Origin of the sequence: Tepidibacter mesophilus (assembly GCF_002724055.1) — a bacterium.
In the GTDB taxonomy this organism is placed as follows: Bacteria; Bacillota; Clostridia; order Peptostreptococcales; family Peptostreptococcaceae; genus Tepidibacter_A; species Tepidibacter_A mesophilus.
Genome location: NZ_BDQY01000021.1, coordinates 1 through 57,671 on the forward strand (window position 1 = coordinate 1; position 57,671 = coordinate 57,671).

The 57,671-nt window shown below is 29.1% G+C and carries 54 protein-coding genes, 5 tRNA genes, 1 rRNA gene, 2 riboswitches and 1 other annotated feature (1 of these 63 running past the window's edge); of the genes, 51 read left to right on the forward strand and 9 right to left on the reverse strand.

The window, feature by feature from the left end; translation table 11 throughout:
• Positions 1-46 precede the first annotated feature (46 nt).
• The 9 genes from Tmeso_RS12085 to Tmeso_RS12125 all read left to right on the forward strand — a co-directional run bounded on the left by Tmeso_RS12085 (position 47) and on the right by Tmeso_RS12125 (position 4,261).
• A tRNA-Asp gene (locus Tmeso_RS12085) sits at positions 47-123 on the forward strand.
• 87 nt (positions 124-210) lie between these two features.
• Positions 211-285: transfer RNA gene (locus tag Tmeso_RS12090), tRNA-Thr, on the forward strand.
• A gap of 6 nt (positions 286-291) precedes the next feature.
• A tRNA-Tyr gene (locus tag Tmeso_RS12095) sits at positions 292-377 on the forward strand.
• A gap of 8 nt (positions 378-385) precedes the next feature.
• A tRNA-Ile gene (locus tag Tmeso_RS12100) sits at positions 386-462 on the forward strand.
• A gap of 7 nt (positions 463-469) precedes the next feature.
• Positions 470-545: transfer RNA gene (locus tag Tmeso_RS12105), tRNA-Phe, on the forward strand.
• Positions 546-560: 15 nt separating this feature from the next.
• Positions 561-677 (forward strand): 5S ribosomal RNA (rrf, locus tag Tmeso_RS12110).
• Between the two features lie 360 nt (positions 678-1,037).
• Complete coding sequence (locus Tmeso_RS12115) at positions 1,038-1,913, forward strand: hypothetical protein (protein WP_099191550.1); 876 nt, start codon at positions 1,038-1,040, stop codon at positions 1,911-1,913.
• Positions 1,914-2,179: 266 nt separating this feature from the next.
• Positions 2,180-3,169, forward strand: a complete 990-nt coding sequence (locus Tmeso_RS12120; protein WP_099191552.1) for an ornithine cyclodeaminase family protein — start codon at positions 2,180-2,182, stop codon at positions 3,167-3,169.
• A 159-nt stretch (positions 3,170-3,328) separates the two neighbouring features.
• Positions 3,329-4,261 carry a DMT family transporter gene (locus tag Tmeso_RS12125; protein WP_242967920.1) on the forward strand — a complete coding sequence of 311 codons (933 nt, stop codon included), beginning with the start codon at positions 3,329-3,331 and terminating at the stop codon, positions 4,259-4,261.
• A 159-nt stretch (positions 4,262-4,420) separates the two neighbouring features.
• Here Tmeso_RS12125 and cdr read toward each other — a convergent pair whose 3' ends face one another.
• On the reverse strand, positions 4,421-6,886 hold the full coding sequence (cdr, locus tag Tmeso_RS12130; protein ID WP_099191554.1) for a CoA-disulfide reductase: 2,466 nt from the start codon (positions 6,884-6,886) through the stop codon (positions 4,421-4,423).
• Between the two features lie 63 nt (positions 6,887-6,949).
• Positions 6,950-7,234 (reverse strand): ArsR/SmtB family transcription factor, encoded by a 285-nt coding sequence (locus tag Tmeso_RS12135; RefSeq protein WP_099191556.1) that lies wholly within the window; start codon positions 7,232-7,234, stop codon positions 6,950-6,952.
• Positions 7,235-7,383: 149 nt separating this feature from the next.
• Here Tmeso_RS12135 and Tmeso_RS12140 point away from each other — a divergent pair, with 149 nt between their 5' ends.
• The 4 genes from Tmeso_RS12140 (at position 7,384) to Tmeso_RS12155 (ending at position 11,899) form a co-directional block, all read left to right on the forward strand.
• Positions 7,384-8,790 (forward strand): sensor histidine kinase, encoded by a 1,407-nt coding sequence (locus tag Tmeso_RS12140; RefSeq protein ID WP_099191557.1) that lies wholly within the window; start codon positions 7,384-7,386, stop codon positions 8,788-8,790.
• Positions 8,791-8,879: 89 nt separating this feature from the next.
• Positions 8,880-10,034, forward strand: a complete 1,155-nt coding sequence (locus tag Tmeso_RS12145) for a PepSY domain-containing protein (protein ID WP_099191559.1) — start codon at positions 8,880-8,882, stop codon at positions 10,032-10,034.
• A 68-nt stretch (positions 10,035-10,102) separates the two neighbouring features.
• Positions 10,103-10,753 carry a response regulator transcription factor gene (locus Tmeso_RS12150; RefSeq protein WP_187296340.1) on the forward strand — a complete coding sequence of 217 codons (651 nt, stop codon included), beginning with the start codon at positions 10,103-10,105 and terminating at the stop codon, positions 10,751-10,753.
• Positions 10,754-10,831: 78 nt separating this feature from the next.
• Complete coding sequence (locus Tmeso_RS12155) at positions 10,832-11,899, forward strand: copper amine oxidase N-terminal domain-containing protein (RefSeq protein ID WP_099191561.1); 1,068 nt, start codon at positions 10,832-10,834, stop codon at positions 11,897-11,899.
• Positions 11,900-12,041: 142 nt separating this feature from the next.
• Here Tmeso_RS12155 and Tmeso_RS12160 read toward each other — a convergent pair whose 3' ends face one another.
• Entirely contained in the window at positions 12,042-12,224 is a 183-nt protein-coding gene (locus Tmeso_RS12160; RefSeq protein ID WP_099191563.1) for a hypothetical protein, read from the reverse strand.
• Positions 12,225-12,434: 210 nt separating this feature from the next.
• Here Tmeso_RS12160 and Tmeso_RS12165 point away from each other — a divergent pair, with 210 nt between their 5' ends.
• Genes Tmeso_RS12165 through Tmeso_RS12175 form a run of 3 tightly spaced genes read left to right on the forward strand, consistent with a single transcriptional unit; the run spans position 12,435 to position 14,254 of the window.
• A complete protein-coding gene (locus Tmeso_RS12165) occupies positions 12,435-13,379 on the forward strand; it encodes a TIGR01212 family radical SAM protein (RefSeq protein ID WP_099191565.1) in 945 nt (314 codons plus the stop codon).
• A gap of 9 nt (positions 13,380-13,388) precedes the next feature.
• Positions 13,389-13,715 carry a hypothetical protein gene (locus tag Tmeso_RS12170; RefSeq protein WP_099191567.1) on the forward strand — a complete coding sequence of 109 codons (327 nt, stop codon included), beginning with the start codon at positions 13,389-13,391 and terminating at the stop codon, positions 13,713-13,715.
• 17 nt (positions 13,716-13,732) lie between these two features.
• Positions 13,733-14,254: a CPBP family intramembrane glutamic endopeptidase gene (locus Tmeso_RS12175; RefSeq protein ID WP_099191569.1), complete on the forward strand. Its 522-nt coding sequence runs from the start codon at positions 13,733-13,735 to the stop codon at positions 14,252-14,254.
• A 154-nt stretch (positions 14,255-14,408) separates the two neighbouring features.
• On the opposite strand, the gene Tmeso_RS12180 is transcribed toward Tmeso_RS12175, so the two are convergent.
• The gene (locus tag Tmeso_RS12180; RefSeq protein ID WP_099191571.1) at positions 14,409-15,266 is read right to left on the reverse strand and encodes a DMT family transporter; all 858 of its coding nucleotides are present in this window, start codon (positions 15,264-15,266) and stop codon (positions 14,409-14,411) included.
• Positions 15,267-15,481: 215 nt separating this feature from the next.
• Here Tmeso_RS12180 and Tmeso_RS12185 point away from each other — a divergent pair, with 215 nt between their 5' ends.
• On the forward strand, positions 15,482-15,979 hold the full coding sequence (locus tag Tmeso_RS12185) for a hypothetical protein (protein WP_099191573.1): 498 nt from the start codon (positions 15,482-15,484) through the stop codon (positions 15,977-15,979).
• Positions 15,980-16,413: 434 nt separating this feature from the next.
• Positions 16,414-18,006: a H(+)/Cl(-) exchange transporter ClcA gene (gene clcA, locus Tmeso_RS12190; protein WP_242967921.1), complete on the forward strand. Its 1,593-nt coding sequence runs from the start codon at positions 16,414-16,416 to the stop codon at positions 18,004-18,006.
• A 33-nt stretch (positions 18,007-18,039) separates the two neighbouring features.
• Here the strand turns inward: clcA and uvsE are convergent, their stop codons facing one another.
• Positions 18,040-18,948, reverse strand: a complete 909-nt coding sequence (gene uvsE, locus Tmeso_RS12195) for a UV DNA damage repair endonuclease UvsE (RefSeq protein ID WP_099191577.1) — start codon at positions 18,946-18,948, stop codon at positions 18,040-18,042.
• 141 nt (positions 18,949-19,089) lie between these two features.
• On the opposite strand from uvsE, the gene Tmeso_RS12200 reads away from it, so the two are divergent.
• From Tmeso_RS12200 to Tmeso_RS12215, 4 genes are read left to right on the forward strand one after another with little or no spacing between them, the layout of a single operon-like run.
• The gene (locus Tmeso_RS12200) at positions 19,090-19,731 is read left to right on the forward strand and encodes a hypothetical protein (RefSeq protein WP_099191579.1); all 642 of its coding nucleotides are present in this window, start codon (positions 19,090-19,092) and stop codon (positions 19,729-19,731) included.
• A gap of 59 nt (positions 19,732-19,790) precedes the next feature.
• Positions 19,791-20,261, forward strand: a complete 471-nt coding sequence (locus tag Tmeso_RS12205) for a GNAT family N-acetyltransferase (RefSeq protein ID WP_099191581.1) — start codon at positions 19,791-19,793, stop codon at positions 20,259-20,261.
• Between the two features lie 18 nt (positions 20,262-20,279).
• Positions 20,280-20,474 carry a transcription initiation factor TFIIIB gene (locus tag Tmeso_RS12210; protein ID WP_099191583.1) on the forward strand — a complete coding sequence of 65 codons (195 nt, stop codon included), beginning with the start codon at positions 20,280-20,282 and terminating at the stop codon, positions 20,472-20,474.
• A gap of 46 nt (positions 20,475-20,520) precedes the next feature.
• The gene (locus tag Tmeso_RS12215; RefSeq protein WP_099191585.1) at positions 20,521-21,054 is read left to right on the forward strand and encodes a GNAT family N-acetyltransferase; all 534 of its coding nucleotides are present in this window, start codon (positions 20,521-20,523) and stop codon (positions 21,052-21,054) included.
• 86 nt (positions 21,055-21,140) lie between these two features.
• Here the strand turns inward: Tmeso_RS12215 and Tmeso_RS16495 are convergent, their stop codons facing one another.
• From Tmeso_RS16495 to Tmeso_RS12225, 3 genes are read right to left on the reverse strand one after another with little or no spacing between them, the layout of a single operon-like run.
• On the reverse strand, positions 21,141-21,287 hold the full coding sequence (locus tag Tmeso_RS16495; RefSeq protein WP_187296341.1) for a hypothetical protein: 147 nt from the start codon (positions 21,285-21,287) through the stop codon (positions 21,141-21,143).
• A gap of 20 nt (positions 21,288-21,307) precedes the next feature.
• Positions 21,308-22,219: a diacylglycerol/lipid kinase family protein gene (locus tag Tmeso_RS12220; protein WP_099191587.1), complete on the reverse strand. Its 912-nt coding sequence runs from the start codon at positions 22,217-22,219 to the stop codon at positions 21,308-21,310.
• Complete coding sequence (locus tag Tmeso_RS12225; RefSeq protein WP_099191589.1) at positions 22,219-22,464, reverse strand: hypothetical protein; 246 nt, start codon at positions 22,462-22,464, stop codon at positions 22,219-22,221. The genes Tmeso_RS12220 and Tmeso_RS12225 overlap by 1 nt, the downstream gene beginning before the upstream one ends.
• Before the next feature lie 77 nt (positions 22,465-22,541).
• On the opposite strand from Tmeso_RS12225, the gene Tmeso_RS12230 reads away from it, so the two are divergent.
• The 20 genes from Tmeso_RS12230 to Tmeso_RS12325 all read left to right on the forward strand — a co-directional run bounded on the left by Tmeso_RS12230 (position 22,542) and on the right by Tmeso_RS12325 (position 44,988).
• Entirely contained in the window at positions 22,542-23,264 is a 723-nt protein-coding gene (locus Tmeso_RS12230) for a YkgJ family cysteine cluster protein (RefSeq protein ID WP_099191591.1), read from the forward strand.
• A 321-nt stretch (positions 23,265-23,585) separates the two neighbouring features.
• Positions 23,586-24,491 (forward strand): MBL fold metallo-hydrolase, encoded by a 906-nt coding sequence (locus Tmeso_RS12235; RefSeq protein WP_099191593.1) that lies wholly within the window; start codon positions 23,586-23,588, stop codon positions 24,489-24,491.
• A 112-nt stretch (positions 24,492-24,603) separates the two neighbouring features.
• Positions 24,604-25,398 carry a GTP pyrophosphokinase gene (locus Tmeso_RS12240; protein WP_099191595.1) on the forward strand — a complete coding sequence of 265 codons (795 nt, stop codon included), beginning with the start codon at positions 24,604-24,606 and terminating at the stop codon, positions 25,396-25,398.
• 197 nt (positions 25,399-25,595) lie between these two features.
• Entirely contained in the window at positions 25,596-26,288 is a 693-nt protein-coding gene (locus Tmeso_RS12245; protein ID WP_099191597.1) for a metallophosphoesterase, read from the forward strand.
• Positions 26,289-26,408: 120 nt separating this feature from the next.
• Positions 26,409-26,671, forward strand: a binding site (T-box leader).
• 305 nt (positions 26,672-26,976) lie between these two features.
• On the forward strand, positions 26,977-27,198 hold the full coding sequence (locus tag Tmeso_RS12250) for an ACT domain-containing protein (RefSeq protein ID WP_099191599.1): 222 nt from the start codon (positions 26,977-26,979) through the stop codon (positions 27,196-27,198).
• Positions 27,199-27,213: 15 nt separating this feature from the next.
• A complete protein-coding gene (gene ilvC, locus Tmeso_RS12255; protein ID WP_099191601.1) occupies positions 27,214-28,206 on the forward strand; it encodes a ketol-acid reductoisomerase in 993 nt (330 codons plus the stop codon).
• A 27-nt stretch (positions 28,207-28,233) separates the two neighbouring features.
• A complete protein-coding gene (ilvD, locus tag Tmeso_RS12260; RefSeq protein ID WP_099191603.1) occupies positions 28,234-29,883 on the forward strand; it encodes a dihydroxy-acid dehydratase in 1,650 nt (549 codons plus the stop codon).
• A 24-nt stretch (positions 29,884-29,907) separates the two neighbouring features.
• On the forward strand, positions 29,908-31,557 hold the full coding sequence (gene ilvB, locus Tmeso_RS12265) for a biosynthetic-type acetolactate synthase large subunit (RefSeq protein WP_099191605.1): 1,650 nt from the start codon (positions 29,908-29,910) through the stop codon (positions 31,555-31,557).
• Between the two features lie 30 nt (positions 31,558-31,587).
• Positions 31,588-31,697, forward strand: a riboswitch (TPP riboswitch).
• A 77-nt stretch (positions 31,698-31,774) separates the two neighbouring features.
• Positions 31,775-32,068 (forward strand): thiamine-binding protein, encoded by a 294-nt coding sequence (locus Tmeso_RS12270; protein ID WP_099191607.1) that lies wholly within the window; start codon positions 31,775-31,777, stop codon positions 32,066-32,068.
• Positions 32,040-32,813: an ABC transporter permease gene (locus tag Tmeso_RS12275; RefSeq protein WP_099191609.1), complete on the forward strand. Its 774-nt coding sequence runs from the start codon at positions 32,040-32,042 to the stop codon at positions 32,811-32,813. Before Tmeso_RS12270 ends, Tmeso_RS12275 begins: the two co-directional genes overlap by 29 nt.
• 1 nt (position 32,814) lies before the next feature.
• Positions 32,815-33,810: an ABC transporter substrate-binding protein gene (locus tag Tmeso_RS12280; RefSeq protein ID WP_099191611.1), complete on the forward strand. Its 996-nt coding sequence runs from the start codon at positions 32,815-32,817 to the stop codon at positions 33,808-33,810.
• Positions 33,791-34,519 (forward strand): ABC transporter ATP-binding protein, encoded by a 729-nt coding sequence (locus Tmeso_RS12285; protein WP_099191613.1) that lies wholly within the window; start codon positions 33,791-33,793, stop codon positions 34,517-34,519. Before Tmeso_RS12280 ends, Tmeso_RS12285 begins: the two co-directional genes overlap by 20 nt.
• A 373-nt stretch (positions 34,520-34,892) precedes the next feature.
• Positions 34,893-36,560, forward strand: coding sequence for a glycoside hydrolase family 13 protein (locus tag Tmeso_RS12290; RefSeq protein ID WP_099191615.1), 1,668 nt, complete (start codon positions 34,893-34,895; stop codon positions 36,558-36,560).
• A gap of 19 nt (positions 36,561-36,579) precedes the next feature.
• Positions 36,580-37,692, forward strand: coding sequence for an ABC transporter ATP-binding protein (locus tag Tmeso_RS12295; RefSeq protein ID WP_099191617.1), 1,113 nt, complete (start codon positions 36,580-36,582; stop codon positions 37,690-37,692).
• 130 nt (positions 37,693-37,822) lie between these two features.
• On the forward strand, positions 37,823-38,842 hold the full coding sequence (locus Tmeso_RS12300; protein ID WP_099191619.1) for a LacI family DNA-binding transcriptional regulator: 1,020 nt from the start codon (positions 37,823-37,825) through the stop codon (positions 38,840-38,842).
• Between the two features lie 165 nt (positions 38,843-39,007).
• Positions 39,008-40,306: an ABC transporter substrate-binding protein gene (locus tag Tmeso_RS12305; RefSeq protein ID WP_099191621.1), complete on the forward strand. Its 1,299-nt coding sequence runs from the start codon at positions 39,008-39,010 to the stop codon at positions 40,304-40,306.
• 234 nt (positions 40,307-40,540) lie between these two features.
• A complete protein-coding gene (locus Tmeso_RS12310; RefSeq protein WP_099191623.1) occupies positions 40,541-41,404 on the forward strand; it encodes a carbohydrate ABC transporter permease in 864 nt (287 codons plus the stop codon).
• The gene (locus Tmeso_RS12315; RefSeq protein WP_099191625.1) at positions 41,404-42,216 is read left to right on the forward strand and encodes a carbohydrate ABC transporter permease; all 813 of its coding nucleotides are present in this window, start codon (positions 41,404-41,406) and stop codon (positions 42,214-42,216) included. Before Tmeso_RS12310 ends, Tmeso_RS12315 begins: the two co-directional genes overlap by 1 nt.
• 11 nt (positions 42,217-42,227) lie before the next feature.
• Positions 42,228-43,886: a glycoside hydrolase family 13 protein gene (locus Tmeso_RS12320; RefSeq protein ID WP_099191627.1), complete on the forward strand. Its 1,659-nt coding sequence runs from the start codon at positions 42,228-42,230 to the stop codon at positions 43,884-43,886.
• 763 nt (positions 43,887-44,649) lie between these two features.
• A complete protein-coding gene (locus Tmeso_RS12325) occupies positions 44,650-44,988 on the forward strand; it encodes a cupin domain-containing protein (RefSeq protein ID WP_099191629.1) in 339 nt (112 codons plus the stop codon).
• Between the two features lie 48 nt (positions 44,989-45,036).
• On the opposite strand, the gene add is transcribed toward Tmeso_RS12325, so the two are convergent.
• Positions 45,037-46,032, reverse strand: a complete 996-nt coding sequence (add, locus tag Tmeso_RS12330; protein ID WP_099191631.1) for an adenosine deaminase — start codon at positions 46,030-46,032, stop codon at positions 45,037-45,039.
• 161 nt (positions 46,033-46,193) lie between these two features.
• On the opposite strand from add, the gene Tmeso_RS12335 reads away from it, so the two are divergent.
• From Tmeso_RS12335 to Tmeso_RS12375, 9 genes are all read left to right on the forward strand, one after another.
• The gene (locus Tmeso_RS12335) at positions 46,194-46,940 is read left to right on the forward strand and encodes a PLD nuclease N-terminal domain-containing protein (RefSeq protein WP_099191633.1); all 747 of its coding nucleotides are present in this window, start codon (positions 46,194-46,196) and stop codon (positions 46,938-46,940) included.
• Positions 46,941-47,128: 188 nt separating this feature from the next.
• Positions 47,129-47,608 (forward strand): sigma-70 family RNA polymerase sigma factor, encoded by a 480-nt coding sequence (locus Tmeso_RS12340; protein WP_099191635.1) that lies wholly within the window; start codon positions 47,129-47,131, stop codon positions 47,606-47,608.
• Entirely contained in the window at positions 47,598-48,701 is a 1,104-nt protein-coding gene (locus Tmeso_RS12345) for an anti-sigma factor (RefSeq protein ID WP_099191637.1), read from the forward strand. Before Tmeso_RS12340 ends, Tmeso_RS12345 begins: the two co-directional genes overlap by 11 nt.
• Before the next feature lie 2 nt (positions 48,702-48,703).
• Entirely contained in the window at positions 48,704-49,603 is a 900-nt protein-coding gene (locus Tmeso_RS12350) for an ABC transporter ATP-binding protein (protein WP_099191639.1), read from the forward strand.
• The gene (locus tag Tmeso_RS12355) at positions 49,600-50,451 is read left to right on the forward strand and encodes an ABC transporter permease (protein ID WP_099191641.1); all 852 of its coding nucleotides are present in this window, start codon (positions 49,600-49,602) and stop codon (positions 50,449-50,451) included. Before Tmeso_RS12350 ends, Tmeso_RS12355 begins: the two co-directional genes overlap by 4 nt.
• A gap of 257 nt (positions 50,452-50,708) precedes the next feature.
• Positions 50,709-52,436: an ABC transporter ATP-binding protein gene (locus tag Tmeso_RS12360; RefSeq protein WP_099191643.1), complete on the forward strand. Its 1,728-nt coding sequence runs from the start codon at positions 50,709-50,711 to the stop codon at positions 52,434-52,436.
• A gap of 208 nt (positions 52,437-52,644) precedes the next feature.
• Positions 52,645-54,141, forward strand: coding sequence for a glycoside hydrolase family 26 protein (locus Tmeso_RS12365; RefSeq protein ID WP_099191645.1), 1,497 nt, complete (start codon positions 52,645-52,647; stop codon positions 54,139-54,141).
• A gap of 244 nt (positions 54,142-54,385) precedes the next feature.
• Positions 54,386-54,467: riboswitch (cyclic di-GMP riboswitch) on the forward strand.
• A 198-nt stretch (positions 54,468-54,665) separates the two neighbouring features.
• Positions 54,666-56,642 (forward strand): S-layer homology domain-containing protein, encoded by a 1,977-nt coding sequence (locus Tmeso_RS12370; protein ID WP_099191647.1) that lies wholly within the window; start codon positions 54,666-54,668, stop codon positions 56,640-56,642.
• A gap of 14 nt (positions 56,643-56,656) precedes the next feature.
• The coding region annotated (locus Tmeso_RS12375) for a DUF6531 domain-containing protein (RefSeq protein WP_207653857.1) crosses the window boundary (this coding region is incomplete at its 3' end): on the forward strand, positions 56,657-57,671 show 1,015 of its 5,473 nt. Its footprint extends 4,458 nt past the window's final position.

The following is a 57,671-nucleotide window of genomic DNA, read 5'->3' on the forward strand; positions in this document are numbered from 1 at the left end:
AGCAGGGGGTCACAGGTTCGAGCCCTGTTGAGCCCACCAATTATTTGGCCTGGTAGTTCAGTTGGTTAGAATGCCAGCCTGTCACGCTGGAGGTCGAGGGTTCGAGTCCCTTCCAGGTCGCCAAATACTTTCTTTTGAAAATTAATTTATAAAAAAAACTCAGGAATGCTATGCATATCTGAGTACTAATTTTTTAGCAAAATCATACATGCTAGTGTGGCTCAACGGTAGAGCAGCTGACTTGTAATCAGCAGGTTGTAGGTTCGATTCCTATCACTAGCTCCAAAATATGGAGGGGTTCCCGAGTTGGCCAAAGGGGGCAGACTGTAAATCTGTTAGCATCGCTTTCACTGGTTCGAATCCAGTCCCCTCCACCAAAAAAAGTGGGCCTTTAGCTCAGTTGGTTAGAGCGCCCGGCTCATAACCGGTAGGTCTGGGGTTCGAGTCCCTGAAGGCCCACCACTTTTTTGCCCAGATAGCTCAGTCGGTAGAGCAGGGGACTGAAAATCCCCGTGTCGGTGGTTCGATTCCGCCTCTGGGCACCAAAATTTAAAAGATTATGTGGTTATTATAGCAAGGAGGATACACCTGTTCCCATTCCGAACACAGAAGTTAAGCTCCTTAGCGCCGATGGTACTTGGAGGGCAGCCTCCTGGGAGAGTAGGACGTAGCCACGTAATCTTTTTTTATGTTTTTTATAGTGTAGTTTAATCGAAAAATGGTGATTATTAAAATGACGTTTGTGTCTTATTTTAATAATCACCATTTTTTAGTGTTATCTATAATTGGAAATATGAATAAATAAGTAAAGCTAAGATCTAGAGATATAAAAAATATTATGAGTTGATTGATTTTAATAAAAGAATTATAACTATAAAACAAACTAATTATTATTTATTAAATATACTTGTTTAAATTTATTATATAGGTATAATAGTATTCAATGGTAATTATTTACATAAAAACTTGAAGCTGGTTATATTGATTAAGTAATTATTATGATTATTCGTAATAAATAAAAAATAGGAGGGGTGTAAATGAAAAACAAAAAAATTACTTTGATGATGGTACTACTATTGATATTATCGATGACTATTACATCTATAGCACAAGAGGGAATCAAAAAAGATGGTTTGACTGCATCAGAAATGATTACAAAAGCAATATATAATAAAGGGGAAACTTTTAAAGTCACGACTGAACTAAATAGTCACAAAAAGTTTATAGATTATTCAATAGAAAAAATACCTGATCCAAACAATGAAGGAAAATTGATAGAAGAAGAGCAAAAGATTGATGAAAAATCATATGTAGTAGGTGTAATTGAAAAATCAGAAAAATCACGAAAAGAATATTATAAAACAATTTCTTTAATGGATCCATTAAGCACTTCTGAGCAATTTTGGAATCGAAATGTTTTCTATGGGAGAATAAATGATAATAAATGGATAAAAAAAGTTGTTAATCCTGTCATTATAGAGATTCTAACAGAGACAGACAAAGAGTTAATAAATCTTTTTGCTACTTATGATAAAGATACAGTAGTTGATGGTAAAAATTACTATGTAATCAATTTAGATGTAAAGAATGATGTTAGAAAGGAAATTTCATTGAAAGTTATGGATAAAATATGCAATGAATCTTTACTTGAAACAAATACAGAAATGAATAAAGAAGAAATAAAAAAAGAATTACTAAAAAAGTTTTCTGATAAGAATATGAAGACTTCTTCTAAATACTATATAAATAAAGACACAAAAATTCTTGAGTTGGTAGATAAAACAGAAGTAGGTACTGTGACAGTAGATAAAATGACTATAGAAATAAACAATACTGCTAAATATAAGTATTATGATTTTAATCAACCTGTTAATTTCCCTGAAATTAATCCTGAAGACCTTCAAGAACAATAATTGTTTATAATGAATAGGAAATTATATTCTCTTAAATACACTTAATAAATAAAGAAGTTTAGTGTAAGCGGTTAATATCTCGTCACATTGACTAGGTATTAACTGTTTTTTTATTTCTCATTTTTAGCAATATTGTAAATTTACAATATATAAATCTAACCTGAGTACTTAAAGGTAGAATATTTTAATAAAAATAGGTTTACTTATTTTTATTATAGTGTTATTTTAAAAGAGATGATTATATTACATAATATGGAGGAGATAGAATGCTTTTATTAAACAAACAAGATATAGACAAGGTATTTAGTATGAGAGATGCAATAGAAGCGGACAAAAGAGCATTTGAGATTTTTTCAAATAATGAGAGTATAGTTCCATTAAGAACTAAATTAGAAAATAAAAAAAACAACGGTATAAACTTATTTATGCCAGGATATGTTGAGAGCTTAGATAATGCGGGAATAAAGATAGTATCTATATTTCCTGATAATGCAAGTAAAAACAAGCCAGTAGTACCTGCTAGTATGATACTTATGAATAATACAACAGGAGAGGTTAACTGTATATTAGATGGAACTTATTTAACACAGCTTAGAACAGGGGCAGCTTCTGGGGCCGCAACAGATATATTAGCTAGAAAAGATAGTAAAATAGGAGCTTTATTTGGAACAGGAGGACAAGCTTATAAGCAGCTTGAGGCTGTTCTTGAAGCTAGAGAATTAGAAATAGTTAAAGTATATGGAAGAAATAAAGAAAAGACTCAAAAATTTGTAGACGAAATAAAAGAAAAACTGTCTAAATATAAAACTCAAATTATAGTAGCTAAGGATGCTGATGAAGCGATTATTGATGCAGACATAATAACACTAGCTACATCCTCAAATAAGCCTGTATTCAATGGGAAGTTAGTAAAAAAGGGTGCACATATAAATGGAATAGGCTCATTCACACCACAAATGCAGGAAATGGATGAATATATAGTATCAAATGCTGATAAACTATACGTTGATTCAGTTGATGCTTGTCTTGAAGAAGCAGGAGATATAATAATACCTTTAAATAAAGGATTGATAGAAAAAAATAAGATAAATGGTGAATTAGGACAAATTATAAATAAAACTATTAAAGGAAGAGAAAATGATGAAGAAATAACTATATTTAAAAGCGTTGGAATAGCAGTTCAAGATATAGTTACAGCTAATAAAATATATCAAAAAGCTATTGAATTTGGTATTGGATCAAAGGTTGATATGTAAAAATTATATAATTCTTATAGAGTAAAAATAATGCTTATTAAAATAATTCTACTGAAATAATATTTTAATAAGCATTTTTCAATATGAAAAAATTTGCATTAACTCTTGCATAGTAAAATACTATAAATTATAATCTAATAATATTGAGGAGGGAGTAAAGTGAAAGAGGCTCTAGATAAGGAGAAGAGGCTAGATAATTACCTTATGATAATAGCAACTGTATTTTGGTCAGGTGCATTTATTGCGGGTAAATTTTCTGTAGTTGAGTTTCCGGTATTTTCATTGACGTTTTTTAGGTTTTTCTTTGCAGTTATTGCAACATTTGCAATTATAATTAAAAAAGGTGAGAATTATAAGATTGAAAAAACTGATATATTCTTATTTATTCAATTAGGTATAATAGGTATGGTTGGATATCATGTATTTTTCTTTTTAGCACTTAAGTATACTACTACTGTAAATTCTTCTTTAATAGCAGCTACTAATCCTATAATAACTACTATTTTGGCATTCGTAGTTTTTAAAGAAAATATAAAACCAAAGAACATAATATCTATACTGGTATCCTTTTTAGGAGTAACTCTTATAATAACAAATGGGAATTTAAAATTATTAGCTAACTTCAAGTTCAATATAGGAGATCTACTTATGATAGTTGCAGTTGTATGCTGGGCTACATATTCTGTAATATCTAAAAAAGCACTTAAAAAGTATAAACCTATAGTGGTTACAAGTTATAGCTTTTTAGTATGTGTAATATCTTTAATTCCATTCGTTATAATGGAAAAACCGTGGGTTTATATACCGAATACTAGCATAAAAGGTTGGATGTCTGTTCTTTACATGTCTATATTTGCATCAGTAATAGGATATTCGATACAACAAGTATCTATAAAGAAAATAGGAGCTAGCAAAACATCCTTATATATAAATTTAGTACCTGTGTTTTCTATGATATTAGCATATTTTATATTGGGAGAGAGTATAAGCATTATAAAATTAATATCAGCTACGTTAATAATATCAGGAGTACTATTGAATACAGGAGTTAAAATAAAAAAAGTTGGAAAAGAAAATGAACAAAAAAACTGATTACTTTAAAGTAATCAGTTTTTTATCTTTAAGAAAATTATACAATCTTGAATTTGTAGATAACATTAATTAAAGAACTATACTTGCAACTATTTTTGAGCAACGAAGCCCGTAGGAATCGTTGGCGACATGAGCCATGCGTTAGCATGAAGCGAATTTTTATATGAATAGGTTTAATCCAGAATCTTCAGCTGCACCAAGATAGCTTGCAACTCCTCCTATTTCAACCCCATCTATAAATTCTTCTTCTTTAAGACCCATAACATCCATAGACATAGAGCAAGCGACTATTTTAACACCTAAATCCATGGCATTTTTTATTAAAGTATCAAGTGAATCAACATTTTTCTTTTCCATAACATGAGTTATCATCTTAGCACCCATACCACCCATGTTCATCTTAGATAAAGGAAGTTTAGAAGTTCCTTTTGGCATCATCATACTAAACATTTTTTCAAGAGTATCCTTTTCAACATCAGGCGCATCATGTTTTCTTAGAATATTCAGTCCCCAGAATGTAAAGAACATAGTAACTTTTTTGCCCATAGAAGCTGCACCAGTAGCTATTATAAATGAAGCTATAGCTTTATCTAAGTCACCACTAAATACAACCATAGTAGCTCCATCTTTTGATTGAGTTAACATATTAGAATCATTTCTACTTAGATTATTACTTTGGCCTTTTTGTATTAAAGCTTTAAATGAGTTGTTTTCAAAATCAGACTTTAGAAGAGTATTTCCAGTTTTATCACACCAAGATGCAATATCCTTTACAAACCCAGGATCACTTGCACTTATTTCTAAAACTTCTCCTTCGTTCATTTTTTCTATATTTTGATATACTTTCATAATAGGTCCTGGACACTGAAGTCCACACGCGTTTAATGATATAGTAGGTGCTATTTCCATAAGGCAATCCTCCTCGACATTAGCTGTTCCAGAATCTGAAACACTACAGTCACAACTGTTAGAAGTACTTGGTTCAAATACAGATGAATAAGTTTTATAACCTCCATCTAAGTTCTTTACCTTGTAACCATTTTGAGATAATATTCTAGAAGCTAGATATCCTCTAAGTCCAACTTGGCAAGTTATATAAACTTCTTTATTCTTAGGTATTTCATCAAGCTTATTTCTTATCTCTCCTAAAGGTATATTTATAGAACCTTTTATATAACCCATATCTCTTTCTATTTCTTCACGAACATCTATTAAAAGACCTCCGTTTTCAACTATTTTATCTATTTCATCCCAATAAACTACATCAACTAAACCTTCAATTATATTAGAAGCAACATATCCAGCCATATTAACAGGATCTTTTGCTGAAGAATAAGGTGGAGCATATGAAAGCTCTAAATCGGGAAGATCTAAAACATTAAGACCACCCTTAATAGCAGTAGCTATAACATCTACACGTTTATCAACTCCATCATATCCTACAGCTTGAGCACCTAATATACTGCCAGTATTAGGATCAAATATTAATTTTAGAGATATAGGAAATGCACCAGGATAATATCCAGCATGAGAGTTTGGATGTACATGTATAGCTTTGTATTTAATACCTAATCTTTTTAAAGTTTTTTCATTATTACCTGTTGAAGCAACTGTCATATCAAACACTTTTGCTATAGATGTTCCTAAAGTTCCATTGTATTTAACATTTTTGCCCATTATGTGATCAGCTGCAAGTCTTCCTTGTCTATTAGCTGGCCAAGCTAGAGGAATCATAGTAGGCTTTTTATTTATATAATCTTTAACTTCTACAGCATCACCGATAGCATATATGTTTTTGTCAGAAGTTCTAAGTGTTTCGTCTACCTTTATTGTTCCACGTTCACCTATATCAAGACCAGCATCATTTGCAAGAGAACTTTCAGGTCTAACACCTATTGATAATATAATCATGTCTGTATCTATTACTTTTCCACTTGAAAGTATTATTTGCTTTCCATTGTTTTTAAACTCTTTAACTCCATCTTCAAGAATTAAATCTACACCTTTATCTTTTATATGAGAGTGAAGAATACTAGCCATCTCATAGTCAACAGGAGCCATTATTTGGTTACCCATCTCAACTAAAGTAACCTCAACACCTCTATCGTAAAGATTTTCTGCCATTTCAATACCTATAAATCCTCCACCTACAACAACTGCTTTTTTAGGCTTATTATTATCGACGAAATTTTTAATATTGTCAGTATCAGGTATATTTCTAAGAGTAAATAAATTTTTAGCATCAATTATACCTTCAATTGGAGGTTTAATTGGACTAGCACCTGGAGATAAAACTAATACATCGTAACTTTCTTCATAAGTTTCATTAGTTCTTAAATTTTTAACTGTAACAGTTTTATTTAATCTATTTATTTTAACGACTTCACTTAAATTCCTAATATCCATATTGAATTTTTTAGACATACCTTCAACCGTTTGAACAAGTAGAGCATCTCTTTCTGTTATAGTTTCTCCTATATAATAAGGAAGACCACAGTTTGCAAAAGATATATATTCTCCTCTTTCAAACATAATGATTTCAGCATTTTCATCTAATCTTCTAAGTCTTGCAGCAGTAGAAGCACCTCCGGCAACTCCACCTACTATAACTATTTTCTTACTCATATTAAAACCTCCTTAATATTTATATATTAAAATATTATGATGTAAATTATGAAAAAAGACATATTAAAATAATGCCTTTATTATATTTGCTACCTTGTCATTTGATACACTATAAATTATCTCAAGTCCATTTCTATCCCCTTTGATTATACCCGCTGATTTCAACTTTGAAACGTGCTGAGATATAGTAGACTGAGGCATATCAAGACAATTTTGCATATTAGATACATTACTCGAACCTGTATCTAATAGACCTTTAACTATACAAAGCCTTACGGGATGAGCCAAGGCCTTTAAAAGTTCTGAGTATTCATCGAATAATTCTGGATTAGTTTTATAATTTTCCATGACTTCCTCCTGTTGTACGTTATATTATAATATTACGATATTAATATATATTTGTCAATCTGTATTTGATATTATTTATATTATTACCAAAAAAATAATTTATGATAAAATAAAAGCAGTATAAAAAAAGGTATAAAATGGGGGGAAGCATGAAATTTTGGAAAAAGATATTTATATATTCTTTAGCTTTGTTTTTGATTATATTAAATATAGGAGGAATTTTTTTATTAGAGAATAGCCATAATTTAAACTTAAATAGAGAAATAGAAAGAGGTCTGAGTGAACATGCTAGTGTTTATTCAGGAGTTAAGATGATTATAAAAGATAGACAAGCGTATTCTCAGATTTTTGAAAAGAATGTTTTGGGAGTTATGATGAAACGTTACTTAGAGGATTCTAATGATGAAAATATTTATATAGAAATTTTAGATAAGTATAACAATGAAATTTTCAGTAATATAAACATGAATATTGAAGGAGAACGGATAGAACTAAAAAATCCATTAGTAGACCGAAGACGATACATTATAAGAGATGTAGGAGAACAAACTTTTCTATACATTACTAATTTACTAAAGCTAGAAGATGGGGATTTAAAATTTTCATATATTAGAGATATAACATATTTGTATGAAGATAGAAAAAAACAATATTATTTTTTTATTCAACTAGAGTTAATAAGTTTTGTTCTGTTGGCTGTAGGTATGTATTTTTTAAGTAAACATATTACAAAACCCATACATAAACTTATACATGCTACAAAAATAATTACTAATGGAAACTATTCACAAACAGTAAATATACATACAGAGGATGAAGTTGGGATTTTAGCTTCTAACTTTAATAAAATGGCAACAGCAGTAGAAGAAAAAATAAATGAATTAGAAAAAAATACTCGTGAAAAGCAGCGATTTATTGATAATTTCACGCATGAAATTAAAACCCCTCTTACATCTATTATTGGATATGCAGATTTTTTATTAGCCACAAGATACAATGAAGAAATATTTACAAAAGGCATGAATCATATACTTAATGAAGGAAAAGAATTAGAACAATTATCGACAAAAATGATGAATCTGGTTTTATTAACAAAAGAAGACTTTGATATGAAAAATGAAAATATAGAAAATATTTTGTTCGAAATAAAAGAGACTGTAACACCAAAACTAGAAGGAAAGAATATTAATTTAAATATATATGGGAATGGGGAAGCCTTGATTGAAAGAGACTTAATAAAAACATTAATAGGAAATTTAATAGATAATGCTATAAAAGCTTCTCATGAAAATAGCAAAATAGATTCAAAATTATACAAAAATGAGGATGACAAAACTATTCTTGAAATAAAAGATGAAGGAATAGGAATAGATAAAGAAGACTTAGAAAAAGTACTAGAGCCTTTTTATATGGTAGATAAGTCTAGAACAAGAAAAAACAATGGAGCAGGATTAGGACTTAGTATATGCGCAGAGATTTCCAAAATACATAATGCAAAACTTCAAATAGAAAGTAAAATTAACTATGGAACTATTGTTAGAATTACATTTCCTTAAATGTTACAACTATTTTACAATTAATACATGTTTTGTATAAAACCACGTAGTATACTTTTGATGTAAGAAAAAGGAAAGGGGAGAGAATTATGTATTTTAAAAAAATAATCCCTGTGGTTTTAATAGTTATGTTATTCACTACAGGATGTATGGGGCATGCTAATGTGCAAAAGAATGAATTAGTGACAGAAAAGGTAAATAAAGAGGAAGGTATAAAGAAAGTTAAAAACGAAGAAATTAATGCCAAAATTACAAAGGCTGAAGCAAGAAAAATCGTTCTTGATGGATTAGAAAAATATTTTAACCAAAAAGTAGATACAAAAAAATTTAAGGAAGAAATTTTTTTTATAGAAGATGGTTTCCTTTGGCCTAATAATTACTGGAGAGTATATTGGAGAAATGGAAATAGTAAAATTCCTACATATGGAGGACAAATAGATGTACAAACAGGTGAAATTGTTAATTTGATAGACAATCATGAGGCAGAGATAAAAAAAGACATAAAAAAATATGATAAGGTTGATATAAAAGAAATGAGAAAAATAGCAGAAGATTTTATTGAAAAGAATAAGTTGGTAAAAGACATTGAAAATATTCAGCTATTTGAGGTTACATTAGACGATAAAAAGAACGGAACATATATTGAATATAGATATAATGAAGATCATTTTATTTATATTAGCATAGATAATAGCACAAAAAAGGTTATAGGAATTGATAACAGCATTATACAATCATATGGTAAAAAAGGAGAAAATCTTAAGGTAAATAGAGATGAAGCAAAAAAAATAGCTCTAGAGAGTATTGAAAAGTATTTTGATAAAAAATTAGATTCAAAAGATTTAATTGATAATATACAGCTTATGGAACAAGATGAAACTTGGTGGAGGGTTCTCTTTAAGGATAAAAAAGGATTAGAAGAGTATGGTGAAAGTCATCTTCCATATGTTTATATTGATCCTAAAACAGGAGAAGTAACAGGGGCTGGAGATGATGAAAGTGTATATGAAGATGATAGCAATGAAAAAATAACTCTAGAAGAAGCTAAACAAATATCTGTTAATTATATAGAAGAAAAAAAATTAATTAAGAATATAAAATCATTAGAATTTTTAAGAAGAAATAAGTTGAGCTATAATAATGATTGTGAGCTAGAATTTAAATATGATAAAAATAAGACTTTAAGGATTACGATAGATGCTAAAGGAAAAAAAGTTAGATTTTGGGCAATAGATGTAAAGTAAAAAGCAAAAAGTATAAGATTTGTATCTTATACTTTTTGCAATGTATAGTAAGAAGGGAAGATATAAAAGTGGAAAAGATTTTAATTGTAGAGGATGATACGGCAATATCCGATTTAATTGAACTTAATTTGAATATGTTAGGTTATGAAACAGTAAAAATTTATGATGGAAAAGACGCTTTAGAATCTGTACAAAATGGAAATTATGATTTGATTCTTCTTGATATAATGCTTCCAAAAATAGATGGATTTCAAATTATGAACAAAATAAAGTATAAAGATATACCAGTGATTTTTATAACTTCGAAAAATTCTTTGTGCGATCGTGTTAAGGGTCTTAAAATAGGTGCGGATGATTATATTGTAAAGCCTTTTGAGTCAGTAGAGCTTCTAGCTAGAGTGGAGGCAGTGTTAAGAAGATATGGGAAAAGAAAGAATCATTTAAATTTAAAGGACCTAGATATCTTTTTAGAAGAGAGGATTGTAAGTAAAAAGGGAGATCATATAGAATTAACTTTGAAAGAATTTGAACTTTTAAAATTATTTCTTGAAAATAAAGGACTCGCTTTATCAAGAGAAAAAATACTAGAGAAAGTTTGGGGATATGATTATTTAGGAGAAACAAGAACTGTAGATATGCATATACAACGCTTAAGAAAAAAGCTAGACTTGGATGAAATAAAAACGGTATATAAAGTTGGATATAGACTAGAAATATAATAGTTATTTTTTATGGAACTTTTTCTATTTTGTATCGTCTAATAAGTATAGACAACAATATGAAGGGAGAAATTCAAAATGAAAATAAGAAATAAAGCTATAGCTACAACTTTAATAGGTGCGAGTTTATTAAGCAGTATGATACCAGTATTTGCAAACGAAAATCCACATAAAGATAAGGATTTAAAACCGGTATTAATATCAGAAAAAAATCCAGTTCCAGTACTTATTAATAATGCACCGGATAAGAATGTGAATGTAAATATTGACGGGAAAATAGTATCGTTTCCAGATCAAAAACCGATATTAATAAAAGCTGAATCAAGAACTATAGTACCAGTAAGATTTATAACTGAACACTTAGGAGGAAAAGTTACTTGGAATGATGATACAAAGACAGCTGTGCTTGAACTAGATGGTAAGAGGGTTGAGCTACCAGTTAATAAGAAATATGCTAAAGTAGATGGAACTCAAGTAGAACTTGACTCATCAGCTAAACTAATAAGCAATAGAACTTTTGTACCTTTAAGATTTGTATGTGAAACATTCGGATATGATGTTTCTTGGGATGTTAAAACTGATACAGTAGTATTGAATAAAAAAGATGATAATATTTATACAGGAGGAAGCAAGTACTTTGATGAGGAGTTAGGACTTTACAAAATGTTTGGAAATGTTACCAACATAGAAAATGATACTATATTAGTTGACGGTGAAGGACTATATAATAAAATAAGATTTAATATAAATGAAGATACGCAGATAGTAGATTTAGATGGAAAAAAACTATCAAAAGAAGATATAAAGGAATTAAGTAAAATAACTGTTTATCATGATCAAAAGATGACAAGAAGCTTACCTCCTATAGCAAATGCTCAAAAAATAGTAGTTGCTAACTTTAATATTAAAGAAGGAAAAATATCACAAATAACTGATGTGAAAAATGGTAAAATGTTTCTTATAGGGAATATGAATGATGGAATAAACTTTAACATAACTGATGAAACAATAATAGTTAATGAAGATGGTAAAAAATTAACTACTGATGATTTAACTAAAGGAGCTGAGGTTGAAGTATACTATGGAAATATAATGACTATGAGTTTACCTCCAATTACAAATGCAACAAAAGTAGTAGTTAAATAATAATTTTTTAAAAGTGCTATACTTCATATGCATAATAATTAAATTTATAAATTCTATTTATTTAACAATATGATATAAAAATAAACCACTAATGAATGTTAGTGGTTTATTTGTTTGAGTATAATTTAATAAATTAGTGGTTTTATTTGTCTAGACAATAGGAAGATCCACAATAGTTACATTTGTAACATCTGTAATGTTGATTGTCTACAATTTTCAGCATAACTCCTTCGTTACAACTACCACATACAGTCGCTGCAAAAGCTGTCATACCTCCTCCTAATACAGTTGCGCCAATTAGTAAACTAGCTATAAGTTTTTTCATTTACATTACCTCCTTATAAAATTTTGGTTGTATAAGTATTCTTTAATTATAGGATAAAACCTTCAGTAGAATATCATTTGTTAAAAACAGTGGATTTCATTACTGGTAATTCTTTTTTACTTACTAGGAAATTTATTTAATAAAGAATGTGTTTGAAAACAGAGATTTTGTTATAATAAATAAGATATTAATTTAATTGGAGGATATTATATGAAAGATAGATATAGAATTTATTCAAAGTATTTAAAGGAAAAGTATGGAGAAAAGGTGTACAAGCTTCCTTTAAATTTACCTTTGACCTGTCCTAATAGAGATGGTGCAGCTGGAGTTGGAGGTTGTAGTTTTTGTGCAGATGTTGGGGCAGGATTTGAATCTTTAGAGAATACTCTTTCGGTAAAAGAGCAGCTAGAAAAAAATATGGATTATATAAGAAGAAGATATAAAGCAAATAAGTTCATAGCATATTTTCAAAATTATACGAATACTTATATGGAACTTGATAAATTTAGAGAATATATGAATAAAGCTCTTATTGAGGATATAGTTGAGATATCAGTATCTACAAGACCAGATGCTATAAATGATGAATATCTAAAAATATTAAAAGATATTGAGTCAAAAGGTGTAAATATATCTATAGAGCTTGGACTTCAAACAGTAAATTATCATACACTTAAAAATATAAACAGAGGACATACATTAGCTGAGTTAATAGACGCAGTTATAAGAATCAAAAAATATGGATTTGAAACTACAGTTCATTTAATACTAAATCTTCCAAATGATAATATGGACGATATAATAGAAAATGCTAAGGTATTATCTGCTCTTAAAGTTGATGGAGTTAAGCTTCATTCACTTTATATAGCTAAGGGAACTAAGATGGCTTGTGAGTACCAAAATAAAGAGATAGAAATAATAGAATTGGAAGAATACGTGAAAAGGGTTTGTGTATTTCTTCAATATATATCAAAAGATATAGTAATACACAGACTTATAGGTAGAGCACCTGAGGAAGATACATTATTTTGTAATTGGAATACTTCTTGGTGGAAAATAAAAGATATGATAGATGAATATATGGACAATAAGGATATATATCAAGGAGATAAGTGCGATTATTTAAATGGGAAGAGTGTCAAAAAATTTGTTTAGGAGAATAGTATGTATATAAATGGAAATTTAAAACTGGACAGTGATTTTGAAATAAGAGTTATAAGAGAAGATGAATTTGATGTGGATTTATTCATAGATATAAACTATAGAAGTGTAGACCTTGATATAGGGAATAATGATTTAGATATATCTAGGATACAATTTCAAATGGTAAGAGCTATACTTTTAAGATTTAGTAAAAATGGAATGAGAATGACTTGCCATATGTTAAGAGATATAGATTTATATTCTGCATTTAGCAATTTTGAAATAGAATATAAGGATAAAGTTATTAAGATAAAGCAAATTGAAGAAAAGGTTGAGTTTAGGATTTAAATGAAGGAGGGTTTGAATTGGCAGGATGTAGTAATTGTAAAAAATCTATATTTGATAAGATAAAAGGTCTGTTTTTGAGGATACACGAATATTTGTACGATACTGATGTAGTAACTTTTATTTTATGTATAATACTTATACAGTATTTATCAGTTATAATTCTTAGCCCTTTAATTATGATCTTTCCTGATAATAATGGAGCTGCTCCTTTTGATGGAGATGAGGCAAAGGTTGTTTTATTTATAATAGGAGTTATAATTGCTCCTTTGTTTGAAACTCTTATATATCAAAAGATTGTAATAGATATATGCGATAAAATAAAGTTTTTAAATAACAAAAAGTATATTGGAATTTTAATATCTGGAGCAATATTTGGATCAATACATACTTATAGCCCTCGATATAAAGTTCATATGTTTGTTATAGGGAGTATATGGGCATATGTTTATACTGTATACAAGGAAAAGAAAAAGCATCCTTATTGGGTAGTTTGCTGCATACATGCTATTAATAATTTTATAGCTCTTATGATAATATGAAATTAGCTTTATTCTATCGCATAACTCATGTCGCCAATAAGTCCTAGGGGGCTCTGTTGCCCAAAATAGTTGATATTTTATTAGGTTAATCAATATTAATCATAAGTTGAAAACCATATAATTTCTTTTCATATAAAAAAATGGATAAGATATCTTATCCATTTTTTAGTTTTGTATTATATAAATATATAACAAATCCAGAACCTATTATTAATGTATAGCCGATAAAGCTAAAAGTATCTGGAAGTTCATTCCAAATTATAAATCCTAGTAAGCCTGAGAAAATTACATTAGTGTAATTGTATATTGAAATTTCACCAGCGGGTGCAAGCTTATAAGCCAAGGTTAAACTAAATTGAGCAAGTGATGCAACTATTCCAGTCATCATAAGTATAAGAAATTGATGTAAGCTTAAAGGTTTAAAATTCATCATCATCATAGGGAACATTATACACGATGATACAAATGAAAAATAAAAGACTATAGTGTAAAATTCCTCTTTATCGCCTAAAAGTCTTACCATAGTATAAGCCCCACCTGCAAATATGGCAGATATAACACCTACAAATGCAGGGAATGCTTCTATGTTAAATTGTGGCTTTATTATAAATAAAGCACCTATAAAAGCAACTATTAAAGATGGCATTTGTATAGGAGATAGCTTTTCATTTAAGAACCATAGAGCAAATAATGTTACGAAGAAAGGGTTCAACTTATTCAACATAGCAGAATCTGAAAGTAACATATGGTCTATAGTGTAGAAATATCCAATCATACCTATAGTTCCAAGAATAGACCTTAGAATTAAATATTTTTGATTTTCTTTTTTACCAAAGAAATTTTTTTTATTCTTAACAACTAAGAAAGCGGCTACAAATGTGCTTATGAGGTTTCTAAAGAAAGTTTTTTCTATAGTAGGAACATCTCCCGCCAATTTGACTAGTGCTCCCATCAAAGCAAAACAAAACGATGAAAAAAGCATATATAGAATTGCTTTTGATTTATTATTCATAACATCAAGTCCTTTCAAATAACATTGTATTGTGTATACAATTGTATAATAATTATAACCTTTTGTAAAACTGTTTTTAGTATAATAATATAGTATATTCATATTTGATTTTATAGGTTATTGCTATTATACTAGATTAATAAGCATATATTTTATTATATTCAAATACATATTATATTGAATTGATATATATCCAATTTGAATAGGAGGAGAATATGAAAAAAATTATAAGTATTATTTTGATTGCTATATGTAGTATAGTTTTTTTTATAGGGTGCAATAAGTCAGATGTTGATAAATCAGAACATAATGTGGTTGTCTCTGACAGTAATGATAATGAAAATTCAAGTGATGGTTCTGGGAGAGAAAGTAGATATGATGTGGCAGGAATTGATAATCCTGCTGAATTTGAAGAAATGTTCAATGAGGTAAAAAGATTAGTATTTAAAGGTGATAAGAATAAAGTTTCTGAATATGTGATTTATCCGTTAAAGGTTAATCATGATGGTTCTACCAGAGAAATTGCAACTGAAGATGAATTTATAAAAAACTATGATAATATATTTACTGAGAGAGTAAAAGAAGCTCTTTCAAATCAAGATGTTAAAGATACTTTTATAAATTATCAAGGAGTTATGGTTGGCGATGGAGAAGTATGGTTTGGTGCATCACGGGGTTTACCTAAGTATGGTATTATAGCAATTAACAATTAAAACGTAAAAAGTAAAGCATCAGATTATAATCTGATGCTCTACTTTTCTTTACATCTATAATTAGGAAGTATATAAACTTAAAGGTTATTTTTAAATAATATACAATTAATGGTATAATTAGATTAATAGTTGTAGCTCCTATTCTTTTAATCATAATTGTACCTTTTTATGTTATACTACTATTTGTAATAAATTATTTAGGGATAATACCCATGATGGCTAAAGACATTAGGTATATAAGAGAAAAGATTGATATAACCAATAAGCTTTAGTTTAAGGTGACCTAATTATAGGTCATTTTTTAGATTATGTGTATTTATCTGCAAGCTAAAAGTTCTAAGACTCCATCATCTTAAGGCTGAGGATAAGAACTTAACAGCTTCTGAATTAGGTTTTGCTTTATTTTAAGATATTAGAAAGGAAGGCGTATTAGTATGAAAGATAAGAATAACACCTATAATACTCTGTTTCATTGGCATAATTTTCGTTTGAAATTGGTTATTCAAGGTATAGTAGTAGGTGCTTTATCTGGTTTGCTAGTAGTACTATACAGATTCTTATTAGAAGAAGTAGGTGATTTAACTCACAAAATTTATATTTTGCAGAAACAGAATAGTTATTTGATTCCTATTTGGTTTATAACATTAGGTTTGCTTGCTTATATAGTCGGAGTTATGGTAAAAAAAGAACCAATGATTAGTGGAAGTGGAATTCCTCAAGTAGAAGGAGTTCTACTTAGAAAGCTTAACGTGAATTGGCTTAAAGTAATTGTTGGAAAGTTTATAGGAGGAGTTCTAGCAATCGGGGCAGGTTTGTCTTTAGGAAGAGAAGGTCCTTCAGTTCAAATAGGAGCTTCTGTTGGGCAAGGGTTCTCAAGAGTTTTCAAAAGGGTAAGGATAGAAGAAAAATATTTAATCACTAGTGGAGCTAGTGCAGGTCTTGCAGCTGCATTTAATGCACCTTTAGCTGGAGTAATGTTTGCACTAGAGGAAGTTCATAAAAACTTTTATCCATTAGTTTTACTATCAGCGATGTCGGCATCACTTACGGCTGATTTTGTATCTAAGAACTTTTTTGGATTAAAACCAGTTTTTGATTTTAAACGTCTTTATATTTTGCCTCTAAATCAATATATGTATTTAATTATATTAGGGATTATATTGGGAATATTTGGTGTGATTTTTAACAAAACTCTTATAAAAACACAGGATTTTTATATTTCTAAAAAATGGCTTCCAGTCGAATTTAGACCAATGATACCATTTTTAATAGCAGGAATACTAGGTTTGTTTTTACCACAGGTCTTAGGTGGAGGACATGAGCTTATAGGTTCTTTAGTTGAAGGAAAGTATACAATAAACATGATATGTATTATTTTAATAATTAAATTTATTTTTACAATGTTAAGTTATGGATCGGGGGCACCTGGAGGAATATTCCTACCCTTACTTGTAATCGGAGCACTAACTGGGGATTTATATGGAAGTGTTATTGTTAAGTATTTTCATATGGATAGTCAATATATAAGCAATTTTATTGTATTAGCCATGGCAGGATATTTTACAGCTATAGTTAAGGCGCCTATCACAGGTAGTATTTTGATTACAGAGATGACAGGATCATTTAGCCATTTACTTCCGTTAACTATTGTTTCTATAATTTCTTATACTGTGACGGATATATTAAATTCAGAACCTATATATGAATCATTACTTGAAAGGATTTTAAATAAAAAAGGATATAATGAGTTTCGTGGAGATAAATCTAAAAAAATACTTTTAGAAATTGCAGTATGTATGGGTACTGAGCTTGACGGTAAAATGGTTAAAGAAATAAAATGGCCTCATAATACTTTATTAGTAGCTATAAAAAGAGGGGAAGTAGAAATAATACCAACAGGTAAAACTACTATTTCAGCAGGCGATTATTTAATAGCTCTTGTAAATGAAGATGAAGCCTCAAAAATAACGCAGAGATTAAAATATATGGCAGGTAATTTTATTATAGAAAATGTTAGTAACAGCTAAAAATTTATATTATATAAAAAACATTCCTCATTTTTAAGGAATGTTTTTTAGTATATGCATTATATTTAGAACGGCTTTGTCTTTTTGTTTTGCTTCAACCATAAGATCAAAATCATATTTATCCATAACTTTCAAAATATAACTTAAATCTGTTTTATTTATATAATCATTATGCCTTTTATCAAGATTATTATCACGACCACTACTTATATGAAGTTTAGGTATTAGGTTTGTATCTTCCCATGTAGTTACTATATCAGATATATAATTTTCAATATCTACATTATTAGGATTGTTACACTTATGATGATGAATGTCTAAAACTATTGGGATATTAGTTTTTGAACTTATATAAAGGACATCTTCAACTGTAAATGATTTATCATCATTTTCAAGTCTTATCATACTTTTCACATTATTATGTAATTTATTGAAAACTTCTATAAATCTTTGAGTAGCAGAGTCTTTATCATTGTATACTCCACCTGTATGAATTATCATATCATTTCCAGAGAGTCTTTTTAGTATATCATAGTGGTATTTAAGGTTGATAATACTATTTTTAACTACTTTTTCATTTGGACTATTTAAAACCGTAAACTGATCTGGATGCATAGAAAGTCTTATATTGTATTGTGTAACTATACCTGATATATCATTCATTATACTTAATATTTCATCGTCTTTTTTCCAATTCCAATCAAAGTCATTTATAACGTCTGGATGTGTTACGAGTGGAAGTAATCTACTACTTACTCTATACATGTATATATTGTTTTTAATATTCCAAAGGAGAATGTCTTTTACTAGATAGAGGTTATTTATTATTTTATCTCTTAGATAATCTATTCCATATTTATAAATTGAATTTAATCTGCAATCATTGAATTTTCTAGGTTGTAAGTTTGTATTTATACAAGCATATCCAATCTTTTGAAGCATTTTATCACCTTCTTATTTAATTAACTTAAGTCTTATTTTACTACAAAAACAATATATTATAAGTAGAATTTTAATATTTAAGTTAAAGCATATGATATACTTTAATGGTAAATTATTGAATTGTATAAGGAGGGGGTGAATATGTTTAATAGGAAAAAATATATAATATTGTTTTTTATATTGTGTACTATTTTAGCAGGATGTACAAATAAAAATAATATAAATGACGTATCTGATTTGATTCCAAAAGGTTGGAATATACTTGAAAAAGTAGAAGGAGATTTAAATGAAGATAATATAAATGATATAGCAGTTGTAATAGAAGGAACTAGTGAAGTAGAGGATGGAGCTCCAAATAGAGAACTGTTAATAGCTTTTGGAAATAAAGATGGTACATATACTATTTCAACAAAAGTTGAAAGTGCAATATTGAAAGCTGATGAAGGAGGAGTTTGGGGAGATCCATTCGAAGGAATATCAATAGATAAAGGTTCTATTTTAATCAGTTTTTATGGTGGTAGTAATTGGAGATGGTATGGAAAGTATAGATTCAGATATCAAGATAATGATTGGTATCTAATTGGAGCTACAGTAGGTTCTTTTCATACTTCTACAAATGAGTATACTCAAGAAATGGATTATAACTTATTAACAGGAGAATATATAGAAAAAAAAGCCGGTGAAAATGGAGTTATACAAACAACAAAAGGGAATAGAGGTAAAAGAGATCTTTTAAAACTTGGGGATTTTGTAGCTAGTGATGGGGAAGAAAATATTAAATAAAGATAGAATAAAAAACTATGGTTCATATGTAGCAAATGATTAAGGAATAGGGGGTTAATATGATAAATAAGCTTGTACCAGAAAATTTTATAGTTCCACAAAAGTTAGAGACTGAAATATTCAGACTCAGAATGTTAACAACTGACGATGTTGAAAAAGATTACGAAGCTGTGATGTCAAGTAGAGACCATTTACTTACTCTATCAGGTGAAGATGATGAGTATGCATGGCCAAGAAAAGATATGACAATTGAAGAAAATTTGAAAGATTTACAAAGACACCAAAATGAATTTTTAGAAAGAACAGCATTTACATATACAGTAATGAGTTTAGATGAGAAAATATGCTTAGGATGTGTGTATATAAATATAAGTGAGAAAAAGAATTTTGATGCAGAGGTATATTTATGGGCAAGAGCAAGTGAAATAGAAAATGGACTGGAAGAAATACTTTTTGAAACAGTTAAAAATTGGATTAAAGAGGATTGGCCTTTTGAAAAGGTAGATTATCCGCAACGTGAAATATATTAAAAATAGGAGGATTATACTATGGAAAAACAGAGAAAAGAATGTCCTGAATGTGGTTGCAAAGAAATTGGGCAAGGTAAATTACCAACAGTATTAAGACCTATTAATGCTGTGATTGCTTCTTCAGAAGTTAGAGCAGAAGTATGTACTAATTGTGGTTATATATTAAATATGAGAGTATTAGAACCAGAGAAATTTAAAAAATCTCTTATTTAGAGAAATTAAAATTTTGAATAAATTGTATAGAGCGAGGTGATATTTTATGAAAGAAATAAAAATAAATAGTGGAAAATTTATAATTAGAAAAACTTTAAAATCAGATGCAAATGAATTATTAAATTATCTTGATTTAATTAGCAAAGAATCAGACTACTTAACATTTGGAGAAGGGGAACTTAGTAGAACTATCGAGCAGGAAGAAGAATTTATTGAAATTGCTAATAACAAAAATAATAGCTTATTTATAGTAGCGGAGATGGGTGGGAAAATAATAGGTAATTTGAATTTTCAAGCGGGTCAAAGAAAAAGAATTGCTCATACAGGGGAATTTGGAGTTAGTGTTTTAAAAGAGTATTGGGGAAATGGAATAGGAAAAGAATTAATTAAATATTTGATTGAATGGAGTAAAAATTCAGGATTAATAAGAAAAATAAATTTGAGGGTTAGGACAGATAATACTACAGCTATTAAATTATATAAGAAACTTGGATTTTTAGAAGAAGGAATTATAAAAAGAGATTTTTTGATTGACGATAAATTTTATGACTCTTTATCAATGGGATTGTTAATTGACTAAATAATTTAAAGAGCAAATCTACATTAACAATAGATTCGCTCTTTAAATTATTATTTCATTCATAATTCAACAAAGTTATGAGTTTATTATTCTTCTTTTTCAAAAACTAAATCGAATTGTTTAATTACTCCATGAGTTCTGAATAATGAAGGGATAAAACTAACGAATCTCCAACCTTCTACACTTGCTTCAACATAAGTATATTTATACATATAATCTGATACCTCACCCATAAAATATCAGGTAATGAAGGCTATTCTTTGTTACTATATCCAACTATAACTTTTAAAGCTCTTTTCTTTATTTCAAATGTAGCAGGGAATGTTCCTCCATCTTCACCGTCTACATCTATAAGTAAATTATCCTTGCTCAAGCAATCTACCTTTAAGTTGTCAGTTTGTAGATATATTACATTAGGATCGTTTATATGTTCTCCTGAGAATATCTTCAAAAATACTCCTGCTGTATTTAGAGCGTAAGATTTTTTGATTATACATACATCGAATAACCCATCGTCTATATCAGCTTTTGGTGCAAAGTTTGAAAAACCTCCTGCTGATTTAGAGTTTAAGACTAAAAATAACAAGGCTTCAGTTTCTAAAACTTCATTATCACATTCAAATCTGAATTTGAGTGTTTCAAATAATTGCTTCGGAACTTCCTTTATACCCTGAGCATAGTAGGCAAGGCTTCCAAATGCAGTTTTTGATTTAACTGGAGTTTTAATAGCTATGTCAGCTAAAAGTCCGGCAGCTGCAACGTTTATAAAATACTTATCATTGACCTTACATAAATCTATTTCTTTTATAATATTATTTTTAATAATAGAACAAACTCCTTCGATTGAGGTTGGAAGGTTTAAATATTTTCCAAGGTCATTTACAGTTCCAGCAGGAAGGATTAGAAGTGGAACGTCTATATTATTTTTGGCTACTGCATTTATAACATTATTTACAGTTCCATCTCCTCCGACTATTATTAACAAATCATAATTTTCATCTTTCATTTTTAAAACTTCACCCGAGTAGTCAAAATCTATAGTAGTGTCTACTTTGTCAACTTCCTTTAATGTATTATCAAGTATTAATCTCCCGACTATAATTTCTAAATTCTTTTGAAGTGTTTGGGTTCCTGAAGATGGATTGTTTATTATTTTAACCTTCATTATCTATTAATAAATGAAGCGCCTAGATATTTTTTTATATCTTCGTCACAACTAAAAAAGTCTATTAAAATTTCTTTACCCGTTTCTTCAAAATGAACCAAAACTTCACAATCCCCATCTAAAAAGAATTTTTTAACTGTGCTTTCTTTAATTTCCCTTACTTTTATTAAATCTTTTTTCTTTTTTTCAAAGTCTTTAATAAAATATGAACCAAGTGGTCTTATTATTTTTGTATACCTATTCATGAAATACCTCCAATTGCAAATTAAAATTTGATATAATATTTTAGGTTATTAAAATATTATATCAAGGAGAGAGTCTAATGCCTAGTATAAAAAAGGATGATATTAACTTAGGAATAGATTATTGTTTAAAAAATGATCTTTTTAAAGAACTTAATGATTTATATAATAGTATACCCAATGGAGACTGTATAGGATGTGGAAAATGTTGTATGGAATCTGTTGGAGCAAATTTAGTAGAATTTTTGAATATATATAATTATTTAAATGAAAATAAAAATATAAATAATATGGTTATGGGAAAAATACTAGATTATTATTTCCTAGAGTACGAGAAAAAGATGCCATGTCCATTTAAAAATTCTAATAATATGTGTTTAATATATGAGGTAAGGCCTCTTAATTGTAGGATATACGGACATTGGACAAAAGAAGATTACAATAAAAATTATGAGAGAATAAAAAAAGACAATATAGAGTTTGCAAGATATATGGAAGATGAGCATAATATTAAGATAGATGAAAATATATTGAAATACAAGATAGAGTACTGTAAGGAGTTTAAGCCGAGTTTAGATTATATGAACAAAGATAAGAGAATGAAGTATTATGATAAAGGTATGGTCATTGATTCCAAGCTTTACTCTAAAGGAATTATGGATATTGATTTTAGAGATAGAGGAATTGTAGAGTATTTTATAGAATCTATGTTCTTTAACAATGTTGCAAGCAATATAAAGATGAATATAACTAAGAGTAATTCATATAAGATACTAAAAAGAGTTAAGTCTCTTGTCATATAGAAAATTATAACATTGATAGAGGAGCTAAACTTGCAACTATTTTTAAGCAACAGAGTCGCAAGACTTGTTGGCGTCATGAGCGTAGCGAATTTTGAGAACGGGAGCCTGTAAGGATCGTTGGCGACATGAGTCACCGGGTTAGCGAGTAGACGAATTTCTTGTTCTATAGGAAATTATAACATTTTTGTTTTGTGGAGAACTTGTCAAGAAAGAGATACTTACGACTATTTTTAAGCAACGGAGCCTGTAAGGATCGTTGGCGATATGAGTCACCGCGCTAGCGAGTAGACGAATTTCTTGTTTTAAGAAAAGAGGGATAGTATGGAACTAGAGAAAATAAAAGGACATAGCTATTATATAAAGGGAGGAACTAATTCTGGAGTTTATGTATTTAAGAATAAATACGTACTTGTTATAGATCCTGGACTTTCAAATTCTAGAGCACATAGACTTATAAAGTTATTTGATAGTAAGGGTCTTCGTGTGAAGTATATACTTAATACTCATGAACACTCAGATCATCATGGTGCAAGTGAGGTATTGTTAGATTATTATAGTGGAGCCAAGTCTATATCATCAAGAGATGCAAAAACTTTTATAGAGAATCCGTATTTATTTTCTACTTATGTATACGGTGGAAGGTCTAATAAATTACTCGATGATTATTTCAAAAATAGAAAGAATAAATTTAGCATAGATGAGGTAGTCTGTGATGGTGATATAAAGTTAAATGATGAAAAATTTAAAATAATAGATCTTAAAGGTCATAGCATAGGATCTATAGGTATATTAACTGAGGATAAGGTATTATATCTTGGAGATTCTTTATTTAATGAAAGCATTTTAGAAAAATATAATTTTCCTTTTTTATTCGATATATCTGAGCAGTTAAATACTTTAGATAAAATAAAGGAAATAGATTTTGAGTTTTGCGTTATGGGTCATTCAAATGCTTTATTGAATAAAGAAGAGGCTTTGAAATTAGTACAGATAAATAAAGAGGTTATATACAAATATTTAAATCAAATAAGAGAGTTTTTGACTACACCATATACTAGAGAAGACCTATTAAAAGATATTATAGAATACAACGAGCTTAAGTTAAACTATAAAGAATATTATTTTTCGAATGCTACCCTATCTTCTATGATTTCGTATCTTGTAGAATATGGAGAAATAGATTATCAATTCGAAAATGGAAAAATGTATTATTATATAATAAGATAATATTTCAAAATTAATGGCAAATTTTAAGTAATTGTAGTTAATATTATCTACTTTGTGTTAAAATATATTGGGGAATTACAACAATGAAAATACAGGCTAGAGGGTGATCTTAATGGAATTAAGAGAGTGGAAAACTATATTAACTCCATACGAATATGCAGTAGAGGAGTTAAAGGTCAAATTTAAAAATATTAGAAAAGAACTTAGAAATAATGGAGAATATTCTCCTATAGAATTTGTAACAGGAAGAGTTAAAAAGATATCATCTATTATAGCAAAAGCAAAGAAGCTTGAGGTTCCTATGGATGAAATAGAGGAGAAGATAGAGGATATAGCTGGACTTAGAATTATGTGTCAGTTTGTTGAGGATATATATAGTCTTGTAAGTTTAATTAGAAGCAGAGAAGATATGGTTGTAGTATATGAGAAGGACTATATACGAAATTATAAAAATAGTGGTTATAGAAGTTATCATATAATTATAAAATATCCTATACAGACTGCTATGGGATTAAAAGAGATTTTAGCTGAGATTCAAATAAGAACTCTTGCCATGAATTTTTGGGGTACTATAGAACATTCTTTAAAATATAAATATCAACAGGATATACCTGAAGACATAGCGAATAGATTAAGACGTGCGGGCGATGCAGCTTTTTTACTTGATCAAGAAATGAGTGAAATAAGAGAAGAGATAATGAGAGCTCAAGTTATGTTTGAAATGAAGTCGCTTACGGTCAAAGATATACTTGATAGCATTAGAAAGTTATATATTTTAGGTGAAACTGAAAAAGCTCTAGATTTTCAGGTAAGGCTTGATAGGATAAATGATATAGAGGATATAAAAGAAATCATAATGTTGAGAAGTGAGATAGATTATATATTAGATAAATATGATAAAAAATAACATAAATGTGCTTATAAATTATTTATAAGCACATTTTATCTGTGAAGAAATTATGTAATTCTCAAGTTATGCATTAGCATAAAGCGAATTTTTTACCTGTGTAAACTCTTTAAGGGATAATATGAAGGTGCAAGAGCAAAACTAGTAAAAAGTATTTATTTTAAGATGGAATATGTAAAAAAGGTGAGTGATAAAATTTGGCTATTTATGCAATCGGAGACCTACACCTTAGTAAGGTAGTAGACAAGCCAATGGATATATTTGGACAAAACTGGATAGGACATAAAGAAAAGATAATAGCTGATTGGAAGGAAAAAGTTAAGCCAGAGGATACTGTTCTTATAGTGGGAGATACTTCTTGGGGGATGAACTTAAATCAAGCTATCCCAGATCTTGATGATATAAATGAATTGGAAGGTAATAAAATACTAGTAAAAGGAAATCATGACTACTGGTGGAGTACAATAAGTAAATTAAATAAACTTTATGACAACATGGAATTTATACAAAATAATTTTTATAAATATAAAGATTATGCAATATGCGGAACTAGAGGATGGCTTTGTCCTAATGAGGTTAAATTTGATGAAGATGATGAAAAAGTATATAAAAGAGAAGCTAAGAGACTTGAGTTATCTCTTGATAGTGCTAAGAATGCTGGGTTTGATAAATTTATAGTTATGACTCATTATCCACCTACAAATGATAAACTAGAAGAATCCGAATTTACTAAGATATATGAAGAATACAATGTTGAAAGGGTTATATATGGACATTTACACGGAACAGAATCTTTTAAGGCTGGGCTTCAAGGTGAGAGAAACAATGTAGAGTATCATTTGGTATCATGTGATTATACGGATTTTAAATTAGTTAAAATAATGGATTAATATCTAGAGGAATTCACAGATAATTCATAAAAAAATATTTTTTCGAAAAAATTAAACAATACAATTGACATTAAATATTAAAGAGTTTATAATTCATATTAACGCAAAACAAGTTAATATAAAAAAACGAAGATGGAGACAAAAATATTCAAGTTTAATTACAGAGAACCAACATTTGCTGAGAGTTGGATTAAATAGAGTATATAATGATCACTCCTGAGTTGCCGAGTTGAAAGAAAATTTTCGAGTAAATAAGGACGGTTACTACCGATATATGGTTAGGGTTCACTAAAAGAATTTAATTTTGGTCGACTTGAATTGAGAAGGCAATTTTTGAAATTGCAAATAGGGTGGTACCGCGAATATAATCTTTCGTCCCTATAAATACATTTATTATGTGTTTATAGAGACGGGAGATTTTTTTATTTTCAAAAATTTAGGTTTATCAAAAATATTTATATAAAAATAACACTCATGTAAAGATATTTTGATAAAACTATGTGCTTTGCCTTATTAATAACCCTAAAGTTTCTAAACTCACTACGCTCAGACAACGAAACTTCTTAGCGGATTATTAAACATCAAAGCTCAAGTTTTATAACAAAATATCTAAAATCAATCGCTTATATTTTTATATAAATATTTTTAGAATCGTATTAAATTATTAAAAAGAAAGGGTGTGTATATTATGGAAAGTAGAGTTTGTGCTAGGTTGAATCAGGGGATAGATTCTTTTATAAGAGTTACTAGTGTTCTTAGAAGAAAAGAATTTAATATAAAAGAGATTAATATGAAGTCTCAGATTAGTCATATAGATTTGGATATAGTTGTATTTGATGATAGCTTGACTGGAAGTGTTGTTAAGCAGATTTCTAAGCTTGCAGATGTAAAAGAGATAAAAGTTATATAAAAAGGGGAGATTGAGATGAATAAAATGTATTATGAAAAAAATTCTAGTTTAGAGGTATTCAATGGAAAGAAGGTCGCTGTATTAGGATATGGAAGTCAAGGGCATGCGCATGCACTTAATTTAAAGGATAGTGGTGTGGATGTTGTTGTAGGTCTACATGAAAAAAGCAAATCTAGAGATAAAGTTAAAGCTGATGGGCTTGAAGTTATGAATGTAGATGATGCTGTTAAGTCTAGTCAGGTTATTATGATGTTAGTTCCAGATACGAAGCAAAAAGAAGTGTTTGATGAAATGGTTAAAGATAATTTAGATGAAGGAGATGCACTGGCATTTGCTCATGGATTCAATATACACTTTAGCCAGATAGTGCCTCCAGAAAATGTAGATGTATTCATGGTAGCACCTAAAGGACCAGGACATTTGGTTAGAAGAGTTTATCAAGAAGGAAAAGGAGTTCCAGCACTTCTTGCAGTTCATCAAGACTATACAGGAAAAGCAAAAGAGTTAGGTCTTGCTTATTCTTATGGAATAGGGGCATTAAGAGCTGGAGTACTTGAAACTACTTTTAAAGAAGAGACAGAAACGGATTTATTCGGAGAGCAAGCAGTACTGTGTGGAGGAGTAACGGAGCTTATAAAAGTTGGATTTGAAACATTAGTTAATGCAGGTTATCAAAAGGAAGTAGCATACTTTGAATGTCTTCATGAAATGAAACTTATAGTAGATCTTTTATATGAAGGTGGATTTGAGAAGATGAGACATAGTATAAGCGATACTGCTGAGTATGGAGATTATATGGTTGGAAGAAGAATTATAACAGATAAAACTAGAGAAGAGATGAAGAATGTTTTAACAGAAATACAAATGGGAGCATTTGCAAAGGATTGGATAATGGAGAATAAACTAAATAGACCTGTATTTAATTCATTTAAGCAAAGAGAATTAGAACATCCTATCGTCGAAGTTGGCAAAGAGCTTAGAGGTATGATGTCTTGGATAGAAAAGTAAGAGATTAGCTGAATAGGAGGGTTATATATGAATAGCGATAAAGTAAAAAAGGGGATAACTAAGGCACCACACAGATCACTACTTAAAGCAGCAGGGCTTACAGATGAGGAAATAGATAAGCCTCTTATTGGAGTTGTAAATTCATTTAATGAAATAGTACCGGGTCATGTTGAACTTAGACAAATAGCAGAAGCTGTAAAAAGAGGTGTTCTAATGGAAGGAGGAACCCCTCTTGAGTTTCCATCAATAGCAGTATGTGATGGTATTGCTATGAACCATGAAGGAATGAAGTATTCTCTTGTTAGCAGAGAAATAATAGCAGATAGTATAGAGATAATGACAAAAGCACATGGTCTTGATGCATTAGTTTTAATACCGAGCTGTGACAAGGTAGTTCCAGGAATGTTAATGGCTGCTGCAAGAATTAATATACCTAGTATTATTGTAAGCGGTGGACCTATGCTTGCAGGCAGATTTAATAATGAAAAGGCAGATTTAACAACTGTATTTGAAGGTGTTGGAAAGGTATGCTCAAACAAAATGACAGAGAAAGAATTGAAGTGCCTAGAGGAAAGTGCATGCCCAACTTGTGGATCTTGTTCTGGAATGTTCACTGCAAATTCTATGAACTGTATGACAGAGGCTTTGGGAATGGCACTTGATAGAAATGCTACAATACCAGCAGTATATTCTAGTAGAAAAAGACTTGCAAAAAAGACTGGTATGCAAATAATGCATTTATTAAGAGAAAATATACTTCCCAGAGATATACTTAAACAAAAAGCATTTGAAAATGCTTTAACTGTGGATATGGCACTTGGATGCTCTACTAATACAGTTCTTCATATAACTGCAATAGCAAATGAAGCTGGTGTAGATGTTAATTTAGATAATATAAATTACATAAGTTCTAAAACTCCGAATCTGTGCAAACTAAGTCCAGCAGGAAATCATCATATAGAAGATCTTGATAATGCAGGCGGAGTTCTAGCTGTCATGAATGAATTGTCAAAGAAAGATTTAATAAATCTAGATGTACCTACAGTAAGTTTGAAGATGTTGAAAAATATATTAAAAGATAAAAAAGATAGTGAAGTTATAAGGGATATAGATAATCCTTTCAGCGAAGATGGTGGAATAAAGGTGTTATTTGGTAACCTAGCTCCTGAAGGTGCAGTTGTTAAAAAATCTGCTGTTAAAGATAATATGATGAAAACAATATCTACTGCAAAGGTATTTGATAGTGAAGAAGAGGCTGTTGAAAGTATTTTAGGAGGAAAAATAGAAAAGGGTGATGTAGTAGTAATAAGATATGAAGGACCAAAGGCAGGTCCAGGAATGAGAGAAATGTTAACACCTACATCATCACTAGTTGGAATGGGTCTTGATGATAGTGTATCACTTATAACAGATGGTAGATTCTCGGGGGGAACTAAAGGAGCGGCAATAGGTCATGTTTGTCCAGAAGCTATAGATGGTGGAATGATAGGATTAGTTAAAGATGATGATTTGATAAGTATTGATATAGATAAAGGTATTATTGAGCTTAAAGTTGATGATCAAGAATTAAGTAAAAGAAGAGAAAACTTGAAGTTAAAGACTAAAAATTATACTGGTTATCTTGGAAAGTATTCAAAGATAGTTCAGAGTGCTTCAAAGGGAGCTGTATGTATTTAAAGAATTAAGGGAAGGAGATAAACTATGAATGGAGCTAGATTATTGCTTGAGAGTCTAGAAAAACAAGGTGTAGACACACTATTTGGATATCCTGGAGGGGCAGTTATTCCATTTTATGATGCACTTTATGAGTATGGACATTTTAATCATATAAGAACTGCCCATGAACAGGGTGCAATTCATGCAGCAGATGGATATGCAAGAAGTAGTGGAAAAGTAGGAGTATGTATTGCAACATCAGGGCCTGGTGCTACTAATACTGTAACTGGCATTGCAACAGCTTTTATGGACTCTGTTCCACTTGTTGTAATAACAGGTCAAGTTCCAACATCATTACTAGGTAGAGATTCTTTTCAAGAGATAGATATAACAGGGGTTACAATGTCTATAACAAAACATAATTACTTAGTTAGAAATGTAGATGATATACCTAAAATAATTAAAGAAGCTTTTCAAATTACTACTACAGGAAGACCTGGACCAGTACTTATAGATATTCCAAAAGATATATTCTTGGCAGAATATAAAATAGATTTATATGATACTTTAGATGTGTACGATGAATATGAAAAAGACTTAGATTTGACAGACGTTGTAAAGATAATAAATGAGTCTAAAAAACCTGTTATATATGCAGGTGGAGGGATTAAAATAGCAAATGCTAGCAAAGAACTTAAAGAATTTGCAAATAAATTAGATACTCCTGTTGTAAATACTTTAATGGGGCTTGGAAGTATAGATAGAGAATGTGAACTAGGTCTTGGTCTTGTAGGTATGCATGGATTTAAAGTGAATAACCTAGCTGTAACAAATAGTGATTTGATAATAGCTATAGGGGCTAGATTCAGTGATAGGGTTATAGGAAACTCTAAAGGATTTGCACCTAAAGCTAATATAATACATATAGATATAGATGCTACTGAGATGAATAAAAATAAAAAATCTCAATATCATGTTGTAGGAAATCTAAAGAAAATACTACAAGAACTTACTAAATATGTGTATGCCAAAGATAATACAAAGTGGAAGGAAAATATTAGTAATTACAAGTCGGAATATAAAGTGGATAAAGATTTATTTCATCCTAAAAACATATTTAGAGTATTGAATGAAAAACTAGATAAGGATGTATTGGTAGCAACGGATGTAGGGCAACATCAATTATGGACTGCACAGTATTTTAAATTTAAAAATGATAGACAATTTATAACATCTGGTGGGCTTGGAACGATGGGATTTGGAGTTGGAGCGGCTATAGGTGTACAAGTAGGCAATAAAGATAAGCAAGTTATGTTGGTTACTGGTGATGGAAGCTTTAATATGAACTGCAATGAATTAATAACTATAGCAAAATACAAGCTACCGGTTATAATAGTTCTTTTAAACAACAAAACTCTTGGAATGGTAAGACAGTGGCAAAATTTATTCTGTAATAAAAGATACTCTGAAACTGATAATGATTTTAACCCTGATTATAAATTACTTACTAAGGTATACGGCATTAAGGGATATAGTGTAGACTCTATTGATAAGTTAGATGAAGCCTTAAGTGAGTGCGATTTAGGAAAAGAACCTGTGTTTATAGAGTGTAATATAGATAAGGATTTTGGAGTGTATCCAATAGTTCCACCTGGTAAAAATATAGATGAGCTTGTAGAAGTTAGTGTTGACTAAATACAATTTTATATATAGAATGAATGTAAATTGAATAATTGGGGGAGCTAAATTAATTTGGCTGAGAGGAAGTTTTGGTACTTCGACCCTTATAACCTGAAATGGATAATGCCAGCGTAGGGAAAGCGTATTTATAAAATTTATTTGTATATAAAACCTTTATCCTATCTTGGGTAAAGGTTTTTTTATGCTAAAAAATATATAAGGAGATGATTTTATGTCAGTAGTCACAAATGTAAGTATTCAAGTTATACCTAAGGTACCAGATGAGCAAACTTATTATGTAGTAGATAAGGTTATTGAGTACATTGATTCATGTAATATAAAATACGAGGTTGGACCTATGGAAACTACTATGGAAGGTGATTTAGACACGCTTTTAAATATTGTAAAAGAAGTCCAAGAGATATGTGTGAAAGAAGGGGCCAGCAGAGTTGCTTCTATTGTAAAAATTGACTATAAGCCAAAAGGTGTGACTATGCATGAAAAGATCGGAAAATATAGAAAGTAAAGTAATACCAGTTATATTTTTTATAAGCATATTGCTTATATGGCAGATTGTCGTAGATAAAGAAATTGTACAAAGATACATATTGCCATCTCCAACAGATGTAATATCAGCTTTAATAGATATAATACCAAGTATTAAGATACATATAATTACGACACTTTATGAAGCATTTTTAGGATTTATAGTAGCTATAGTATTTTCTTTAGTTTTGGCTATACTTATGGATAATTTTAAGATAATAAAAAAAGCTTTATATCCTTTAATTATAGTATCTCAAACTGTTCCTATAGTTGCTATAGCACCTCTTTTTGTAATATGGTTTGGCTTTGGTATTATGCCAAAAGTTGTAGTAGTAGTTCTTGTTTGTTTTTTTCCCATAGTGATAAGTTTATTAGATGGACTTGAATCTGTTGATGAGGATATTATAAATCTGTTAAAAACTATGGGGGCATCTAAAATGCAAATATTTAAGATAGCTAAATTCCCAGCTTCTATGACTAGCTTTTTTTCTGGAATTAAGGTAGCTGCAACCTACAGTATAATGGGTGCTGTTATTGGAGAGTGGCTAGGAGGAAGCTATGGTTTAGGGGTATATATGCTAAGGGTTAAGCATTCATATAATTTAGATAAGATGTTTGCAGTTATTCTTATAATTGTAGTACTTAGCATAATTTTGTTTAAGGTTATAGATATTGTTCAGGGGGCTTTAATGCCATGGCAAAAACAAAATAATAGGAGGAAATAAAATGATAAAAAAATTAATATCAATTATATGCATAATGACTTTAATTATAATCTCAGTAGCAGGATGTGCAGATAAGAAAACTTCAAATAATGAGCTTAAAAAGGTTACGGTAGTTCTTGATTGGGTTCCAAATACTAATCATACAGGACTTTATGTTGCAAAGGATAAAGGATATTTTAAAGAACAAGGACTTGATGTTGAAATAATTCAACCATCTCAAGGAGGAGCAGCAGCACTAGTTGCAGCTGGACAAGCTGATTTTGGAATTAGTTATCAAGAAGAAATAACTTATGCAAGAACTAGTGAAAATCCACTGCCAATAAAAGCAATATCTACAATAATACAACACAATACTTCGGGATTTGCATCGCTTACAGACAAAAATATAAAATCTCCCAAAGATTTTGAAGGAAAGAAATACGGTGGATGGGGATCACTAGTAGAACAAGAGATGATAAAAAGTCTAATGACAAAAGATGGTGGAGATTATAATAAAATTGAAATGGTAGATATAGGATCTCAAGACTTCTTTACAAGTGTTCAAAATAATGTAGATTTTACATGGATATATTATGGATGGGATGGAGTAGCAGCTAATGTAAAAAATATTCCTATAAACTTTATATCTATGAAAGATTTAGACAAAAATCTTGACTATTATACACCTGTTATAATATCAAATGAAGATACATTAAAAAACGATGAAGATATGGTTAAAAAATTCTTAAAAGCTACAACTAAAGGATATGAGTATTCAATAAATAATCCTGAAGATGCAGTTGAATCTTTATTAAAAGAAAATCCAGAAATAGATAAAACTATAGCTGTTGAGAGTCAAAAATATTTAGCTAAAGAATATAAAGCAGATGCTAATAGATGGGGAGAAATGAAAGATAGTGTATGGACTAATTACTCTAATTGGATGTATGAAAAGAAATTAATAGAGAAAGAATTAGATGTAAAAGAGGCTTTTACAAATGAATATTTACCAAAATAAAATAGAATTAAATAATATCAAAAAATATTTTGACGATAAAATTATATTAAATGATATAAATATACACCTAAAAGAAGGCGAATTTGTATCCTTATTAGGACCTAGTGGAAGTGGAAAAAGTACAATATTTAATATAATATCTGAGCTTATAAAGCCTGATGAAGGTAACGTTTTAATAGATAGCGATTCAAGAGTTAGCTATATGCCTCAAAAGGATTTACTTCTTCCGTGGAAAAAAATAATAGACAATGTAGCTATACCTCTTACAATAAGAGGATATAGCAAAAAAGATGCTAGGAATGAAGTTAAAGATTATTTTAAAGCATTTTCATTAGATGGATACGAATATAAATATCCATCTCAACTATCAGGAGGAATGAGACAAAGAGCAGCATTTATGAGAACATATATAAACTCAAAAGATATAATGTTACTTGATGAGCCTTTTGGAGGATTAGATGCGATAACTAAGTCTAATATGCATGAATGGCTGTTGAATGTATTAGAAAAGTTTAATACATCAGTATTGTTTATAACTCATGATGTTGAAGAAGCAATACTTTTATCAGATAGAATATATATTTTATCTGATAAGCCTGCAAGTGTAAAAGAAGAGATAATTGTAAACCTTGATAAGAATAGAAGTAAGGATATAGTAACTTCTAAAAGGTTTAATGAAATAAAAAAATATATACTTGATATAATGTAGAGAAATATATATTTTTTTATAGTGCCTGAACTAAAAAAGATACTCATTAAAATAGCAACATTTAGCTAAAATTTTAATGAGTATCTTTTTAAAATTAATGTGTATAGATGTAAGAAAATATGAAAATAACTAAAAGTTGAATGAAAATTTAAAAAATATTATAAATTCAAAGGAAAACGCTTGACTAATATGCGAATTTATAATATTCTTATAATAAGAAAATTAATTACAAATAAGTGCAAAATTCGATATATTTTTTTACATATTAATGCAACCGTTTGCACTAACTTTTAATAATAAACTTAGTAAACAAATATATTTTTTTAATGTTTATGCAATCGTTTGCATAGAACTATATTGAGGGGGTTTATATATGAAAAAAGTCTGGTGGAAAGAGGCCGTGGCTTATGAAATATATCCAAGAAGTTTTATGGATTCAAATAAAGATGGAATAGGTGATTTAAACGGTATAATCTCTAAATTAGATTATTTAAAGGATTTGGGAATAGATGTAATATGGATTTGTCCAATGTATAAGTCCCCTAATGATGATAATGGATATGATATAAGTGATTATCAAGATATAATGGATGAGTTTGGAACTATGGATGATTTTGATAATTTGTTAAATGAAGTTCATAATAGAGATATGAAGCTTATAATAGATTTGGTTGTAAACCATACAAGTGATGAACATCCTTGGTTTATAGAATCAAAATCTTCAAAAGAAAGTCCAAAGCGAGACTGGTATATATGGCGTGAAGGTAAAGATGATAAAGAACCAAATAATTGGGAGAGTATTTTTGGAGGATCAGCCTGGGCGTATGATGAAAAAACTGATGAATATTTCCTACATTTATTCTCTAAAAAACAACCTGATTTGAACTGGGAAAATGAAGATGCACGACAAGCCGTATATGATATGGTAAACTGGTGGCTTGATAAGGGTATTGATGGATTTAGAGTAGATGCTATTAGCCACATTAATAAAGAAAAAGGACTAAAGGATATGCCTAATGAAGAAGGTCTTAGATATGTACCTTCATTTGATAAGCATATGAATGTAGATGGAATCCATAAGTACCTTGAAATGCTAAGAGATAACAGTTTTGCAAAATACGATATTATGACTGTTGGAGAGGCAAATGGAGTTAAAACTGAAGATGCAGAGCTTTGGGTTGGTGAAAAGCAAGGTAAGTTCAATATGGTATTCCAATTTGAACACTTAGACTTATGGGATGCTCAAAATAATAAAGAATTAGATATAGTAGAGCTTAAAAAGGTACTTACTAAGTGGCAAAAAGGTCTTGAAGATAAGGGATGGAATGCATTATATATTGAAAATCACGATATACCACGTGTTGTATCTACTTGGGGAAATGATAAAGAATATTTAAGAGAATGTTCAACATCACTAGCACTTATGTATTTTATGATGCAGGGTACACCGTTTATTTATCAAGGTCAAGAAATTGGTATGACTAATGTAGCATTTAAGAATATAGATGAATATGACGATGTTAGAACTAAAAATACGTACAACATAAAAATAGATGAAGGTATGTCTCATGAGAAAATAATGAAGCTTGTATGGGCAACTTCAAGAGACAATTCTCGTACTCCTATGCAGTGGGATGATACAGAAAATGCAGGGTTTACAACTGGACAGCCTTGGATAGGCATTAATCCTAACTATAAGGATATAAATGTAAAAAAGCAGTTAAATAATCCAAAATCAGTATTAAATTTTTACAAAAAAATGATAAATATAAAAAAAGAAAATGAAATATTCACATATGGGAAATATGACATTATTCTATTACATCATGATAAGATATATGCATATACTCGTACTTTAGGAGATGAAAAAGTAGTTGTTATATGTAATTTAAAGGATACTGATGCTTCATATGAATACAACGATTTTGATTTAAGTCATGATAAACTTTTACTATCTAATTACGATGTGAAGTATCATGATGATACATCTAATATAACGTTAAAGCCGTATGAGGCGAGATTGTATAAGGTTACAAAATAAACTTAAGGGAGATGGTTTTATGTCGAACGTAACATTAAATAATATATGCAAAGAATATGACAACGGATATAAGGCGGTTCAAAACGTAAATATAGACATAAAAGACAAGGAGTTTGTTGTACTTGTAGGACCTTCTGGATGCGGTAAATCGACTACTTTAAGAATGATAGCAGGGCTTGAAGATATAACTTCAGGAGAACTTAAAATTGCAGATAAAGTTGTTAACAATCTTCCTCCTAAGGATAGAGATATAGCTATGGTATTCCAGAATTATGCGCTATACCCACATATGACTGTTTATGACAATATGGCTTTTGCTTTAAAACTTAGAAAGATTCCTAAAAATCAAATAGATGAAAAGGTGAAAGAAGCTGCTAAAATACTTGGTTTAGAAAGTGTATTAACTAGAAAACCAAAGGCATTATCAGGAGGACAAAGACAAAGGGTAGCATTAGGGAGAGCTATAGTTAGAGAGCCTAAGGTATTTTTAATGGATGAGCCGTTATCTAATTTAGATGCTAAGCTTAGGACTCAAATGAGAACTGAGATAAGTAAGCTTCATAAAAAGCTTGGAACTACATTTATATATGTAACTCATGATCAAGTTGAGGCTATGACCATGGGGGATAGAATAGTAGTAATGAAGGATGGGTTTATTCAGCAAACGGCTACACCACAAGAACTTTACGAAAACCCTAATAATATGTTCGTAGCAGGATTTATTGGAGCGCCTCAAATGAATTTAATAGAAGTTAATATTAATGAAGAAAACAAAAATATAGTGGCTTCATTTAATGATATTAAAATAAGCATACCTTTGGGTAAAGGTAAAATACTAAAGAAAAAAGGATATATAGGTAAAAAGGTAGTTTTAGGAATTAGACCAGAGGATATTCATATGGAAAATGTGTTTATAGAAGCTTCTAAGGAAACATCTTTTAATGCTAAAGTTGAAATACAAGAGAATATGGGAGCAGAAATATATGCATATTTAAATGTAGGTGGAGAAAATGTAACAGCTAGGCTAAATGCTAGATACAAGTTAAAGGACGACGAAGAAGTAGTTTTAGCTATGGATGGTAATAAAATACATTTATTTGATTTAGAAACTGAAGAAAATATACTTTTGTAAAATTATATCGAAAAATCTGAAAAGTTAAAAATTTATTCTTGATTTAAAAAAATATAAATGATAAAATTACACTACAAAGACTAATGCAAACGATTGCATAATTAAAAAATAGTTTATTAGGAGTAGTAGAATGAAAAGTATAACTATAAAGGATGTAGCTCAAAAATCAGGAGTATCTCCCTCGACTGTTTCAAGAGTCATATCTAACGATACGAGAATAAGTGAAAATACTAAAAAGAAAGTTGTAAAGGTTATGCAGGAGCTTAACTATTATCCGAATTCTATAGCTCGAAGACTTGCAAACAAGAAGACTGACACCATAGGTGTTGTAATGCCATATGGGACAGAAGATATATTAATGAATCCATTTTTTCAAGAATCATTAAGAGGTATAAGTATAGTTTCATCTGAAAAGTGCTACGATATATTGATTTCAACAAGTCATAAAAATGAGGATGAAATAGATATACTAAGATGCTTGATAAAAGGAAATAAGGTTGATGGATTGATACTTACTCGCTCTAACGAGAATGATGAAGCCATAAAATATCTAAGAGACAACAAGTTTCCATTTGTATTAATAGGCTCTTGTCTTGAATATGATGATATACCTAGTGTTGATAATGATAATGAGAAAGCGTCTTATGAATTGACTTCTTTTTTAATAGAAAAAGGAAGAAAAAAAATAGCTTTTATAGGAGGAGAACTTCACTCAGTAGTTATTAAAAATCGATTCGAAGGATATAAAAAAGCATTAAAAAATAATAATATAGAATTTAGACATGAATATTTGATATTTGATAAATTCTTAGAAGAAAGTGGATATAAGCTTACTGATCAACTTTTAAATTTAGATGATATTCCAGATGCTATCATAGTTGCTGATGATCTTATGAGTCTTGGAGCTATGAAAAAGATAAAAGAAAAAAGCTATAAGGTTCCAGAGGATATAATGCTAGCAAGTTTTAACAATAGCATTCTAGCAAAGTATTCAAACCCATCTATAACTTCAATAGATATTAATTCTACTGAACTTGGAAAGAGGGCTTGTGAAAAATTATTTAGCGTATTAGACGGAAATGAAGATGAATTTAAAAAAGAAATTATATCTCACAAGATAATAGAAAGAGACTCTACAAAATCAATTTAGTTTTAAATGGAATAAGGTGAAAAAACTTTATCTGAATTAAGTTCACTCTATTCCATTTAGATAGATTACTATGGATTAAAAAGTCTATAGCCTATATTTTTTTATAATTTAGTGCAAACGATTGCACTGAGATTCAACTAAATTTTACAAAGGGAGTGATGAAAGATGAAGAGAAAAGTATTTTCAATATTTGCATGTGTTTTGGGATTAATGCTATCATTGACTGCTTGTGGGTCTTCGCAAGATAGTGTAGGTGACAAGGTTAATGTAGATATTTTCCAATTCAAAGTAGAAGCTAAAGATGCGCTAGAACAAGCAGCTAATATGTATATGGAGAAAAACCCTAATGTAAAAATCAACATTCAAACAGTAGGTGGAGGAGACGATTACGGTGCAGCTTTAAAATCTAAATTTGCATCTGGAGAAGAACCTGCAATATTCAATATAGGTGGACCACAAGATATGATCGACTGGAGTGAAAAGCTAGAAGATTTATCGACTGAATCTTGGGTATCTCAGGCTTATGATGGAACTTTAGATCCTGTAACTAAGGACGAAAAAATATACGGTATGCCATTCAATCAAGAAGGATATGGATTTATATACAACAAAGAATTATTTGAAAAAGCTGGAATAGATCCAGAATCTATAAAAACATTTGGTGATTTAGAAAATGCAGTTAAATTACTTGATTCTAAAAAAGAAGAATTAGGACTTAAATCTGTATTTGCATTTCCATCAAAGGAAACTTGGGTAACTGGTCTGCATTTATCAAATGTTGCTTTCTCAAATGAGTTTGGGAATGTAACTAATGCATTTAATTCAAAGGAATTAAAGTTTAAATATGCTGATTCATTGAAAAAACTTGTAGATTTACAAGCAGATTATGCATATATGCCAGATGGTAAAAAAGCTTCTCTAAACAGTGTTGATTACTCAACTCAAGTTGAAGAGTTATTCTCTTTAGGTCAAGTTGCTATAATTCAACAAGGTAACTGGGCTTATGGAAGTGTAGTAGATATTGATGAAGATTTAGCAGCTAATATAGCAATGCTTCCTATACCTCTTGAAGGAGTAAAAGAAGATTCTATACCAGTTGGAGTTCCTATGTATTGGTCAATAAATAATACTAAAGATGAAGAAGTTAAAAAAGCTTCAAAAGATTTCTTAAACTGGTTATATACTTCAGATGAAGGAAAAGATTTAATAATAAACAAGTTTAAGTTTATACCAGCATTAAAAGGATATGATACAGATAATTTACAACCACAAGATACATTAGCTAAGGAAATAATAAGATATTCTAATGAAGGAAAGACTATGCCTTGGGTATTCATGGGATATCCATCAGCTTGGGGACAAGAGAATCTTGGAGCAGATATACAACAATATCTTGCAGGAAATATGACTTGGGATCAACTAGTTGAAGATGCTAAAGCCACTTGGGCTAAAGCAAGAAAATAGATAATAAAATAATGAATAGGAAAGTCTAATTAGACTTTCCTATTTTATAAAAAAATTCGTCTATTCGCTAACGCGATGACTCATGTCGCCAACGATTCCTATTGGGCTCCGTTGCTTAAAAATAGTTGCAAGTGTGGTTCTTCAATCAATGTTATCCACAATTTGAAAATCATATAATTTACTTAAGTATAAAAAAATAGGTGGCTTGAAGTTCATAGTAAAGGAGAGAGTTTTATGAAAAAGAATAGATTAGCATTTTGGGGCTTCGTAGGGCCAGCAGTATTTGCTTTCACATTAATAGTTGTAATACCCCTTTTATTCGGAATATATTATTCATTTACGGATTGGAATGGGATAAGTTCAAATATTAAATTTATTGGATTTGAAAATTACATGGAAGTTTTTAAAGATAAGGGATTTTTAGACTCATTTATATTTACAACTAAATTCACTATAGCTTCTGTGATTACTATAAATATAATAGGTTTTTCTTTAGCACTTTTAGTTACTAGAGAGCTCAAGACAAGCAATGTTCTTAGAACAATATTCTTTATGCCAAACTTAATTGGTGGGCTTATATTAGGATTTATATGGCAATTTATATTTACAAAAGCTTTTGCAGCATTAGGAGAAGTTACTGGAGCTACTTGGCTTTTAGGATGGTTATCTAATACCGAAACAGGATTTTGGGGACTTGTAATACTTATGTCTTGGCAAATGTCAGGGTATTTAATGATTATATATATAGCAGCACTTCAAAATATACCTCAAGAATTGATAGAGGCTTCTAGAATAGATGGAGCTAGTGCTTGTCAAAGAGTAAAGCATATAGTATTTCCACTTGTAAGACCCGCATTTACAGTTAGTTTGTTTCTAACTCTTTCAAATTCATTTAAGTTATATGATCAAAACTTGTCTTTAACAGGAGGAGGACCAGCAAACTCTACTCAAATGATTGCTATGAATATTTACAATACAGCTTTTAAATTTAATAATATGGGTGTAGCACAAGCTAAAGCGGTTATATTCTTCCTAGTTATAGGAGGAATAACATTAAGCCAAGTGTATATCACAAAAAAAGGCGAGGTGGAAATGTAATGAAGACTAGAAAATTACTTTTAGGATTAATAGGTTCTATTATTGGATTAATATATCTTTCACCTTTTTACATTATAATTGTGAATGCTTTTAAAAGTAAGAAAGAATTATTCCAAAGTACATTGGGATTACCAGAATCATTAAATTTTGATAACTTTATAGAGGCATTTGATAGACTAGATTTCTTTCATGTATTTTTAAATTCACTTATGATAACAGTTGGAAGTATAGTGCTTATAGTTATATTTTCAGCCATGGCAGCATGGATGCTTGAAAGAACAAAAACAAAGATGAGTGGATTCATATTTTTCGCATTTATAGCGGCAATGTTAATACCATTCCAAGCTGTAATGCTACCACTTATACGTATGATGGGAAAACTTAACCTGTTAAACATACCAGGACTTATGTTCACATATTTAGGATTTGGATGTAGTCTTTCAATATTTTTATATCATGGATTTGTAAAAGGGATACCTAAAGAATTAGATGAGGCAGCTACTATAGATGGATGCAGTAAATGGCAAACTTTTTGGTATATTATATTCCCTATATTAAAGCCTATAACTATAACTGTATCAATACTTAATACTGTTTGGATATGGAATGACTTTTTACTTCCATCTTTAATTATAAATAAACCAGAAACTCACACTATACCGCTTAGAACATTTTTCTTCTTTGGAGAGTACACTAAGCAGTGGCACTTAGCACTTGCAGGACTTACATTAACTATAATACCCGTTATAATATTCTACTTCATAGCTCAAAAACACATTATAAAGAGTGTTACAGCTGGAAGTATTAAATAGGAGAGATATATATGAAAAGAACATGGTGGAAAGAATCAGTAGTATATCAAATATATCCAAGAAGCTTTAAAGATTCAAATAAAGATGGAATAGGTGATCTGAACGGAATAATAGAAAAGTTAGATTATTTAAAATTATTGGGAATAGATGTAATATGGCTATCTCCTGTATATAAATCACCAAATGATGATAATGGATATGATATAAGCGATTATCAAGATATAATGGATGAGTTTGGAACTATGGAAGACTTTGATAGATTATTAAAAGAAGCACATGATAGAGGAATAAAGATACTTATGGACTTAGTAGTAAATCACTGCTCTGATGAACATAAGTGGTTTGTAGAGTCTTGTTCTTCAAAAGATAACCCATATAGAGATTATTATATATGGAGAGATCCTCAAGAAGATGGAAGTTGTCCGAACAATTGGAACTCATTCTTCGGAGGAAGTGCTTGGCAGTACCATGAAAAAACAGGACAATATTACTTACATCTATTCACTAAAAAACAACCAGATTTAAACTGGGAAAATGAAGATATGAGAAATGATATATACAAGATGATGAGATATTGGCTTGATAAAGGTATAGATGGATTTAGAATGGATGTATTTAATATGTATTCTAAAAAAGAAGGATTTCCAGATGTAGTAGATAGTCCTGATGGAATATATATAAACGGGCCAAAGATACATGATTATGTGAAAGAGATGAATAAAGAAGTATTTAGCAAATATGATATGATGACAGTAGGAGAAGCTCCTTGTGTACCTTCTTCTATGGGACATTTATATGTAGATGAGAATAGAGAAGAACTTAATATGATATTTCATTTTGATCTTATGGATATGCCTAATAATCCTTCAGATAAATTCTTAGATTCTGATTGGAAGCTAAAGGATGTAAAAGATATATTTATGAGATGGTATGATGATTTAAAGGATAGGGGTTGGAACTCACTTTTTATGAACAATCATGACCAGCCTAGAATGGTATCTAGATTTGGAAATGATAAAGAGTATAGAGTAGAATCTGCTAAGATGCTTGCTACTTTAATTCATACATTCCAAGGAACACCATATATATATCAAGGTGAAGAAATTGGCATGACTAATGTCTATTTTGATGATATGAATGATTATAGAGATGTTGAAACTCTAAACTACTATAAAGAGAAAATAGATGAGGGAGTATCGCATGATGAACTTCTAAAGAGAATAAAGCCAACATCAAGAGATAATGCTAGAACTCCTATACAATGGGATGATAGTGAAAATGCAGGCTTTAGTGATGTAACACCTTGGATTGATGTTAATCCTAATTACAAAGAGGTGAATGTTAAAAAATCTCTAGAAGATAAGAATTCAGTATTCTACTATTATCAAAAGTTAATTAAATTTAGAAAAGAAAATCTTGTTATGGTATACGGGGATTTAAAGCTTATATGTAAAGATGATGAGAATATATTCTCATATGTTAGAAGATTAGATGATGAAGTTGTTTTGGTTATACTTAATTTCTTTGATAAGGAAGTTGCGTTTAAGATACCTGATGAGTATAAGGGTAGAAGATTTGAGATATGTATTAGTAATTATGATGTAGATAAGATAGATTCAGATGTTATATACTTGAAAGCTTATGAGGCTAGAGTTTATAAGATTGTTTAATATTTGAATAATATGCTTAAGCGAAAAATGAAGCTTATTAAAATACCGCTTATGTGTTAAATGTTTTTAATAAAACTAAGCATTATTTCTTATTGAATATCCTAAAAGTTCTAAACTCCCGTTGGTCAGACAACGAACTTTCTTAACGGATATTCAAACGACTTAATACAAGTTTTATACAAAAACATTTAAATCATAAGCTAACATTTTAATAAGCTTCATTTTTAATATGGATTTTTAGAGTTATTATATATAAAAAAAATAGTTTCTTTAAAAGTATATTATTCTATTAAATAACATAAATAAAAATAATATAAAACTATTCCAATAAGTCCACAAATAAAAGAATATGCTACAAATAAATTTAATCTATCTTGAAAAGTTTTATTTTTCATAATCAAAATTCCTTAGTGGATAATTTTACGGGTAAAAGCCCAATAGTCTTTGAATGACTAAAAGTACAGTTACAATGATAAATACTCCTATAAAAACTTTAATAAATGGATCACTAGATTTGGAATTATTATTATTCATTCAATCCTCCTTTTATAACTATATTTGTTAAATAATAACATAATGTTACTAGTTCTGCAAAGTTGATATAAATAGAGATTAAAGATTATATATATGAATTAAATCAGAAACATTATAGGTAACATATATCACCGAAAAAACATTTTATTAGTTATAAAATCAAGGTATATGAAATAAATGTAAATGATTATATTAATATTAAAATAAAAATGAAAGAGAGTGAGAATTTATGGTAGAAAAAGTATATCATTACAGTACAGAAAATAATACAGCTGTTGAAAAAATTATTATGGATGATAATATCAATTATATTCATATGATTTTTAATAAGGAAGAAGGGCTACCTGAACATTATTCAAATTCGAATGTTTATATGACAGTTATTAAAGGAATATTGTCGATACGATTAGATGAACAGGAGATTCATGAATATAAAATGGGAGATATACTTCAAATTCCTTATAATACCAAGATGAATGTAAAGAATCTTCATGATGATGTTCTTGAACTAATTGTGATAAAAGCTCCAGCACCATCTAATTTTAGCAAAATAGATATTAAGAAATAAATATTAATAAGGGTTATTGAAATAGTCAAAATTTCAATAACCCTTATTTTATTCTACATACTTTCTCAACTTTTCCTTAACTTCATCAGATGCAAAAGATGCATCTACACTGTATAGATAAATTCTTTTGAAATCTTCTTCAGTTAAGTTTTTAATCCTACTTAATATTTCAAACTCTCTATCTAAATCTATATCAGATACAGTCATATTATCTGTATTAATACTAATTCGTATATCATCATCTAAGAAATCTTTTATAGGATGTTCTTCGTATGCGTTAACTGCCTTTGTTTGAACGTTGCTAGTTGGGCACATCTCAAGTGTAACACCCATATCCTTTAACATTTGATATGATTTAGCACAGTCTTTGGCAAACACTCCATGGCCAATTCTTTGAGCATGAAGCATCTCAATAGATTTAAATACATTTTCACCAATTCCAGTCTCTCCAGCGTGAATTGTTATATTATATCCATAACTTTTAGCTAGGTCGAATGCTTCTTTAAACTTTTCAGGAAAATATAAGTTCTCACTACCTGCAAGATCAACTGCAACAACACCTTTTCCTAAAAATTTTTTACCTTCTTCTATTACGAATATAGCATCATCAGCACTCATATGTCTCATACAGCATAGTATTACATTAGCTCTTACGTTAAACTTATTTTCACATTCATTTATGCCATCTAAAACACTTTGAACTATTTCATCAAATTTAAGTCCATTAGCCATGTGAAATAAAGGAGCAAACCTCATTTCTATATATTTTACATTATATTTTGAAACATCTTCAAGAAGCTCATATGTGATTCTTTTTATGTTTTCCTTTGTTTGCATAACTTTATTAGATATATCAAATGTAGCTAAATATTCATCTAAAGAGCGGCACTCTTTAGGGGCGGTTATATATTTTTTTATTTCGTTTATATCATAAGTTGGAATATCAATATTATCTTTATTAGCTATATCTAATATTGTACTAGGTCTAACACTACCATCAAGATGACAATGGAGCTCTATTTTAGGTGTCTTATTTAAATTCATCAACATCACCCCTTAACTATATTAAAAGATATTGTACCATAGGAATCGGTTTCATACTATGTTTTTTTGAAAGAAAAATATAAAATCCATACATGTATTACCATAAATATACAAATAGTGTATAATATTCATATGATATAAATTAAGAAAGAGTGATTTTAATGTATGAAATGAATGATAATACTAATTTTATTAACGATATAGTTTTAGATACAATGGGAAATATATCATTATTAGCTGGAATAAACATTATAATTATTGTATTAAAACTTTTGTTTTGGATATTTACAATTGTTTATGTATATAAAGATAGCAAGAGTAAGGGACTAGATACTATACTTTGGACTATAACGACTATATTTGTTCCATATCATTTAGGGTTTCTTGTATATCTGATAATTAGTCATAATAATAGATTTTACAATGAAGTGGAGTATAATTCACAAAATAAAAATACGCCTAAAAGTATAAAAATTGATAAAAGAATAGTAAAAAAAATATTGGTTATATTTGTTTTAATTATAGTACTAGTTGGAGGATCATTATTAACAGTCAAGATGGTACATAAAGGAATTAATAGTTATAAAAAAGCTGTTAATGGTGAAGTTATTAAGACAGAGGATTCATTTAAGAGTAGTTACTCAAATTTTAATTCGAGTGAAGAAACTGAAATAAGGTATCATCAGGATGGAAATTTAAAAATAGATTATTCATCCAAGGTTAAAAAAGGATCTTTGAGAATAGGACTTTATAAATACAATGGAGAGCCAGTTGAAATATTTAAAACAAATAAAAAATCTAGTATAGTTATACCTATTAAGAAAAATACTATATATAGACTTATTGCAACTGGGGAAAATACCAAAGGGGATTATGAAGTTGATTGGGAATTTGAACCTGAGGAATAATAGTAGATTAGATGCCATGGCTTTTATTAAAGCCATGGCATTTATTATATAATTTTATTATAAATAAAAAAATTCAAATAAAAGTGTCATTTTTTTTTATGCAGTGGTGTTTATATATATGAGAGCAGGAGGTGATTGAGATTTTTAGGATCCTAAGAAAAAAACAAATAAAAGAAGAAGAATTTCAAATGAACTACGAAAAATATTATTCCGTAGTATACAAACAAGTATATTATTTGTTAGGAAGCAATGAACTATCAGAGGATATAACACAAGAAGTATTTATAAAATACTATAACACAAAAGAGGATATAGAGTTTGTAGGAGCCTGGCTATCTAAAGTGGCTACTAATTTAGCGCTTAATCACATAAGAGGAGAAAAAAGAAGATTAAAAAGAGAAGAAAATATGTTGGAAGATGTAAACAATATATTTAGTATAGAGGATGAGATATTTAGAAATGAACAAATAAAATCAGTGAGAAATATTTTATCCAGTCTTTCGAATGAACAAAGTACATGTCTTATTTTAAAATTTTCAGGATACTCTTATGAAGAAATACACAATGCAACTGATATTCCTAAAAATAATATAAGCCAGATTATAGCACGAGGAAAGAAAAAGTTTTTAGAACTATATAAAGGAGAGGGTGGTTTAAATGTGCTATGAAGAAAAAGTGCTTCAACAAATAATAGATAATAGCTACGAAGGAGATTTAGATGAAGCATTAAAACATATAAATTCTTGCCCGAAATGTAAAGACGTATACTCTATATTAAATCGCCAAGATAAATCAATACAAAATTTATTAAATAAAGACTTAGAAATACCATTAAGACCAAATTTAAATATACAAAAAAGGAGAGTTATAAATATGAATAAAAATATGAGAAGATGGACGGGTGTAGCTGCAGGAATAGTTGTTTGCGCTGGATTAGTATTTGCAGAGCCTGTTAGAGGAATGGCAGAGGATTTATTAAAGATTTTTAGAGTTGAAGAAGTCAAAAGTGTTGCTATTAGTCAGCAAGATTTACAAGAAATTCAAGCATTATTTGATAAAGGTACCGGTGAACTTGAAATAGGGGAAATAGGAAATATAAGTTTGAATTCAAAAGAAAAAGCACTTCCAGCTTTAGAAAATCCAACGGAAGATATAATTAAAAAAGAATTAAAAATAGAAAATATAATTAAAGCACCTGAAAATTTTAAATATGAATATGTAAATAAAATTCCAGCATCAAATATAAATATAAAATTAGATGTAGATAAAGCTAATGATCTATTAGCTTATTTAGGAGAGGATACCAAGCTTCCAAAATCTTTAGACCAGAAGAACTTCAATATTAGTTTTGAAGACTCTATATCATACACAATGAATAAAAAAGAACAAGGTGATAAAAAAGGAAGAGAAAATTATATAGAAGTCTTACAAATGGAAACACCTGAGTTTACAATGCCAAAAGATGTAGATGAAAAAGATTTAATAAAAACAGTAATTACTATGAAAATTTTACCTGAGAATTTAAAAAGACAATTCGCAGCTATAGATAAGTTAGAATCTACACTTGTAATACCATATAATCCAGAAGCTCAAATAAAGAAAGATATACGTGTTAATGGGCAAAATGCTGTATTGATAAAAAATAAAGATGAATCTTACTCTCATATAGGTATATTTTTTAATAATGAAGGAAATACGTATATAATAAACAGTGATTGTACAGAAAAAGAAGTAATACAAGCAGTTGAGGAGATGTTTTAATTATGGTTATACAAACTGATGGTTTGACTAAACAATTTAATGGAAAAGGTGGTTTTGCTAATATCTCCCTCTCGGTAAGAGAGGGGGAAGTTTTTAGTTTTCTTGGAAAAAATGGTGCCGGAAAAAGTACATTTGTAAGAACACTTCTTGGAATACTTTATCCAACATCAGGAGAGGCTACAATTCTTGGGGAAAAAATAGGGAATGTAGAAATTAGAAAGCAAATAGGATATCTACCAGAACTTTTTCAGTATCAAAATTGGCTTACAGGATATGAACTTTTATTCAATCATGGGCTTTTATACAAGATGGATAGGCAAGACATAAAAAAGAGAATAGAAGAGGTTCTTTTAACAATAGGACTTAAAGGGCATGAAAATAAAAAGTTGAAAGAATACAGTAAGGGCATGAAACAAAGGGTAGGACTTGGTTGTGCTATCCTTTCAAATCCTAAAATACTCTTTTTAGATGAACCTACAAGTGCTCTAGATCCTGTTGGAAGAAAACAGGTTCGTGATATTATATGCAATCTAAAGAATCAAGGAAAGACAATATTTTTAAATACTCACTTATTAAGTGAAGTTGAAATGATATCAGATAGAGTTGCTATTTTAGATAAAGGTCAGATGAAAAAAATAGGAACTATGAATGAATTAACAAATTCACCAGTAATCGTTTCATTAGAAAATATAAATGATGATATGATAAGTGAATTAAAGAAGTTTGATCCTATGATTAATATATTAAGTAATAATATGGAAATACATGTTGATGATCAAACTATTCCAAATGTTGTAAGTACAATAGTCAAAAATGATGGATTAATATATATGATAAAAAGAAAAGAAAATGTACTTGAAGAATTATTTATAAATACAGTGGGAGAGGTGGACGAAAGATGAGTACAATAATAAGGCTTACTTTTATTGAAATAAGAAAGAAAAAAATACTATATTTAACTCTCGCACTTACATTTGCTTTTTTGATATTATATGGAACTGCCTTAAATTTTGCATACGACTCGTTAGAATTACAAGAACCTTTTATAAGAGCTACTATATCAAGTCAGTTAATGTCTATGGGAATTTATGCAATGATATTTATAATATCATTTTTATCTATTTTTTCAAGTGTTGGAGCTATTTCATCTGAGATAGAAAATGGTACATATGATTCTATACTAACAAAGCCAATAAAAAGGTATGAAATAGTTTTTGGTAAATTAATAGGGATATTATTAATACTTATACCTTATATGACTTTCTTTTACTTGAGTATAATAGGGTTGAATATATTCTTTGGAAAAGGACTTATAGTCAATCTAGCATTTAAGTCTGTATTCAATTCATTATTAACACTATATATTTTACCAATATTACTTACTTCAATAGGAATATTTTTCAGCTGTTCTATGTCAACAATGGCGTCTGGAATTATGTTAGTTATAATGTATTTTTGTGCTATGATAGGTGGATTTTTAGAACAAATATCTGTAGCTATTTCTATTGAAGCTACAAAACAAGCTTTAAGCAACATAGGTATTATAACTAGCCTTATTATGCCGTCTGATGTAATTTATAGAAAAGCTTCTTCACTTTTATTCACTACATCATCTGGATTAAATCTAAGCATCAGTAGTTTTATGGGAACGAATAATCAACCAAGCGCTGCTATGATGTTTTATATTGTAGTTTATATATTAGCTATGATTATACTAGCTGTTAGAAAATTTCAAAGAAGAGATTTATAGAAGTGTTTTGTATTTAGTAAGTCTATATATTTAATTGAAAATGAGGGTAATTAAAATAACGCTACTTAATTAATATTTTTATATAATCAAAAAGTAGCTAACATTTTGATTAGCCTCATTTTTGCGTTCGGTTGTTTAAAACTTTTAATTATGGAAATATATAAATAATATGCATTCTATTTTGATAAATATAATGAAGATTTATAAAAATAGAACTATAATAGAGATAAAGTGAAAATTAAGAAAGAAGGGATTGGATGATAAGAGAATTCATCAAGTATTACAAACCTCATCGAGCTTTATTTATACTCGATTTCACATGTGCATTTATAATGTCTTTAATGGACCTTGTATTTCCAGTATTTACAAAAAAAATAATAGACGATTTATTGCCAAGTGGAAACATGCAAAAGATTATTTACTTTGGAATAATACTATTAATGTTGTATATAATAAGAGCCATACTTCAGTTTGTAATAGACTACTGGGGACATACTCTAGGAGTTAGAATAGAGTACGATATGAGAAGAAAATTGTTTAAGCATATAAATAATCTCTCATTTTCTTACTTTGACAACGTAAAGACTGGACAGATAATGTCAAGACTTGTAAATGATTTAAACCAAATATCAGAACTTGCACATCATGGACCTGAGGATTTATTTATAGCATTCGTTACATTTTTAGGATCATTCTTTATAATGCTTACACTAAATGTGAAAATGACTTTAGTGATATTCTCTATAATGCCTATAATGCTTACATTCGCAATTATTAAAAATAGAGAGCTAAAAAAATCATTTAGAGACTTAAGGGTTAAGATTGGAGATATAAATTCTCAGGCGGAGGATTCTATATCGGGAATAAGAGTTGTAAAAGCTTTTAACAACGAAGATTATGAAGAAGATAAATTTGATATAGGTAATAACAGTTTTAAAGAGACAAAACAAAAATCATACAAGGTATTGGGGCAATTTTTCAGTGGTATAACATTTTTCTCTAATATTATAAATCTTGTAGTACTAATGTATGGATCGTATCTTATATACAATAATGAATTTACGATAGGTGATTTAATAGGATTTTTATTATATGTATCTATGTTTTTACAACCTATAAGAAAGATAACTACGTTAATAGAAAATTATCAAAGAGGTATGGCGGGATTTGAAAGATTCATTCAGGTTATGGAAATACAACCTGAAATTCAAGATAAGGAAGATTCAATAAATGTTGATAAATTAAAAGGAGATATAGAATTTGAAGATGTAGAATTTGGATACAATAATAATAAGAGTATACTTACAGGAATAAGCATGAATGTTAAATCTGGTCAAACTATAGCTATAGTAGGGCCTTCTGGTGCTGGTAAGACTACTCTTTTAAGGTTAATACCTAGATTTTATGAGGTAACTAATGGAGATATAAAGATAGATTCAATAAATATAAAGGATATGAAGATAAGTGATTTAAGAAAAAATATAGGGGTTGTAGAACAAGATGTATTCTTATTTTCAGGTACTATAAAGGAAAATATACTTTATGGAAAACAAGATGCAACAGATGAAGAGATAATAGAAGCTGCTAAAAATGCTAATGCACATGAATTTATATCATCTCTTGAACATGGATATGATACCTACATAGGACAAAGAGGAGTCAAATTATCTGGAGGGCAAAAACAAAGAATTGCTATAACTAGAATATTTCTTAAAAACCCACCTATACTGATATTAGACGAAGCAACATCTGCACTTGATACTCAAACAGAAAGAATTATTCAAAAATCTTTATACGATCTTTCTAAAAATAGAACTACTTTAGTAATAGCTCATAGGCTTACGACTATTAAAAATGCAGATAAGATAATAGTTCTTACTAATGATGGGATAACAGAATGTGGAAGTCATGAAGAACTTATAGACCAAGAGGGAATTTATAGTGATCTTTATAAACTACAGTTTGAAGATATATATGAATATTAACAGTAGACAGAAAGTCCTTTGATTTAACTTTTAATTATAATTGTTCCCCACCACAGAGTAATATAAAGTAACAGCAAAATGACTGCTCTTCTTTAGAAGGTATAGAACTAAAGAAGAAGTTTCTTGAATTAGACAAGAGTATTTAGTGGAATGTTTTACCCCCCTTTCAAATAAAATAAATTAAGAATATGAAAACCGGGGGGATAACTTGAATATAAGGAAAATATTAATTGTATTATTTTTATTTATAATATCAGTTTTAACTATTTTCAATTTTGCAAGATATAAGAATTATGCTGATGAATACGTTGATTATGTAGATTCTAATAATTTATACACGTTAAAATATCCTAAAAGAATGCATATAGACAAATCTTTGCAAAGCATTAGAACGGTTATATATGATAAAAATACAAAAATAGAAATATACTCTGATGATTTTGAAGACAGTATATCTTCACCTACATCCTATATAAATTATAGCAATCAATTTGCAATTAATAAAAATCATATAATAGAAATTGATAAAAATTTGAAAATAAACAATATGAAAGTACATTTATTAAAATGGAGGCGTGAAAAGCTTTCAAAAATAAAAAATGATAAAAATTATTATGTAAGCGCAGAATTTGTAAAGAATGAAAATGAAGTTTATACAATAATTATTAAATCCTCAAAGAAGTTAAAGCACCATAGAAATTATATGAAGATTATAGCTAGCTTTAAGATTCTGGATGAAAATAATGATTTGAAAACAAGTGAATCATTAAAGAACAAATATTTAAATCAAGAAACTATGTTATTTTATGAAAAATATTTTTCAAAAAATAAAGGATTGAAATGGGGGATTTTCGAAAATACTGCTCCTAAAAGTCTTGATTTTTTGAATTCTCTTGAAAAAAAGTTAGATTATAATTTTAAATTTTTGGTTACTTATCAATCTTTTTCTAGCAAATCTTTTCCTCTGGATGGGATGTTAAATGCATACAATGATGATAGATATGTGTTGTTAACACTTCAAACTATGTATTTAGATAATAAAGATAATACATCTGTTATGTATGATATATTAAATGGTAAATACGATGATTTTCTAAATGATTATGCAAAAAAAATAAAAGAGTTTAACCATCCTATAATGTTTAGGCTGAATAACGAGATGAATGGAGATTGGTGTACATATTCTAGTTATTATTATTCTAAAGATACAGATATATTTAAAAATGTATATAAGTATGTATATAAGATATTTGAGTTTAATGAAGTAGACAATGTCCTTTGGGTATGGAATCCACATGATGTATCTTTCCCGGATTTTAAGTGGAATAATTGCTTGAATTATTATCCTGGAGACAAGTATGTAGATATAATAGGTCTTACAGGATACAATGCTGGAACATACTATGAAGGGGAAAAGTGGAGAAGTTTTAATGAAATATATATACCACTTTATAATGAATATATTAAAAACTTTGATAAACCATTTATGATTACAGAGTTTGGATGTAACAGTGTAGGAGGAGACAAAGTAAAATGGATGGGCGAGATGTTTAGGAATATTAAATATTTCAAAAACATAAAGGTTGCTATATGGTGGAACGGAATCGACTGGGATAGCAACATGAATCCAGCAAGAATATATAGATTAGATGAAAATGAAGATACTATTAATGCTTTTAGAGAAGGTCTTAAAAATTATAAGTAATTATTTAAAACATAAAAAATGTAATGTGCATTAGTTCTAAATCCAGCAGCTAATTAGCTGAAAGATAAGTTTCCTATGAATTAAAAAAGGATGTCTTAAAATAATTTGAAAAATTATTTTAAGACATCCTTTTCTTATATTCTTAAACTAAATTAGAATTTATTGTAATTAAAATGGAGGATATTACCTAAAAATGTAGAATATTATGTATTTATAAAGAAAAATGTAAAATTAAATAAGTATATTATGTAAATAGCAAACCTATCGAAAGGTAGGGACGCAAAGCCACGGGTCTAAGGTATTTCTATGATAGTCGGGTTGCCAAAATATAAGATTAGGAGACTTCTATGTTTTTTGGCGTAGAAGTCTTTTATTTTGTCTGAAAGCTAAAAGTTCTAAAACTCCATCTTCTTAAGGCTGGAGATAAGAACTTAACAGCTTCTGGATTAGCGAAACTTAATTCAGTTGAAGTAAAAACTCCATCTGAATTAAGTTTCGCTTTATAAAAAGAAAGGAGAAATAGAATGTCAAAACAAAAAAGAATTTTTAGAACATTATCTTTAATATTTTCACTTACTCTAATGTTATCTAGCACTATTCATGCAGAAAGTGAAAATATTTCACTTGAAACTAAACCAGAAGGTAAAGTGGAAGTCTATAAAGATAATATTGTATGGATGTCTCATGATAATGAAAATTGGGATATTTACTATATGAACAAGTTGACTAAGGAGCAAAAACAAATAACTAATAATCCTAATGACCAAGGATATCCTGATATATGGGAAAACTACATAGTATATCAGGACAACAAAAATCATATTGAGGATAAAACAGGATATTTTGATATTTATCTATATGATTTAAATACAGACAATGAAAAGAAAATATCTAATATTCAAGGAAATCATCAAAATCCTATAATATGTGATAATAAGGTTGTTTGGGTAGACAATAAGGATGGGAAAAAAGATGTTATTTTATATGACATAAAAAAAGATACATTAAAAAGAGTTTCATCAAGTGATGCACAGACTTTTGGAGTTACATTTGATGGAAGAATTATTGCATGGATGGACTCAAGAAACAAAAGCTTTGATATTTACATATACGATACTTTAGAGGATAAAGAAAAAAGGATAACATACAGCCTTCAAGATGATGTAGATCCTATAGTTAATAATGGGAAAGTAGTATGGATGGTAGATTACAATGGATATTCTCAAGTATATATGTATGATGTACAAACCGATCTTAAAACAAAATTAACTGTAGGAGAAGAAAACCACAGACCTATTGCTTTTTCAGATAATAATTTATTACTAGTTGAAAATGACAAATTAGTATTAAACAATGTAGATAAAATTGTAGATTATTCTATGAATTATCAAGCTACAGAAATGCCTAAACAAGCTTTTTTAATAGGAGATGAAGTAGTTTTATTTGATGGAAAAAGCGTAAATTATGATTCTTTAGAAAATTTATTAGAAGAAGCACCAGAAGAAAAGGAAGATACAAATAAAGATAATAGTAATTCAAGAAAAAATTCAAAACCTATAGAAATTATAGAAGAAAATTACAAACTTGTTAAAGCTGATCAAGATACAACAATAAAATCTGATGATGGAAAATTAACTTTAAAAATAGAAAAAGGAAGCTTTGATAAAGATGTAAATATATCTATAAAAGAAAAAGAATCATCAAAAATAAAAGGCTATATAAATATAACACCTACTTATGAAATAAACATAAAAGAAAATGTTAAGCCTTTAAAGCCAATAAAAGCACTTATAATCTATAAAGATAAATCTTCAAGCTATAACACTAAAAATATATGTACATATAAATTAAATAATAATGAATTAAAAATTGTAAGTTCAATAAGAAATGAAGAAGATAATACACTTGAAACTAATATTTTACAAAATGATAATTTAGCATTGATGATATATGATAAAAAATTTAGTGATATGAACAATCATTGGTCATATGAAACAGTAAAAACAATAGCAGCACATCAAATAATAAATGGATATGAGGATGATAGCTTTAGACCAGATAAAGAAATGACTAGAGCAGAATTTGTAAAAGTCCTTGTAAGTAGTATGGGAGAAAAGGTAGACAATTATGAAACTAATTTTACTGATATTCCTGAATATTTCTGGGCAAGCCCTTATATAAATGCTGCTTATGAAAAAGGGTGGATAACAGGATATGATGGTAAGTTTAATCCAAATGAGTCTATAACTCGTGAGCAGATGATAACTATAATTATGAGAGTTTATAGAGATATAAATAATACTAAGGTAGAAAAATCAGATTTAAGTATTTACAGTGATAATAACAAGATAAGCTCGTGGGCAGAAAAGTATATGAGTGAAGCTGTTAACCTAGGGTTTATAAAAGGATATAACAATGAGCTATCACCTAATAAAAATACTACTAGAGCTCAATCTGCAACTATGATATATAGATATCTTGATGATTTAAATAAGTTATAGAGAGGAGTCAACGAATGAGAAGATTAAGCAAAAGGTTTATATCCTTTATTCTTGTATTTACAATGGTAGTATCCATGATAATACCTATAGATACAAGCTTTGCACAAATGGATTCACCTAATTCAAGTCAAGTTAAATTCACAAAAGCAGTGCCATCTGTATTTAATCCAAGTAAAGGAGAACAAACAAAGATACTATGGAATTTCCAGTATGAGCAAAAAACAAGAATAGAAATAAAAAATGCAACAAATACGGTAAAAGTAATACAAGAATCAAAAAAATATCCAGGGGATTTTGTAACTAACGAAGAAATATGGGATGGTAAAGATGATAATGGAAATATTGTTCCAAATGGAACATATACAGTACATATACAGCCTCTAGATGAAGAGTGGGCAAAATTTCCTTCATCAACAACTGTAACAGTAATGGATAAGCCATCAGAGGATATAGCAATAGCTCCTAATATAAATGGAGAATTGTTTATGGTTTATGGTTATACAGAAGTAAATGAAACAGGTGAAGATGAGTATACTGATAAAGTAGAACTTTATATAGATGGTCATTCACTAGGAGAAGCAAACATTCAGCCTGGTATGTGGTCATTGAATGTAACACTTCCTGATTATAAAGAAGTAAAGATAACCGCAAAGAAAACTAATATGGTACCTAAAAAAGAAACAGATGATGAAGGTAACACTAGAATAGTTTATGAACCTAAAGAGATAGACTTAGGACCTATTAATGTATTAAAACATAAAATAAGACCTCATGATAGATTCACAGATATAGCAAGACATTACTATGGTGATAGTAATAAGTGGAATGATATAGTAGATTTTAATAACATGACAAACCCTTATGTTATAGGAATAGACTGTAATCTTTTAGTTTTAGATCCTATAACAGATGGAGAACCTCCAATATCAGAATTTACAGATCCAGAAGATATGCAGAAAAAATGTGGGGTTGTTGACTTAATGTCTGGAGAAACTGTATTTAGTGAAGATCCAGTAAACCTTTCAACAG

Excerpts from the sequence above, each read along its gene's own strand:
- Tmeso_RS12115 (WP_099191550.1), top strand. The coding sequence starts at position 1,038 with ATGAAAAACAAAAAAATTACTTTGATGATGGTACTACTATTGATATTA.
- Tmeso_RS12120 (WP_099191552.1), top strand. The coding sequence starts at position 2,180 with ATGCTTTTATTAAACAAACAAGATATAGACAAGGTATTTAGTATGAGA.
- cdr (WP_099191554.1), bottom strand. The coding sequence starts at position 6,886 with ATGAGTAAGAAAATAGTTATAGTAGGTGGAGTTGCCGGAGGTGCTTCT.
- Tmeso_RS12135 (WP_099191556.1), bottom strand. The coding sequence starts at position 7,234 with ATGGAAAATTATAAAACTAATCCAGAATTATTCGATGAATACTCAGAA.
- Tmeso_RS12140 (WP_099191557.1), top strand. The coding sequence starts at position 7,384 with ATGAAATTTTGGAAAAAGATATTTATATATTCTTTAGCTTTGTTTTTG.
- Tmeso_RS12145 (WP_099191559.1), top strand. The coding sequence starts at position 8,880 with ATGTATTTTAAAAAAATAATCCCTGTGGTTTTAATAGTTATGTTATTC.
- Tmeso_RS12155 (WP_099191561.1), top strand. The coding sequence starts at position 10,832 with ATGAAAATAAGAAATAAAGCTATAGCTACAACTTTAATAGGTGCGAGT.
- Tmeso_RS12160 (WP_099191563.1), bottom strand. The coding sequence starts at position 12,224 with ATGAAAAAACTTATAGCTAGTTTACTAATTGGCGCAACTGTATTAGGA.
- Tmeso_RS12165 (WP_099191565.1), top strand. The coding sequence starts at position 12,435 with ATGAAAGATAGATATAGAATTTATTCAAAGTATTTAAAGGAAAAGTAT.
- Tmeso_RS12170 (WP_099191567.1), top strand. The coding sequence starts at position 13,389 with ATGTATATAAATGGAAATTTAAAACTGGACAGTGATTTTGAAATAAGA.
- Tmeso_RS12180 (WP_099191571.1), bottom strand. The coding sequence starts at position 15,266 with ATGAATAATAAATCAAAAGCAATTCTATATATGCTTTTTTCATCGTTT.
- Tmeso_RS12185 (WP_099191573.1), top strand. The coding sequence starts at position 15,482 with ATGAAAAAAATTATAAGTATTATTTTGATTGCTATATGTAGTATAGTT.
- clcA (WP_242967921.1), top strand. The coding sequence starts at position 16,414 with ATGAAAGATAAGAATAACACCTATAATACTCTGTTTCATTGGCATAAT.
- uvsE (WP_099191577.1), bottom strand. The coding sequence starts at position 18,948 with ATGCTTCAAAAGATTGGATATGCTTGTATAAATACAAACTTACAACCT.
- Tmeso_RS12200 (WP_099191579.1), top strand. The coding sequence starts at position 19,090 with ATGTTTAATAGGAAAAAATATATAATATTGTTTTTTATATTGTGTACT.
- Tmeso_RS12205 (WP_099191581.1), top strand. The coding sequence starts at position 19,791 with ATGATAAATAAGCTTGTACCAGAAAATTTTATAGTTCCACAAAAGTTA.
- Tmeso_RS12210 (WP_099191583.1), top strand. The coding sequence starts at position 20,280 with ATGGAAAAACAGAGAAAAGAATGTCCTGAATGTGGTTGCAAAGAAATT.
- Tmeso_RS12215 (WP_099191585.1), top strand. The coding sequence starts at position 20,521 with ATGAAAGAAATAAAAATAAATAGTGGAAAATTTATAATTAGAAAAACT.
- Tmeso_RS16495 (WP_187296341.1), bottom strand. The coding sequence starts at position 21,287 with ATGGGTGAGGTATCAGATTATATGTATAAATATACTTATGTTGAAGCA.
- Tmeso_RS12220 (WP_099191587.1), bottom strand. The coding sequence starts at position 22,219 with ATGAAGGTTAAAATAATAAACAATCCATCTTCAGGAACCCAAACACTT.
- Tmeso_RS12225 (WP_099191589.1), bottom strand. The coding sequence starts at position 22,464 with ATGAATAGGTATACAAAAATAATAAGACCACTTGGTTCATATTTTATT.
- Tmeso_RS12230 (WP_099191591.1), top strand. The coding sequence starts at position 22,542 with ATGCCTAGTATAAAAAAGGATGATATTAACTTAGGAATAGATTATTGT.
- Tmeso_RS12235 (WP_099191593.1), top strand. The coding sequence starts at position 23,586 with ATGGAACTAGAGAAAATAAAAGGACATAGCTATTATATAAAGGGAGGA.
- Tmeso_RS12240 (WP_099191595.1), top strand. The coding sequence starts at position 24,604 with ATGGAATTAAGAGAGTGGAAAACTATATTAACTCCATACGAATATGCA.
- Tmeso_RS12250 (WP_099191599.1), top strand. The coding sequence starts at position 26,977 with ATGGAAAGTAGAGTTTGTGCTAGGTTGAATCAGGGGATAGATTCTTTT.
- ilvC (WP_099191601.1), top strand. The coding sequence starts at position 27,214 with ATGAATAAAATGTATTATGAAAAAAATTCTAGTTTAGAGGTATTCAAT.
- ilvD (WP_099191603.1), top strand. The coding sequence starts at position 28,234 with ATGAATAGCGATAAAGTAAAAAAGGGGATAACTAAGGCACCACACAGA.
- ilvB (WP_099191605.1), top strand. The coding sequence starts at position 29,908 with ATGAATGGAGCTAGATTATTGCTTGAGAGTCTAGAAAAACAAGGTGTA.
- Tmeso_RS12270 (WP_099191607.1), top strand. The coding sequence starts at position 31,775 with ATGTCAGTAGTCACAAATGTAAGTATTCAAGTTATACCTAAGGTACCA.
- Tmeso_RS12275 (WP_099191609.1), top strand. The coding sequence starts at position 32,040 with ATGAAAAGATCGGAAAATATAGAAAGTAAAGTAATACCAGTTATATTT.
- Tmeso_RS12280 (WP_099191611.1), top strand. The coding sequence starts at position 32,815 with ATGATAAAAAAATTAATATCAATTATATGCATAATGACTTTAATTATA.
- Tmeso_RS12285 (WP_099191613.1), top strand. The coding sequence starts at position 33,791 with ATGAATATTTACCAAAATAAAATAGAATTAAATAATATCAAAAAATAT.
- Tmeso_RS12290 (WP_099191615.1), top strand. The coding sequence starts at position 34,893 with ATGAAAAAAGTCTGGTGGAAAGAGGCCGTGGCTTATGAAATATATCCA.
- Tmeso_RS12295 (WP_099191617.1), top strand. The coding sequence starts at position 36,580 with ATGTCGAACGTAACATTAAATAATATATGCAAAGAATATGACAACGGA.
- Tmeso_RS12300 (WP_099191619.1), top strand. The coding sequence starts at position 37,823 with ATGAAAAGTATAACTATAAAGGATGTAGCTCAAAAATCAGGAGTATCT.
- Tmeso_RS12305 (WP_099191621.1), top strand. The coding sequence starts at position 39,008 with ATGAAGAGAAAAGTATTTTCAATATTTGCATGTGTTTTGGGATTAATG.
- Tmeso_RS12310 (WP_099191623.1), top strand. The coding sequence starts at position 40,541 with ATGAAAAAGAATAGATTAGCATTTTGGGGCTTCGTAGGGCCAGCAGTA.
- Tmeso_RS12315 (WP_099191625.1), top strand. The coding sequence starts at position 41,404 with ATGAAGACTAGAAAATTACTTTTAGGATTAATAGGTTCTATTATTGGA.
- Tmeso_RS12320 (WP_099191627.1), top strand. The coding sequence starts at position 42,228 with ATGAAAAGAACATGGTGGAAAGAATCAGTAGTATATCAAATATATCCA.
- Tmeso_RS12325 (WP_099191629.1), top strand. The coding sequence starts at position 44,650 with ATGGTAGAAAAAGTATATCATTACAGTACAGAAAATAATACAGCTGTT.
- add (WP_099191631.1), bottom strand. The coding sequence starts at position 46,032 with ATGAATTTAAATAAGACACCTAAAATAGAGCTCCATTGTCATCTTGAT.
- Tmeso_RS12335 (WP_099191633.1), top strand. The coding sequence starts at position 46,194 with ATGTATGAAATGAATGATAATACTAATTTTATTAACGATATAGTTTTA.
- Tmeso_RS12340 (WP_099191635.1), top strand. The coding sequence starts at position 47,129 with ATGAACTACGAAAAATATTATTCCGTAGTATACAAACAAGTATATTAT.
- Tmeso_RS12345 (WP_099191637.1), top strand. The coding sequence starts at position 47,598 with ATGTGCTATGAAGAAAAAGTGCTTCAACAAATAATAGATAATAGCTAC.
- Tmeso_RS12350 (WP_099191639.1), top strand. The coding sequence starts at position 48,704 with ATGGTTATACAAACTGATGGTTTGACTAAACAATTTAATGGAAAAGGT.
- Tmeso_RS12355 (WP_099191641.1), top strand. The coding sequence starts at position 49,600 with ATGAGTACAATAATAAGGCTTACTTTTATTGAAATAAGAAAGAAAAAA.
- Tmeso_RS12360 (WP_099191643.1), top strand. The coding sequence starts at position 50,709 with ATGATAAGAGAATTCATCAAGTATTACAAACCTCATCGAGCTTTATTT.
- Tmeso_RS12370 (WP_099191647.1), top strand. The coding sequence starts at position 54,666 with ATGTCAAAACAAAAAAGAATTTTTAGAACATTATCTTTAATATTTTCA.